The following is a 57,225-nucleotide window of genomic DNA, read 5'->3' as shown; positions in this document are numbered from 1 at the left end:
CTGGTCGACGACGTCGGAGAAGGAACGGCCGATATTCGCGCCCGCGTGACGGGAGCGAGGGATGCTGCCGCTCATCGTTGGTTGGAGTTCGGGTGGAGGACCAATGCGGAAGTCCCCGGACCAGCACTGCGCCAACGGTTTCGGCTCGCTCGGTCGACGCTGGCACCGATCGAGCGGGCATTGCGCAACGGATCGCTGACCGCGCGCGGCGCCGATCGTGCGATACGGGTGGCGTGGACTCTGAACGATCTCGCCGGCGGCACCGTGCCCGGTGCAGACGAGGTCGGTGCCGCACTGGATTTTCGAGACAGGGGAGTGGCATGACTTATGACGCACGTCGGCTGGCGTGGGCGTATCTGTCTCGGGTGGCACAGGGTCCGCATCGCACGGTGACGGACCACGCCGCTGCCCACGGCCCCGAGGTCACCGCCGCAGCCGTACGCGCCGGACACTTGGGTGAGCGACTGGCAGCACGGGCTCATGTCGACACTGCAGCAGCAGATTTGGACCACATTGCCGCTCTCGGTGGACGGCTGATCACCCCTGACGACGATGAGTGGCCTGCGTGGCGTTTTCTCGGCTTCGATGGGTCCGGCCTCACCGCGGGTGTCGACACGTCGCCGCCGATCGCACTGTGGGCGTTGGGAAACCGGTCTGTCGGAGCAGACACCGAACGATCGGTGTCGATAGTCGGAACCCGAGCGTCGAGTCCGTACGGCGACCACGTCACTGCCGAGATCTCCGCCGATCTGGCGCTGGACGGCTGGACCGTCGTATCGGGAGCTGCTTTCGGTATCGATGCGGCAGCGCACCGTGCGGCGCTCGGAGTCGAGGGGACGACGATGGCTGTGCTCGCCTGCGGCGTCGACCGGGCATATCCGGCGGGCCACTCCCGCCTGTTGCGTCAGATCGCCTCGAGCGGTGTCGTTCTCAGTGAATACGCGCCGGGCACCACTCCGGCCAAGCACCGGTTCCTGGCGCGCAACCGGTTGGTGGCGGCACTCGGATCGGCGGTGGTGGTCGTCGAGGCGGGATGGCGGAGCGGGGCGCGCAACACCGCGGCGTGGGCGGCGAAACTGGGCCGCCCCGTTCTTGCGGTGCCGGGGCCCGTCACCTCTCCGACGTCGAAGGGATGCCATCGCATGATTCGTGAGGGTGAGGCCGTTCTGGTGTCGAGCTCGCACGATGTGGTGGCCGAGGTCGGGGCGCTCGGCTCGCCGGAGGAACCCCGTCCCGATCTGTTCCGGGAAATCGATGCGCTGTCCGAGACCGCACTGTTGATCTACGACGCGCTGCCGGCCACGGGAGCGTTGTCCACCCGTGAACTGTCGGAGAGTTCCGGGGTTCCGTTGTCGAAGGTCCGTGCCGCGCTACCGGTGATGGAGATGGACGGATTCGTGAGCAACGACGAGACCGGGTGGGCCCGGGTGGTGCGCGGCTGAGGTGACGGCCCTACCGAGGCCCAGTGAAGGTAGGGTGTTAGGTAATGCTTAGTCGGTGCAGTGAGCATCGGCGTCGTTCGCTCGAAGAGGGGTCTGTAGTGCCGCGTAAGAAAACCACGTTGACCGTAGTGCGCACGGAAGCGCTGACCCCGCACATGCACCGGGTGTATCTGGGTGGTCCAGGCTTCGAGGAGTTCGACGCTATCGACCGGACCGATGCGTACGTCAAGCTGTTCTTCGGCACCGAGGACGATCCGATCATGCGGACCTACACCGTTCGATCCGTCGACACCGACGCGCGGGAAATCGCCATCGACTTCGTGGTGCACGGCGACGAGGGCGTCGCCGGACCGTGGGCCACACGCGCGAAGCCGGGCGACGAGATGTCGTTCTTCGGGCCGTCGGGGGCATACGCGCCTCGCCCCGATGCCGATTGGCACCTGTTCGCAGGCGACGAATCGGCTATCCCGGCCATCTCGGCTGCGGTCGAGGCCCTCCCAGATGACGCCATTGCCAAGGTGTTCATCGAGGTCGGCGATCGTCACGACGAGATCTACATGGAGACTCTCGCAGTCGTCGACGTCACCTGGGTGCACCGGGGCGCGTCGTCGAACGAGATCGGCGACGACCGGGCGGGAGACAACGCACCGCTGATCGAGGCCGTCAAGAACACCGAATGGCTACCCGGGCAGGCGCAGGTGTTCGTCCACGGTGAGGCGCAGGCCGTCATGCACAACCTCCGTCCGTACATCCGCAAGGAACGTGGGGTCGGGGCCGAGTGGGCGTCGATCTCGGGTTACTGGCGTCGGGGGCGGACCGAGGAAACCTTCCGAGCCTGGAAGCGTGAGCTGGCACAGGCGGAGGCGGGAGTCGACGCCTGATCGCGCACCGACGTCCACCCGACGGCGTGTCCGGTTGTCGAGCGAGACGTCAGCGCCCAAGCTGAGCCGATGACCGATTCGCTGCCGCCGCACCTGGAGGTGCACGTCGAGGAGTTCGCCGAACACCTGCGCCTCGGCCGGGAACGGTCGGAGCACACCATCCGGGCCTACGTTGCCGACGCGCGTTCGTTACTGGCGCACCTGGCCGCGTCCTCACCTGGCGCGACAATCGCCGATCTGGATCTGCGTGTCGTACGTTCGTGGTTGGCGGGGTACTCGGCGGCCGGCGCGGCCCGGACATCGATGGCCAGGCGCACCTCGTCGGTGCGAACGTTCGGGGCGTGGCTCGAACGGGTCGGGGCTGTGAAGGTTGGCCCCGCGCAACGTCTCGCGTCCCCGTCGGGTCACCGCACCCTGCCCGGAGTGCTGCGTCACGATCAAGCGACGCGAGCGCTGGACGCTGCCGAGTCGGGTGCCGCCGAACTCGATCCCATAGCGCTGCGCGATCGACTCGTCGTCGAACTGTTGTATGCGACCGGGGTCCGCGTGGGGGAGCTGTGCGGTCTCGATGTCGACGACGTGGACACCGATCGACGAGTCGTTCGGGTGGTGGGCAAGGGCAACAAGGAACGTTCGGCACCGTACGGTCTGCCGGCCGCGCATGCACTCGACGCCTGGCTCACCGACGGCAGGCCTGCCCTGGCCGTCGATCGATCCGGACCGGCCCTGTTGCTCGGGCGTCGGGGTGGACGACTCGACCAGCGACAGGCCAGGTCGGCGGTGCATGCTGTGCTGGAGACAGTCCCCGGCGGCCCCAGCCTGGGACCGCACGGCCTGCGCCATACGGCAGCCACGCATCTGCTGGAAGGAGGTGCAGATCTCCGGGTGGTGCAAGAACTGCTCGGACATGCATCTCTTGCCACCACGCAGATCTACACTCACGTATCCGTCGAACGGTTGCGGGCGGTGCACGATCAGGCGCATCCCAGAGCATGAGCGTCGAGCTGGGCGGCGCATCGTTTGGTAGCGTCTGCCCAGGATCGACTACACCGAATACGGGGGACCGTGGACCGCGACCGACCGCAAGGTAAATCGGAGCCGTGGTCGACGCATGGCCACAGTGCGCCGGTGAACGGGGCACGACCCGGCAGTACAGGCGACGGCAGTCCACTCGACGGCCGGGGCGACGATGCCGCCAAATCCGTACCGGTCGAACCGATGTCCACTCCACGCTCCACGCCCCGGCAGCCCCCGCCGTGGCAGACGCCCGATTCTGCGCAGCGACCTCCCGTGCCCCCGCGGTACAACCCGCCCGTGCCGCTTCGACCGGGCCCGCCGGCCGCCTATCCCGAGGCACAGATGCCGCCCGTTCCGCCCGTCGGGGACGATCGGTCGCAGGCTCAGCCGGCCCAGCAGGCACCCTGGTCCCCGCAGCCGTGGGCAGGTGCCCCGAATCCGTATCGTCCGAGCAGTCAGGACCTGGGTGCCGAATCGCTGCTCAAACGACCCAAGCGCACCTCGTCGTCGGGGTGGCGTCGCGGTGTGCACCGGTTGACCGGTGGCGTCATCAACCCCGGCGAGTCGACGGCCGAGGAGCGCTACCGCAACCAGGTCGATCGCATACGGCAGCCGGTGCTGGGGGACTACCGCATCGCGTTCCTGTCGCTCAAGGGCGGGGTCGGCAAGACGACGACCACTCTGGGTCTGGGGTCGACGTTCGCGTCGCTGCGCGGAGATTGCGTCATTGCCGTCGACGCGAACCCGGATTTCGGGACACTCGGAGAGCGGGTACCGCGTCAGACCGCGTCGACTGTTCGCGACTTGTTGGCCGCAGCCCCGAACATTCGCCGGTATTCCGACATTCGCGCTCATACCTCGCAGGCACCGAGCCGACTGGAAGTGTTGGCCGGTGAGCGGGATCCCTCGGCGTCGGAGATGTTCGGCGAAGAGGACTATCGCGCAGTCATCGACATGCTGCAGGTCTATTACAACCTGATCCTCACCGACTGCGGAACCGGCATCATGCACTCGGCGATGAACGGGGTGCTGCAGCTGGCCAATGCGCTGGTTCTGGTCAGTTCGCCGGCCGTCGACGGGGCACGCAGCGCAGCCGCGACTCTGGACTGGCTGGAACTGCACGGATACGGCCACCTGGTCGAGCGCACGGTCGTGGTGATCAGTTCGGTCCGACCGGGTTCGTCCGCGGTCGACATGAACTTGTTGCAGCAGCACTTCCTGGAACGCTGCCGCGCGGTGCTGGTGGTTCCGTTCGACGAGCACCTCGCCGAGGGGGCCGTGGTCGATCTCGAGAAGCTGCGTCCCCAGACCAGGAGCGCTTTCGTCGAGCTTGCCGCCATGGTTGCGGACGACTTTCCTGCCGCGTCCGGTCGTCACTCCGGCCCTGGGCGCTGACCGTCACCGACCCGGCTCCTGCACGGGTTTCAATCTGATCGGACGGGCACGCACCAGGGCCGTCGGATCGAGGTATTCGCGGCCCCGCTTGATGCCCCAGTGCAGGCATGTCGCCGTGCAGCCGTCGTGTCCCGACGTCAGCGAACCCAGGATGTCGCCGCGTCGTACTCGTGCTCCGGCCCGGACCGCCGCCGTCACGGGTTCGTACGTCGATCGAAGTCCGCCCGGATGGTCCACCGACACCACCGGCTTACCGGCCACGAGGCCTGCGAACACGACCGTGCCGTCGGCGACGGCCAGAACCGAGGTGCCGTCCGCCGCGGCGAGGTCGACCCCGCGATGGCCGGGGAGCCAATCGTGTTCCGGGCGGTCGAACGGTGTCACGACGCGAGGGTGCGGCCGTATCGGCCACGCGAACGAGTCCGATTCGGCTGCCGCGGCCGGCGTGGTCAGCACGATCGCGGCAAGAACGCAGGCGATGCACCCGGTACGAAGAGTGTTCACTCGTCGACGATGGCCTGTGAATGTGCTGGAAAACGAGGCCCAGCACGAATTGTGGACAACCGAAAGATTCGTCCACAGGCACCGGAATCTCTTGACAGTCGGGCCTGGTTATGACGGGGGCCGCCGCAGGTCTACACTCCTTGTTGCGGCCTGTGCGTGCACGGGTCGACTTCGCGCGTCCGCGTCATCGTATCGACTGCCTCGGCAGAGTTCACGATACGAGAACCGGTTGTCGGCGGTCCTGATCCCCCTGTGGTTCAGGTCCGACAACTTCGGCGGTCGCCAGGGCAGAGGTCACCGACACTCTGCGTCAACCGAACCATGAAAGAGAGTTATTCAGCCATGGCTGTAGTAACAATGAAGCAGCTGCTCGACAGCGGCACACACTTCGGACACCAGACCCGTCGCTGGAACCCGAAGATGAAGCGATTCATCTTCACCGACCGCAACGGCATCTACATCATCGACTTGCAGCAGACTCTGACCTTCATCGACAAGGCCTACGAGTTCGTCAAGGAGACGGTCGCCCACGGCGGCACCGTTCTGTTCGTCGGCACCAAGAAGCAGGCACAGGAGTCCATCGCCGCTGAGGCAACTCGCGTGGGCATGCCCTACGTGAACCAGCGCTGGCTCGGTGGCATGCTCACCAACTTCCAGACCGTGCACAAGCGCCTGGTCCGCCTCAAGGAGCTCGAGGCAATGGAGCAGACCGGTGGCTTCGAGGGACGCACCAAGAAGGAAATCCTCATGCTCACGCGTGAGATGACCAAGCTCGATCGCACCCTCGGCGGCATCCGCGACATGGCCAAGGTTCCGTCGGCCATCTGGATCGTCGACACCAACAAGGAGCACATCGCCGTCGGCGAAGCGCGCAAGCTGAAGATCCCGGTCATCGCGATCCTGGACACCAACTGCGATCCCGACGTGGTCGACTACCCGATCCCGGGTAACGACGACGCGATCCGTTCCGCTGCGCTGCTGACCAAGGTCGTCGCATCCGCAGTGGCCGAAGGTGTGCAGGCCCGTGCAGGCCAGAACACCGCAACCGACGCCAAGCCCGAGGTCGGCGCAGGCGAGCCGCTCGCAGAGTGGGAGCTCGAGCAGCTCGCACAGGCGTCCCCGGCCGCTGACGCTCCGGCAGCAGAGGCTCCCGCAGCCGATGCGCCGGCCGCCGACGCCCCGGCAGCAGAAGAAGCACCGGCAGCAGAAGAAGCGCCGGCCGCTCAGGCTTGATCGAATTCGGTCCCGGTTCACCCTCAGGGGTGGGCCGGGGCCGCTTCGGTATGTCAGGGTTGTGATCGGTCCGGCTCCACAGCGAGCCCGTCGATCACGATTCGAGAACAGCACTTTCGTCAACGCCCGTATTCAGACTTTTGAGGAGGCTCGCCCACGATGGCGAACTACACTGCCGCCGACGTCAAGCGGCTCCGCGAGCTCACCGGCTCCGGAATGATGGACTGCAAGAACGCACTCGCCGAGAACGACGGCGACTACGACAAGGCCGTCGAGTACCTGCGTATCAAGGGTGCCAAGGACGTCGGCAAGCGCGCCGAGCGCAACACCGCCGAAGGCCTCGTCGTCGCCGAGGGTGGAGTGCTCGTGGAGATCAACTCCGAGACCGACTTCGTGGCCAAGAACGACGAGTTCCAGACGTTCGCCGCGTCCGTCGCGGCGACGGCTGCAGCAGGCGAGCCTGCTGATGTCGACGCTCTCAAGGCACTCGACCTGAACGGCAAGACCGTCGAGACGGCTCTGAACGAGTTGTCGGCCAAGATCGGCGAGAAGCTCGAAATTCGCCGCGTCGTGTCCTACGACGGCAACACCGCGACCTACCTGCACAAGCGCAGCGCGGACCTGCCGCCTGCCGTCGGCGTGCTGGTCGAGTACACCGGTGACGGCGACGCCGCAGGCGATGCTGCGCGCGCTGCGGCGATGCAGATCGCAGCGCTCAAGGCCAAGTACGTCACCCGTGACGAGGTTCCCGAGGATCTGGTCGCCGCCGAGCGTCGGATCGCAGAAGAAACCGCGCGCGAAGAGGGCAAGCCGGAGCAGGCTCTGCCGAAGATCGTCGAAGGTCGCGTCAACGGATTCTTCAAGGACGTCGTTCTCACCGAGCAGAAGTCGGTTCAGGACGGCAACAAGACCGTCAAGGCCATCCTCGACGAGGCCGGCGTGACCATCACCCGTTTCTCCCGATTCGAGGTCGGCGCCAGCTAGTCTGCGCTCGATCCGATCGAGGCGATGCCGTTCATTCGATTTCATCGAGTGGACGGCATCGTTCGTGCGCGAGGCAGGTCGGAGCCGTGTCCACCGATCGGGTGCCGATAGGGCAGGATGATCGGTGAGTAAACCGTAGTGTTCGACGAGTACCGAGGAGAGCTATGACCGATCCGGCCCCTGACCGTCCCGGGTTCCGACGCGTGATGCTCAAACTGGGTGGGGAGATGTTCGGTGGTGGCCAGGTGGGGCTCGATCCGGATGTCGTGAACAACGTTGCCGAGCAGATCGCCGAGGTGGTGGCCACCGGAGTTCAGGTCGCCGTGGTGATCGGTGGCGGAAACTTCTTCCGCGGTGCCGAATTGCAGCAGCGGGGGATGGACCGATCTCGCTCGGACTACATGGGCATGCTAGGCACGGTCATGAATTGTCTTGCGCTGCAGGATTTTCTGGAAAAGCAGGGTGTTGCCACCAGAGTCCAGACCGCGATCACGATGGGCCAGGTGGCCGAGCCGTACCTCCCGCTGCGCGCGCGACGGCACCTCGAGAAGGGGCGTGTCGTCATCTTCGGCGCAGGTATGGGCATGCCCTACTTCTCGACGGATACGACGGCGGCGCAGCGGGCGCTCGAGATCGGTGCCGAGGTGCTGTTGATGGCCAAGGCCGTCGACGGTGTCTACTCGGCCGATCCACGGCTCGATCCCGACGCGACGATGTTCGACACGATCACCCACCGAGAAGCCCTCGAGCGAGGCCTCAAAGTTGCCGACGCGACTGCCTTCAGCCTCTGCATGGACAATCAGATGCCGATGTTGGTGTTCAATTTGCTGATTCAGGGAAACATTGCTCGCGCCGTGTCGGGCGAGAACATCGGCACGCTGGTCACGTCGTGAATGCCGCCGACACGACCGCGAACGAACCGAGAACGAAGACGATGGAGGACAGATCGTGATTGACGAAGCTCTCTTCGACGCCGAAGAGAAGATGGAAAAGGCCGTATCGGTTGCCCGTGACGATCTGTCCTCGATCCGCACCGGGCGGGCCAACCCGGGAATGTTCTCGCGCATCGTCATCGAGTACTACGGTGCCCCGACGCCGATCACCCAGCTGGCCAGCATCAGCGTGCCGGAGGCGCGATTGGTGGTGATCAAGCCGTACGAGTCGAATCAGCTCGGGCCGATCGAAACCGCTATCCGCAATTCCGATCTCGGCGTCAACCCCACCAACGACGGCAACCTGATTCGTATCGGCGTGCCGCAGCTGACCGAGGAACGACGCCGCGAGTTCGTCAAGCAGGCCAAGGGCAAGGGCGAGGACGCCAAGGTGTCCATTCGCAACGTGCGCCGCAAGACGATGGAAGAGCTCAAGCGCATCCAGAAGGACGGCGAGGCGGGCGAGGACGACGTCGTACGCGCCGAGAACGAGCTCGACAAGACCACCGCGAAGTACACCGCCTCCGTCGACGAACTGGTCAAGCGCAAAGAGGGTGAATTGATGGAGGTCTGACCTCCTTCGATAGTTGCGCAACACGGTGGAACGACGATGAATATCGAGGAGTTGACGACAGTGGTGGGACCGGATCGGCAGGAGGGCAGCGGCACGCCCGCTGGCTCGTCCGGGGTCGCCGCCACGAAGTCCGCCGGCAAGGCGGGTCGAAATCTGCCTGCCGCGATCGGCGTCGGCGGCAGTTTGGGTATCGGGTTGATCCTCGTGCTCGTGTTCGTGCCGCTGGTATGGATCGGTGTCGTGGCCGTGGCGTTGGCCGTCGCGACGTACGAGGTGTCCAAGCGGCTCCGCGAGGGCGGTGTTCTCGTTCCGCGTATCCCGCTGATCCTCGGTGGTCAGGCCATGATCTGGCTGGGCTGGCCGTTCGGTGCCGTCGGAGTGCTCAGTGCGGCTGTGGGCACCGTCGTGGTCTGCATGGTGTGGCTGTTGCTGAGACAAGGCTTCGGTACTGCTCCCAAGAACTATCTCGAAGAACTCTCCGTCACCGTTCTGGTGGCGTGTTGGCTACCACTGTTGGCCTCGTTCGCCGTTCTGATGGTCCTGCAGGACAACGGTGCCGGTCGCATCCTGGTCTTCGTCATCGGCGTCGTGTGCTCGGATGTCGGTGGTTACATCGCCGGTGTGCTGTTCGGCAAGCACCCGATGGCACCGGCCATCAGCCCGAAGAAGTCCTGGGAAGGGCTGGTCGGATCGCTCATCTTCTGCGTCATCGGTTGCCTGCTGACGGTGACCCTGATTCTCGAGGCCAACTCGATGATCGGTGTCCTGCTAGGAGTCGTGCTGGTCGTGACGGGAACACTGGGCGACCTCATCGAATCGCAGGTCAAGCGCGACCTTCGAATCAAGGACATGGGCTCGTTGCTGCCCGGCCACGGCGGCATCATGGACAGACTCGACTCGTTGCTGCCCTCTGCGTTCGTTGCGTGGCTCGTCTTCACCGTGTTGCTCTGACCGACTCCGCCGGACGATGAGCGGTGATCGCGGCGGGGTGATTCCCAGTCCCAACATCTGGCACTGGCCGCATCTGTACGAGGCGGAGAACAGGGCTCAGGACGTCGACGGCGCTGTGTTCGCGTCCATTCGATCGACCGTCGATTGGACGGCCGAGAACGTCGTGGACGTGGGCTGCGGCAGCGGTTTCCATCTTCCGATCTTCGCTGCGGACGCCCGGTACGTCATCGGTGTGGAACCGCACGCCCCATTGGTGGCCGCAGCCCGCACGCGCGTCGAGTCACTTGCGAACGTCGCCGTGCGTGCGGGTAGAGCGGACGCGCTGCCCGTCGACACAGGTTCGGTCGATCTCGTCCACGCGCGAACCGCGTATTTCTTCGGCCCCGGCTGCGGCCCGGGTATCAGCGAAGCGATGCGAGTTCTGCGGCCCGGAGGGGCGTTGGTGGTCGTGGACCTCGACGCCACGTCGTCTCCGTACGGGGACTGGATGCGTGCGGATCTCCCGCACTACGATCCTGCGGCCGTCGAGGCGTTCTTCGATGCCCAGGGATTCGAGATGCGACGCGTCGACACGAGGTGGGCGTTTCCCGACCGCCGGGTTTTGCGGGATGTGCTGGGAATCGAGTTCTCACCGCGGGTAGCGCGCGCTGCGGCACGGCAGGTCGACGGCCTCACCCTGAATGTGCGCTATCGCATCCACGTTCGATACAAGCCGACCGGCGTCGAGTCGATCTGAGCCTGGCTCGGCAGCGAGCGATCAGGACGCGGCGGAGATTCCGAAGATTCGAGCCAGTTCGTTGATCTTGAGAGCCTTTGCCAGACGCGGCAGATCGCTGCCGTCCTTGACGTGAGCACCGTCGGCACCGAGAGCGTCGATGACATCGTGAGCCCAGGACACGTCTGTCGGGGAGGGGGCCAGTTCGCGGTTGACGATGGCCACCTGATCGGTGTGCATACAGAGTTTGCCTGCCATGCCCATCGAGAGCGTCAGGGCTGCATCGCGCCCGAGGATGCTGTCGTTCGCGGTCAGTGTCGGACCGTCGATGGGTCCGGGTAGTCGTGCGACGCGCGAGGAGACGACCAGTCGCGAGCGCGGGTAGGCCATGGCGAGCGGGTCGTCGCTCATGCCCGTGTCGCGTCGGAAGTCGCCGCTGCCGAAGGCGAGACGGAATGTCGAGTCCGCGCGCGCGATTTCGGTGGCGGCCTCGAGTCCTGCTGCCGATTCGACCAGCGCGAGGATCGGGGTGCCGTCGGCGAGGCGGGCGGCTGTCGCCTCGACCTGACCGCCGCTCTCGGTCTTCGCGAGCATGACCCCCACCAGGCCGGGCAGCCCGGACAACGCGGCAAGATCGTCGGCCCAGTACGGGGTCGTCGCGTCGTTGACGCGCACCCAGGCCGAGTTGCCCTCGCTCAGCCAGCGCACGACGGTCTCGCGAGCAGCAGGCTTCTTCGCCGGAGCGACTGCGTCCTCGATGTCGAGAATGACGGCGTCGACACCGGATGCGACAGCAGCGTCGAACGTATCGGGCTTGGTGGCCGGAACCAACAGCCACGATCGTGCGCGGTCGGGTGCAACGCCGGATGCCACCGGTGTCTCCATGAAAGTAGTCACGTCATGCTCCTCGAGTGAAGTCGGGCACCGCCAACCTTATCGATTCAGAGCATCGGTGCCAGCTTCTGTACATAGTGTTCACGAACCGTGACGCTGGTTCTTCTTCGCTGCGCGCCGGACCTGCAGGATTCGGGCACCGCCGGCCATGGCCATCACCAGCGCGCCCGCGATCGCGGCCAGCAGCATGCTGATTCCGAGGGGTAGGTCGAGCTGCCAGGCGAAGATCTGGACGGTGACCGAGTCGAGGTTCTGCACGATGAACACCAGGAGAACGACAAGGACGACGGCCCCGACCACCAGGCCGGTCCAGAGGGCGGCGGTGCGGGTGTGCGCCACATCGGTGGGGGTGTGCTGCTGTTCCGGAACGAACTCGGGGTCGGGCGCGGAATGGCCGTCCGAATCCGGGGTGGTGATCGGGGTGAGGTCGCCGGCGGCACTCGTCGGCCGGTCGAACCCCGGCTTGGTCGACGCCGATGTGTCGAACGGTGCCTCGTTGCTGTCGTCTGCTCTGGTGGCCATGTCGATGATCCTTTCGCACGCGTGGTCCGAATGCACGCGCAATCGGTCCCGGCGTCGATACCCGTCAGGGCACCGTCGAAAACCGTCGCGAATAGGACTGTGAGCAGAACGGGTGGACAATGGTGGGTATGGAGTTGAGCCAGCAGGAACGACGCGGGGGTCGAGCATGAGTGATTCCGCAGCCGCAACGGACAGCACGACCGAGCAGAAGAGACCGAATCTTCCGCTGGTCTTCACAGCTCCGCGTCGGGGAATGCCGTCGCGTCACCTCGCCGACCTGGACAAAAAGGGCCTGCGTGAGGCAGTGAAGGCACTCGGTCTACCGGCATTCCGGGCCGACCAACTTGCGCGGCACTACTACGCGCGGCTCGAGGCCGACACCACCAAGATGACCGATCTTCCGGCCGAGGCTCGGGAGAAGGTCGGTGCCGATCTCTTTCCCACCTTGCTGACGCCGATCAAGCACTTGGCGTGTGATGACGGTGACACTCGAAAGACCCTGTGGAAGGCCAACGACGGGACTCTGCTCGAGAGTGTTCTCATGCGGTATCCGGATCGCGCGACGCTGTGCATCTCGAGTCAGGCCGGTTGCGGAATGGCATGTCCGTTCTGCGCCACCGGTCAGGCCGGCCTGACGCGGAACCTGTCGACGGCCGAGATCGTCGATCAGGTCCGTTCGGCGGCCGCGGACATGCGCGACGGCGTCGTCCCCGGCGGTGAGGGTCGTCTGTCGAACGTCGTGTTCATGGGGATGGGCGAGCCGCTGGCCAACTACAAGCGCGTTGTCGCGGCAGTGCGCAAGATCGTCTCACCAGCCCCCGGCGGGCTGGGACTGTCACAGCGTTCGGTCACCGTGTCGACGGTCGGCCTTGCTCCGGCCATTCGAAAGCTGGCCGACGAGGGTCTGTCGGTGACCTTGGCCGTGTCTCTGCACACGCCGGACGATGAGCTGCGAGACACGTTGGTCCCGGTCAACAATCGTTGGTCGGTGGCGGAGGTTCTCTCCGCTGCCCGGTACTACGCCGATCAGACCGGTCGACGCGTCTCGATCGAGTACGCGATGATCCGGGACGTCAACGATCAGCCGTGGCGAGCGGACATGCTGGGCAAGAAGCTGCACAAAGCGCTCGGATCCCGGGTACACGTCAACCTGATTCCCCTCAACCCGACTCCGGGTAGCGAGTGGGATGCCAGCCCGAAGCCGGTGGAGCGGGAGTTCGTTCGACGGGTCATCGCGCAGGGCGTGTCGTGCACCGTGCGCGATACCCGTGGTCAGGAGATCGCAGCGGCGTGCGGTCAGCTCGCCGCCGAGAACTGAGCCGCTAGCGGGGCTTGCGGCGGACGATGACGTCGCGCACGACGAGTCCGACCAGCGCCACGGCAAATCCGACCAACCACAGGTCCTCGACCTTGCCGGTGTGATTTCCGATGATCATGAACAGCAGGAACGCGGCAACGACGATGGCTGCGACGCGCATCGCCTTGTTCGACTCGCCGCTCCATCCCCACGCGGCGGACGGCACCTCGGGCACCTCGTTGCGGGTATCGACGACCGGGTCGTACGAAGCGGATTCCAGTTCGGTATTTGCCACCGGTCGATCCTCTCGGGTGATGCGTTCACGTGGGTCCCGGCACGAACGGTGCCAGACGCGTTGTCGGAACAATATTGGCATACGACCGCCCGTCGTAGTGATCAGGGTTGCATCGCTCACCCAGCGCGTGTGTGGGCTCGAATGAGAGACTGCGGCGGTGACCCCCGAGCGCCTTCCCCATCGTCCGAGTCGGTCCCCGCTGAGCTATCCCCGCGACATGGTCGGTTACGGCCGCACGCCGCCGCTCGCGCAGTGGCCGGGTGAGGCGAACATCGCCGTCCAGTTCGTCCTCAATTACGAGGAGGGTGCCGAGAACAACGTGCTCGAAGGCGACACGAAGTCCGAGACGTTCCTGTCGGAAATGATCGGCGCACAGGCGTTTCCGAATCGACACATGAGCATGGAATCGCTCTACGAGTACGGATCCAGAGCCGGAGTGTGGCGCGTGCTGCGCGCATTCGAGAAGCGTGGGTTACCGCTGACGGTGTTCGCGGTCGCCAAGGCCATGGAGCGGAACCCGGAAGTGGTTGCGGCACTGCTGGAGTTGGACCACGAGATCGCATGTCACGGCTTGCGGTGGTTGTCGTATCAGCAGATCGACGCGAACGTCGAGCGCGAGCACATGGCGGAGGCCGTGACCATCCTGCGCGAGCTGACGGGGTCTGCGCCACTGGGGTGGTACACCGGGCGCGACTCTCCGAACACCCGATCGCTCGTGGTGGAGCACGGCGGATTCGTGTACGACTCCGACTCCTATGCAGACGATCTGCCGTACTGGGAGAAGGTGCCCCGAGACGCCGGGGTCGTCGATCACCTGGTGGTGCCGTACACCCTGGACACCAACGACATGCGTTTCGCATCGCCGGGAGGATTCTCGACGGGCGACGAGTTCTACGCGCATCTACGTGACGCCTTCGACGTTCTCTATGCCGAGGGCGCGAGTGGGAGTCCCAAGATGCTCTCGGTCGGACTTCACTGCCGGCTGGTGGGCAGGCCGGCCCGCATGGCTGCACTGGAACGTTTCCTCGATCACGTGCAGTCGCACGACAAGGTCTGGGTCGCGAAGAGAATCGACATCGCCGAACACTGGCGAGCTGTGCACCCGCCCGAGGCCTGAGTCAGTCGGCCTGTCGGCACGCGGATGCCAGCGCGCTCAGATAGCGGTCGGTGAATGCTGCCTGGACGCGTCTGCCCACCGGGCCGCCGAGCTTGGTGTACCAGCGACCGGGACGCGAGAACGCCGATATGTGGGCGGTGACGGCACCGTCCGCGGGGGAGTAGTCGACGTAGAAGAGTTCTTCGCCGGACTCGGGATGCCCGTCGAGTGTTCCGTAGGCGAAACCCTGACGGTTCGCCTCGTCGATGACGTAGACCACACGACACGGAATGCGCACCGGTCCGAGTGTGAGAACGACCACCGAGTCGGGCACAGCGGTCTCGGCCTCGGAACGGACCTTCAGTCCTGCTCCTCGGTGCATGTCCCATCGCATCAACGCATCGGCCGCCGCCACGAAGTCGTCCAGCCCCGATCCCACGACCCTCGACATCGTGACGTGGTGGTATCCGGTGGGCAGTGGGCCGGCGGTGGCCCCCGCATCGTCGTAATTGAACGGTGCCGAGCGGTACTTCGAGAAGTCCATGCACCCCAGCGTGCCAGCCTGCGTCGGCACATAGGGGTTTCTCAGCCTCGGTAGGCAACAATGGACCGGTGCCAGACCATCGTGAGCGAACGACCAACTCGGATCGCCCCGAGCCGATACGTGTGCTGTTGCTGGGAAGTACCGGGTCGATCGGAACCCAAGCGCTCGACGTCATCGCCGCCAACCCGGACCGCTTCGTCGTGGTCGGGCTGGCTGCGGGCGGTGGAAACATCGAACTACTCCGTCGCCAGATCGCGGAGACCGGTGTCCGACGGGTAGCCGTCGCCCAGCCCGAGGCCGCCGCCGAGCTCGATTTCCCCGGAGTGCTGAGTGGTCCGCGAGCAGTGACCGAGCTGGTCGAGTCGACCCCGGCGGACGTCGTGCTCAATGCCCTCGTGGGTTCTCTCGGCCTCGAACCGACCCTGGCCGCGCTGAACAGCGGTGCGCGCCTGGCGTTGGCCAACAAGGAATCCCTGGTCGCCGGAGGCGAGCTGGTTCTCGCCGCCGCAGCCCCCGGTCAGATCGTGCCGGTCGACTCCGAGCACTCCGCGCTCGCCCAATGCCTGCGCAGCGGTACGCGCGGCGAGGTGGATCGACTGGTTCTCACTGCATCGGGAGGTCCGTTTCGAGGGTGGAGCGAGAGCGAACTGAAGTCGGTCACGCCGGAGCAGGCCGCCGCGCATCCCACCTGGTCGATGGGGCCGATGAACACGTTGAACTCGGCGACACTGGTCAACAAAGGTCTGGAACTGATCGAGGCGCACCTGCTGTTCGGTGTGCCCTACGAGAAGATCGACGTCACCGTGCACCGGCAGTCCATCGTGCACTCGATGGTGACGTTCGTCGACGGTTCGACCATCGCTCAGGCCAGTCCACCGGACATGAAGTTGCCGATCGGGCTCGCCCTCGGCTGGCCGGATCGAGTGCCCGACGTCGCCCGTGCACTCGACTTCACGACCGCATTCTCCTGGGACTTCGAGCCACTCGACGACCGAGTGTTTCCGGCGGTGCAGCTGGCGCGTGAGGCCGGGATCATGGGTGGGTGCATGACTGCGGTGTACAACGCGTCCAACGAAATTGCCGCGGAAGCGTTCCTGGCCGACAGGATCGAATTTCCGCAGATCGTCGAGACGGTGCGCGCGGTATTGGGCGACGGCGGGCAGGACTGGTCGACGGCTCCCAGGGACGTCGACGACGTACTCGCGGCGGACTCCTGGGCCCGGGCCCACGCCCGTGAACTACTGAAATCGAAAGGCCTCTGACACATGGTGTTCGCTCTGGGTGTCGTGCTGTTCGCCGTGGGAATCGGTGTCTCGATCGCGCTGCACGAGGCTGGACACATGTGGACCGCGAAAGCGCTCGGCATGAAGGTTCGCCGCTACTACATCGGGTTCGGCCCGAAGATCTTCTCCTTCCGTCGCGGGGAGACCGAGTACGGACTCAAAGCCATTCCGGCAGGCGGGTTCTGCGACATCGCCGGTATGACCGCCATCGACGAGCTCGCGCCCGACGAGGTCGAGCGCGCAATGTACCGCCAGAAGACGTGGAAGCGCATCGTCGTCATGGTCGGCGGCATCGCCATGAACTTCGTGCTGGGAATCGTGCTGGTCTACGTGTTGGTGCTCGGCTGGGGCACGCCGGATCGGGTGACGCCGACAACGACGGTCCAGGGCATCGGTTGTGTCAGCACGTCCCAGACCGAGGACGGTGAACTTGCGCCGTGTTCGGGAGACGGTCCGGCTGCCGAAGCTGGACTGCGCACGGGCGACATCATCACTGCGGTGAACGGTCAGCCGACAGAGGCCTGGTCCGACGTCGTTCTCGCCATTCGGGACTCCACCGGGTCGGCCGATCTGACAGTCGATCGCGACGGTGCTTCGCAGACTCTGAGCGTTCCGATCCTTCAGGTTCAGCGCTACGTCGTCGATCCTGAGACCGAAGCGAAGAACTCGACAACCGTGGGAGCGATCGGCGTCACCGGCGGTCCACCGCCGAACATTCGATACAACCCGATCGAAGCGGTGCCCGAGACCTTTGTTTTCACCGGGGACATCTTCGTGCAGACCGGGAAAGCGTTGGTGCAGTTGCCGAGCAAGGTGGAGGCGCTGTGGGATTCGATCTTCGGTGGTGAACGAGGGCTGGACACTCCGATGAGTGTCGTCGGAGCCAGCGTCATCGGTGGCCAGGCCGTGGAAAACGACAACTGGCAGACGTTCGTCGGGCTGCTGGCGTCACTCAACTTCTTCCTCGGTGTGTTCAACATCGTGCCGCTGTTGCCGCTCGATGGTGGCCACATCGCCGTGACGATCTACGAGCGCATCCGCAACATTTTCCGCAACCGTCGCGGCCTGCCCGACGGGGCACCGGTGGACTACATGAAGCTCATGCCCGTCACCTACGTGGTCATCATCGTTTTCATCGGGTTCTCCTTGTTGACGCTCACGGCGGACATCGTCAACCCCATTCAATTGTTCTAAGTAGACTCGACAGTCGTAGCTAGGAAAGAAGGCCACTGTGTCCGTGTCAGTCGGATTGGGAATGCCCGCACCGCCGGTGCCCGTACTCGCGCCACGTCGAAAGACCAGGCAGCTCCAGGTCGGGTCGGTGGGTGTCGGAAGCGAGAGCCCCATCTCGGTGCAATCGATGTGCACCACCAAGACCCACGACATCAACGCCACCCTGCAGCAGATTGCAGAGCTGACGGCGTCGGGTTGCGACATCGTTCGTGTTGCGTGCCCCACACAGGACGACGCCGACGCGCTGTCGATCATCGCCAAGAAGAGCCAGATTCCGGTGATCGCCGACATCCACTTCCAACCGAAGTACATCTTCGCGGCCATCGACGCCGGGTGTGCGGCGGTGCGCGTCAACCCGGGCAACATCAAGGAGTTCGACGGCCGCGTCAAGGAAGTCGCCAAGGCGGCCGGTGACGCGAACATTCCGATCCGCATCGGTGTGAACGCCGGCTCTCTCGACCCGCGGCTGATGAAGAAGTACGGCAAGGCGACACCCGAGGCGCTCGTCGAATCCGCGTTGTGGGAAGCGGGCCTGTTCGAGGAGCACGGTTTCGGCAACATCAAGATCTCGGTCAAGCACAACGACCCCGTCATCATGGTTGCTGCGTACGAGCAGTTGGCGGCGCAGTGCGACTACCCACTGCACCTCGGTGTCACCGAAGCGGGACCGGCTTTCCAGGGGACCATCAAGTCCGCTGTGGCCTTCGGGGCCCTGCTGTCCAAGGGCATCGGCGACACCATCCGAGTTTCCCTGTCGGCACCGCCGGCGGAGGAGATCAAGGTGGGCAACCAGATCTTGCAGTCCTTCAATCTGCGCCCGCGCAAACTCGAAATCGTCTCCTGCCCGTCGTGTGGGCGCGCACAGGTCGACGTCTACACCCTCGCCGACGAGGTGACTGCGGGACTCGAAGGAATGGAGATCCCGCTACGCGTCGCGGTCATGGGCTGCGTCGTGAACGGGCCGGGCGAGGCCCGCGACGCCGACCTCGGTGTCGCGTCGGGCAACGGCAAGGGCCAGATCTTCGTCAAGGGCAAGGTCATCAAGACGGTTCCCGAAGCGCAGATCGTGGAGACGTTGATCGAGGAAGCGATGCGCATCGCCGAGGAGTTCGAGAAGGACGAGATCGCCAGCGGTGGCGCGCCGGTGGTCACCGTCAGCTGAGCGGGTACACCTGTTCGGCGTCCGGTTTGCCGCTCTGCCACCGGGGGAACACATTGTCTGGAATGATTCGCTTCAGAATCGGTGCGTACGCGGTAGGTGGGTCAGGAGGTCGGTAGGTGCTCAAGCTCCTCGGCGCGAAGCCTCTCGGTAATCGGGACGTCGCGCACGTGCTCCGGGTGCTCGACGGGGACCCCGTTGCAACCTGCATGGTTGCCGCGCGCGTGCAGGAATCCGGCCTCGATCCGAGGTCGTTCCACGGCGAGATGTGGAGCAGGGGCGGTCCGGACGAGTCGCTGTGCTTCTACGGTGCGAATCTGGTTCCGTTGCTCGGTTCCAGCGACGATCTTCGTTCCTTCGCGGACCGCGCGTGCCGCGGGCCGCGTCTGTGCTCGTCGTTGGTCGGCAGAGCGGAGTTGACGCTTCCGTTGTGGGAAATGCTCGAGACGGATTGGGGTCCGGCGCGAGAGGTACGCGGTGAGCAACCGTTGTTGGCCACGTCGGTACCGTCGTCCATCTCGCCTGATCCTCTCGTTCGGCTCGTTCGACCCGACGAGCTGGACGTGTATCTGACCGCGGCCGTTGCCATGTTCATCGAAGAGGTCGGCGTCGACCCGCGACTGAACGACGGCGGTAGGGGATACCGGCGTCGGATCGCCAGTCTCATTGCAGCGCAACGTGCCTGGGCCAGATTCGAGGACGGCCGCGTGGTGTTCAAGGCCGAGATCGGCTCGCAGTCCGGGACGGTCGGGCAAATCCAAGGGGTATGGGTGCACCCGGACCGACGCGGGCACGGCCTGGGTGCATCCGGAACGGCGACCGTGGTGAACTCGGTCGTCCGCCAGGGGCGTACTGCGAGCCTGTACGTCAACAGCTTCAACTACGTCGCGCGCCGGGCCTACGCGAAAATCGGTCTGACGCAAGTGGCGACGTTCACCACGGTGCTGCTGGACTGAGAACGGTCGCTCGATCGGCTTGTCCCGAAACGCGATTCGTTGCCGTGGTCGACGCACCGGCCGTATTACGATGGGGCGCAATGAGATCACGTGATGCGACCTGGATGCGCGGACGGCTGGGCGTGGTGACCGTGATCGGTGCCGTCGTCGGTGCCTACCTCACCGGGTGTACTCCCAAGCCCGACGGTCCGGAGCCCGCAGCTCAGGCATTCCTCGCGGCCTTCGAGGCCAACGACATCCCCACGGCCGCCGCCGATACCGACAAGCCGGACGCCGCAGCCACTGCGCTGAGCGAGGCGTGGACCAACCTGCAAGCGGAGGCCCTCGACGCCGAGACGACGTCGGTTCGAGTCGACGGCGACACCGCCACAGTCGGCTACACCTACCGTTGGCAGCTGCCCAAGGATCGGGTGTGGACGTACGACGGCCAACTGAACATGGGTCGGAGTGCAGGAGAGTGGGTGGTGCGGTGGACCGCCTCGGACATCCACCCGAAGCTCGGTGACACGCAGACCATGGCCTTGCGCTCGACGGCTGCACCACGCGCTCGGGTCAACGAGCGCTCCGGCACCGACGTCCTGGTGCCCGGGGTCGTACATCGAATCAAGTTCGACGCGTCGGCCGCGAACAACGTCGTGGCCTCGGCGACGGCGCTGTCGACACTGCTGACACCGTTCGACGCGTCGATCACGGCTCAGTCGATCGTGGAGTCGGCGACTTCCGTCGACGGCGACTACCCGGTGGCGCTGCTGCGAGACAGCGACTTCGAACCCATCTCGGCGGCGCTCACCGAGATTCCAGGAGTCACGGCGTCCGACGAATCGGATCTCGTGTCCACCGACCCCACCTTCGCGCCGGACCTGGTGGGCCAGGTCAAGAAGGCCGTCATCGACGACGTCGACGGCAAGGCCGGCTGGAGCGTGGTGACCAGCAACCGCAACGGCGTCGACATCGACGTCCTCACCGACACCCCGCCCGAGCCGGCACCATCCTTCTCGATCAGCCTCGATCGGAATATTCAGGTCGCGGCCCAACGAGCAGTGAACGCCAGGGCCGAGCAGGCCATGACGGTGGTCATTCAGCCGTCCACCGGGGCCATCCTCGCTGTGGCGCAGAATCCGGCCGCCGATCGGGACGGACCGGTCGCGTCGGCCGGTCTCTACCCACCAGGTTCGACGTTCAAGATCATCACCGCCGGGGCGGCGATCTCCAGCGGACTCGCGACCCCGGGGAGCACCGTTCCGTGCCCCGGTCGTATCGAGATCGGCGAACGAAGCGTCCCCAACTACAACGAGTTCGCCCTCGGTGACGTGACCATGAGCACCGCGTTCACCCGATCGTGCAACACCTCCTTCGCGAAGCTGGCGAGCGAGATGTCGCCCGACGCGTTGACCGTGGCCGCGTCCCAGTTCGGCGTCGGTCCGGACTACGACGTCGTGGGCTTGCCGACCGACTCGGGTTCGGTCCCGCCCGCGGACGAACTCGTCCAGCGCACCGAGGACGGATTCGGCCAGGGCAAGGTGGTCGTCTCGACCTTCGGGATGGCACTGGCCGCCGCGACGGTTGCCCACGGCTCCACACCGGTTCCCAATCTTCTGGTCGGACGGGAAACCGCCATCACCGGCGATCATCCACCGATAGAACCTGCCATGGTCGACGGGTTACGCGGCATGATGCGCTCGGTGGTCACCAGCGGCACCGCAGAGCGCATCGCCGACCAGGGCGAGGTGTACGGCAAGACCGGAGAAGCAGAGGTCGAGGGCGGATCGCACTCGTGGTTCGTCGGTTACCGAGGCGACATCGCCTTCGCGACTTTGGTGGTACGCGGCGGCAGCTCGGACAATGCGGTCGCCGTCACCCGGGAGATGTTCGAGCAGCTTCCGCCGGGGTACTGAGCGCTGCGCCGGTGGGCCGGGTTCAGCCCGACAGCAGCCCGAGTCGACGACACGCGAGAACCGCTTCGTATCGAGTGTGCGAGTCGGTTTTTCGCATCACGCTGCGGAGATAGGACTTGACCGTCTCGGCACCGATCGACAGCCGTGCCGCGACTTCGACGTTGGTGCAACCGAGCGCGACCTGCGAGATGACGTCGATCTCGCGTGGCGTCAATGCCTGCGAGTCGCCGGAGTCGCTGTCCTGGTTCGCCGTCCGACCGAGTGTTGCTGCCAGTCGCGCGGTGACCGCGTCCAGTCTGTGCTTGACCGCCGCGTCTCCGATCGACCGAGCGAGCTCGGCGAGCTCGTCGTGCACACCGCGCAACTCGGCCGTTCGCGAGAGGTGCCCGTCCGACGTGGCCCGCGCACTCTCCATGAGGCGCACCCTGCGGTCGACCTCGTCGCGGATGGCGATCTCCTGACCGAGGCGCCGGGCTGCGGCGGTCATGATGTCGCCGACTCGATCACCGAGGGGGCCGCGTTCTCGCACCGCCGCGTACATCACCATGCGGGCTGCTCCGGCGACGACAACCGGCACCGCCAGGATCGACTTGAGGCCCTCGCCGAGGACCGGCCGGTCGAAGTGGTGGGTGATCGACATCGACGCGCCGTAATCACTGACGGCCGCGGGCCGACGTTGGTCCATGACCCGGCCACCGAGACCGGACCTGGGCGGGATGGCGAGCCCGTCCAGCCCACGCGTGCGGGTGCCGTGAAATTCGCTCAGGTGCAGCGTTTCCGAGGACACTTCCCCGCCGAACACGACGGGCACGGCGGACGTCGCGGCGACCTGGCGTAGTTCGGCGCGAAGGGCATCGCCGTCCCGGGGGCGCAACAGACTGGAATGGACCACGACGCTTCCTTCCTCGGTTCGGGTACGTCGACGGCGAACGTGACCCAGATCATATCCCGTCGCGCGGTTGCGGATTCGGTGGCCTCGACCAGCAGCGCTGGTTCTTCTGGACACGGATGCGACGACTACTCTGGACGGCATGTCTGTCACCGCCGAGAGCAAGCCCCGTCAGCCACTCGTGCCAGGCGTCGTCTCGCCCGTCCTCTCCGTGCCGAAGTCGATCGAGCGACCCGAATACGCGTGGAAGTCGACCGTGAACGAAGGCAGCGAGCCGTGGGTGCAGACCCCCGAGGTCATCGAGAAGATGCGCGTGGCGTCGAAGATCGCGGCTCGCGCTCTGCAGGAAGCGGGCCGGGCCGTGGCACCGGGAGTGACCACCGACGAGCTCGACCGTATTGCACACGAGTACATGGTCGACCACGGCGCTTACCCGTCCACGTTGGGCTACAAGGGTTTTCCGAAATCGTGCTGCACCTCGCTGAACGAGGTCATCTGCCACGGCATCCCCGATTCGACGGTGATCGAGGACGGAGACATCGTCAACATCGACGTCACCGCGTACATCGACGGTGTGCACGGCGACACCAACGCGACGTTCCTGGCGGGTGACGTGTCCGAGGAGGCGCGCCTGCTCGTCGAGCGGACCCACGAAGCGACGATGCGTGCCATCAAGGCGGTCAAGCCGGGGCGCGCCCTGAACGTGGTCGGGCGAGTGATCGAGTCCTATGCGCACCGGTTCGGCTACGGCGTGGTGGAGGACTTCACCGGCCACGGCATCGGCACGACGTTCCACAACGGCCTCGTCGTGCTGCACTACGACCAGCCGTCCGTGGAGACCATCATCGAGCCGGGCATGACGTTCACCATCGAACCGATGATCAACCTGGGCACGATCAACGCCGAGATGTGGGACGACGGCTGGACGGTGGTCACGCACGACAAGAAGTGGACCGCACAGTTCGAGCACACGCTCGTGGTGACCGAGACGGGTTGCGAGATCCTGACACTGCCGTGAGCGGAGCCTGCGGAGTGAACAGAAGTCTGATACTGCCGTGAGCGGAGCCTGCGGAGTGAATAGAAGTGTGAGACTGCCGTGAAAGGCGCTCTGTTGGTCGCCGGCACTACCTCCGATGCAGGCAAGAGTGTGTTGGTCGCCGGCCTGTGCCGGATGCTGGCGCGGCGGGGTGTTCGGGTGGCCCCGTTCAAGGCGCAGAACATGTCGAACAACTCGGTCGTCACGTTGGACGGCGGCGAGATCGGCCGGGCTCAGGCGATGCAGGCGGCCGCCTGTGGCCTCGAGCCCAGCGTGCGGTTCAATCCGGTGTTGCTCAAGCCCGGCAGTGATCGGACGTCGCAGTTGGTGGTGCGCGGGCGTGCGGTGGCCCAGGTGAGTGCGAGCAACTACATCGAACATCGGCAGGCGCTCCGGCATGTGGTCGCCGACGAGTTGTCCTCGCTACGTGCCGAATTCGACGTGGTGATCTGCGAGGGTGCCGGTTCACCGGCCGAGATCAATCTACGCGCCACCGATCTGGCCAACATGGGGTTGGCGAGGGCGGCGTCGCTGCCGGTGATCGTGGTGGGCGACATCGACCGCGGGGGAGTGCTGGCACACCTGTTCGGGACGGTGGCGGTGTTGTCACCCGAGGATCAGGCTCTCGTGGCAGGGTTCGTGATCAACAAGTTTCGGGGTGATCCGGCTCTGTTGGCACCGGGGCTCGACCAGTTGCGGGCGTTGACCGGGCGGCCGACGTACGGAGTCGTTCCGTTCGCCGACGGGTTGTGGATGGACGCGGAGGATTCGCTCGGCACCGTTCCCGATGCGCCCGTCGGCAGGCCCCGTCCTCCGCTCGGCTCGCAGTGGCTGCGGGTGGCGGCGGTGCGATTGCCGAGGATCTCCAACACGACCGATGTCGAGGCGCTGGCGTGCGAGCCCGGAGTGTCGGTGCACTGGGTCACCGAGCCTTCTCGGCTCGAGGATGCGGATTTGGTGGTCGTCCCCGGCAGCAAGTCCACGGTGTCGGATCTGGAATGGTTGCGGCGCACCGGTCTTGCTCGTGCCCTTTCCGAGCGCGCCGCTGCGGGGAGGCCGGTTCTCGGCATCTGCGGCGGTTACCAGATGTTGGGCCGAACCATCTCTGATTCCGTGGAGTCGGGCGTCGGAAGGGTCGAGGGACTGGGATTGCTCGATCTCGACATCGAATTCGCGGCCGAGAAGGTACTCGTGCAGGTGAGTGGTCGTTCCGTCACATTCGGCTCGGATCCCGTGCGGGGGTACGAAATTCACCATGGACGAGTGGTCCGGAACGACGACGATGCGCTGCTGACGACCGCGGGGGGCGTCGGCGAGGGCAGTGTGCGTGGCGGTGTCGTGGGAACTCACTGGCACGGACTCCTCGAATCCGATGATTTCCGTCGATCCTTTCTCGCCTGGGTGGCAGAGAAGGCGGGTCGCGCGGGATTCGAGGTTGCGTCCGACACGTCGGTTGCGGCCCTACGGGAACAGCAGTTGGATCTGCTGGCCGATCTGGTGGACAGCAACATCGATATCGACGCCGTTCTCGATCTGATAGAGAACGGCGTCGACGGCTCGACGAGAAAGATCGTCACGCAGATGCTTTGAGCAAGCCCATCCAACTGACGGTCGAGAAGATCCCGGTGATCACGAGCGGAACGACCACCAGCAGAAGCACGCGTGGGGTGTCGGTGAAGAACGTCCCGACGTCGGGCCACCAGTTCTGCCACGTGATCACGATCGCGCCGCCTCCGAAGACGACGAGGCCGGCGAGTCCGAGCGTGAACAGACCGTTCGTGCGGAAGCGCCGGTAGACGACTCCGACGAACGCCCCGATGGACCCGATCAGCAGTAGCCCGATCACCAGAGTCAGCCACTGCAGGAGCGGGTTGTCGGTGGCGTAGCGGGCCAGACCGAACATGCGGATCTTCAGCCCGAAGCCGCCGGTCGCGGCTTCGACGACCGACAACAGGTAGACGATCGTGCCGAGGGCGACCGATTGTGCTACCCCCACCAGTGCTGTCGCAGTGAGGAATTCGCGACGTGTGATGCTCAGGCTCAGGGCGTACGGGAAGCACTGGGTGATAGCCGTGACGTAGAAGGCAATAGCGAACCCATACACCGAGAACACGCCGCCGCTGAAGCTGAAATCCGAATCGCTTTCCGGAACGACCGAGAAGATGCCGTAGGTGATCACGAACACTGCGACGAGAATTCCCAGGGGCCACGCGAATGTGGTTGCCCAGGAGGTGTTGTGGACCCGAGCTACGTTCAATATTCGCTTCATGACAAGGCCTCCTCGGCGGTGGTCGACTCGTGGATAGATCCGGAATGGGCAGTGGTTCGATCGATGATCAACTGCTGCAACGGAATCGGTTCGATGCTGAGACCGGACGCCACGCCGAGGGATTGCTGGTGATCGTTCAGTCGCCCGTCGATCGTCGCTCGGGCTGTCGAGCCGAGGGCAGTTCTGTGCAAGACTCGATGCTCTGCAGCGAACCGGTCGACGGCCTCGGTCGGACCGGTGATCTCGAATGCTCTCTCGCGCAGATCGTCCGACTCGGCGTCGAGCAGAATTCTTCCCTTGTCGATGAGAATCACGTGCTCGATCAGATTGCTGACCTCGTCTATGAGGTGTGTCGACAGAACGACCGTTCGGGGGTTCTCCGCGTAGTCGGCCAGCAGCCGGTCGTAGAACATGTGTCGTGAGACAACGTCCAGCCCCAGGTAGGGCTCGTCGAAGAAGGTGAGTGGCGCTCGGGACGCGAGACCGATGACGATTCCGAGTGCCGACGTCATCCCGCGAGAGAGCTTCTTGATCTTGCGACCCAACGGGAGGTCGAAATCGCGCAGCAATTCGGCAGCGAAGTCGTTGTCCCAGTGCGGAAGAATGTGGGAGGCCTGCGCAATGGCGTTCTTGACCTTCAGATCGTCGGGATACTTCTGGCTTTCCTTGACGAAGCACACGTGACTCAGAGCGCGTGGGTTCTCCCACGGGCGTTCGCCGAATACCGAGATCTCACCATCACTTTCGCGCATCTGGGCGGTCATCATCTGCATGACGGTGGTCTTGCCTGCTCCGTTGCGGCCGAGGAAGCCGTAGATCTTGTTGCGTTCGATCTCGAAGCTCACGTCGTCGACGGCGGTGAACGAGCCGAACTTCTTGGTCAGGTGTGTGGCCGACGCAACGACGCGGCGGAGTTCGTCGGGCGTACCGATATCGTGGATGCTCATCGCGCTGCCTCCCAGTTGTCGAGCATGGTCTTGAGTTCGTCCACGGTCATTCCGAGCTTGCGTGCCTCGGTGACCAGCGGGTCGATGTACTGACGGGCGAACAGATCGCGTCGACGGAACCGGAGTGCGTCCCGTGCGCCTGTGGTGACGAACATTCCGATCCCTCGTTTCTTGTAGACGACGCCGTCGGCGACGAGCTTCGCGAGCCCTTTGCCCGCTGTGGCCGGATTGATGCGGTGGAACGCGGCGAGCTCGTTGGTGGAGGGAACCTGTTCTTCCTCGGCCAGGGAGCCGTCGATGATCGAGTTCTCGACGAGCTCGGCAATCTGCAGGAAGATCGGCCTGCCCTCGTCCATCAGAGCCACCGCCGCGGCGGCGAGGTTCGGTACCTCACTGGTTCATTACTCATGTAACTAACCATAGGACCGGTGCGTGGTTCTGGCAAGAGGCAGTACCGTCGTCCCCATGGAGTTCACGCATGTGAGTGCTGCGGGCGGGTCTGTTTCGGTACGAGTAGCGGGACCGGACAGTCGGCACGCCGTGCTCCTGTTGCCGGACATCGGCGATTCGGTCGATGTCTACGACTCGGTGAGCGAGCGCTTGCACAACTCGGATCTGAAAACCGTTGCGGTCGAAGACATCGACGGAGTGGGGTACGACGCTGTTCTCGCCTTGCTGGACGAGCTGAAGCTGTCGTGGGTCCACCTCGTCGGGAGCGGTGCCGGTGCGGAATCGGCCTGGAGACTGGCGGCGAAGACTTTCGGTCGGTTTGCCAGCCTCATCGCCGTGGATCGTTGCCACCCGGCGATCGCCGACCATCGGGGCATCGTGCGGGACGCCGATTGCCCCGCAATCGAGTTGCCGACGACGCTGGTCATCGGCAACTCCGAGATGCGTCCGTCCGCCGACAACAGCGGCCGCTTCGTCTACTCGGACTTTCGGGTCGTCGCGCTCGACGGCGTCGAACATGTCGCGGCCGACGCCCCGGCGGCGCTGGCCACGGAGATCGTGCTCCGCACCAGCCCCTGGTGATCGAAACCTACAGGTCGAGGCCCAGGAGGGCGTTCTCGACCACCTCGGGCAGTCCTGGGTGGATCCAGTACTGACCACGGGCCATGTCCTGGGCGGACAGTCCGAAGCTCATCGCCTGGATGAGCGGCTGGATGAGAGTCGGGGCCTGAGCTCCGATGATGTGAGCCCCGAGTATCTTGCCGGTGCCCTTCTCGGCGATGATCTTGCACAGCCCTTCGCTGTCCTCCATCGCCCAGCCGAAGGCGACGTCGCCGTAGTTCTGGACCTTCACCGTGATGTCGAGCCCTGCGTCTCGGGCCTGTTCCTCGGTCATACCCACCTCCGCGATCTGCGGATCGGTGAACACGGCAGCGGGAACGAAGCGGTGATCGTAGGTACGCAACGCGGACGTGTCGCCGTGCCAGGCGTCCTGCAACAGGTTGTGCTGGACGACGCGCGCTTCGTGATTGGCCACATGCTTGAGCTGATACGGCGAGGAGACGTCGCCGAGTGCGAAGACGCCCTCGGCGGTGGTGCGGCCGAATTCGTCGACCACGATGCGGCCCTCGTCGTCCAGCTCGATCCCGGCAGCACCGAGATTCAGTCGGTCGCCGTTGGGCTGGCGGCCGACGGCCACGAGAAACGCGTCTCCGAGGACCTTGGTGCCGTCCGAGAGTTCGACGCCGTGCAGTCCGCCCTCGGAAATCCCGCGCGTGTCACCGGAGTCGAGGTGAACGTCCCACTTGGCCCGGGCGAGCTCGGTGAATCGCTTCGCGATATCGGCATCCAACGCGCGCAGCAGCGAATCCTTGCGGGCGACGATCGACACCTTCGACCCGAGTGCGGAGAAGACGTGCGCGAATTCGGCTGCGATGTAACCGGATCCGAGGATCACGAGGTGTTCGGGCAGTGCCGGTAAACGCATGACGTCGTTGTTGGTGTGGTAGTCGACACCGGAATCTTCGATCGATTGCGGCACGATGGGACGCGAGCCGGCCGCGATGACGATCCGGTCGGCCGTGATGGTCGTGCCGGTTCCGGTGTCGATGGTGCGCGGCCCGGCAAAGCTCGCGTGACCTTGGAACAGCGTCACGTTGGGGCTGCCCTCGGCCCGGTATCGCTTACCGCCCTCGGAGATGGGGTCGATGCGTCCGAAGACCCGCTCGACGATGTCCGGCCAGCGGACCGCGTCGACGTGTGCATCGATGCCGTACTTGGCGGAATCTCGCACGGTACGGGCGACCTCGGCCGCGTAGACATACATCTTGGTGGGGATACAGCCGACGTTGAGGCAGGTTCCGCCGAACGTCGAATTCTCCTCGATCAGGGCGACCTTCTTGTCGTCGAACCTCTGATCGACGATCGAGTTTCCCGAGCCGGAGCCGATGATGACGACGTCGAAGTGCTCAGTCATGAAATGTGTCCGATCTCGGTGTGGTCCTTGCCCGACGCGTGGTCGGTCTTCTCTCCTCGGTGCAACCACTCGAGCCATTCGTCCATTTCCTCGAAGGCCTGGGCGCGAGGGCCCTCGGTGGACAGGAAGACGTCGTGGCGTGCGCCCTCGATGGGGACGATGGAGGTTCGATCACCCAGGCAGCCGGCCCAACGGGCGATCTGCCGGACGTCGAGAACGGCATCGGCCGCGTCGACGGCCGAGCTGTAGCGGCGAGAGAAATGCGTCACTTTCGAGCGAAGGATCAGCGAGGGAATTCCGATATCGAGGCCGCGGTGCAGCTCGGCATGCCCGTGCCGGACCGCACGGATCCAGCCGAAGGTGATGGGGAAGCCGGCGAGGGGTTTCCAGTCCAGGTCGTAATCCCACTCGCCCTGCTCCGATGCCGCGAGGGAAAGGCCGTAGGTGTCCAAGCCGCCCCCGGGAACCGGGGTCTTGGCCCGGAATCTTCCGATGACGTCGATCGCCGCGGTACCGACGCTACGTATCGCAGGCGGGCCCTGCAGGTCGAACCAGGGGCTGTTGAGGACGACGCCTGCCAGGCCCAACCCGGACGAGCCGCCTTCCTGACGGTTGAGACGGTTGAGCCACAGCGGCAACACGAGGCCACCGGTGGAGTGCGCCATCAGCAGCACCGGCGCGTCCGCGCGCTCGGCGCGCACCAGGCTCAGCGCCTCGTTCAGCTCGGCGTCGTACATCGCCAGATCGGTCACGAAGTGTGCAGTCTGGCCCTCACGGCGCGATCGTCCACATTTGCGCAGGTCGAGCGCGTAGAACGCGTATCCCTTGGCGGCGAAATGCTCGGCGATGTGTCGCTGGAAGAAGTAGTCGGTGAATCCGTGGACATAGATCACCGCGCGGTCGAAGTTGGCGACACCCGGCGGTTGATACCGCACCAGAGTGGCCTCGACCTGGCCCTCGCCGTCCGGATCGTCTCCGAGTGGGATGGTCGTCTGTTCGTAGCCGTCGCCGAGGACATCGGGAACCCAGGTAGTCACAGATCACAACTGTAGTGGGCGCCGCCGACAGCGTCCGAGGAGCACAATCGAGAGCAGGTTGACGTGGTGTCCGATGGGGTAGGCCCAGCTAGTAACCTGACCGCATCGGGTGAGTAACCCTCTACAGAAGAGTTCTCGGACCGATACCGCCACCGGCCGAGACCTTTACAGACAAGGAAGTCGATTCTCCAGTGTCCACAGATGAGCAGGGTAAGCGGATCAAGACCGACGTCGTTCTGGTCGGTGCCGGAATCATGAGCGCCACCCTCGGTGCGCTGCTCCGTCAGCTCGAGCCGAACTGGTCGATCGACGTCTACGAACGTCTCGACGCCGCAGCGGCCGAGAGCAGCGACGCGTGGAACAACGCAGGCACCGGGCATTCGGCGCTCTGCGAGCTCAACTACACGCCGCAGAACAAGGACGGCAGCGTCGATATCGCCAAGGCGCTCAACGTCAACGAGCAGTTCCAGGTCTCGCGGCAGTTCTGGGCCCACGGCATCGAAACCGGCGTCCTCTCCGACGCCAAGAACTTCATCAACCCGATCCCGCACGTGAGCTTCGTGCACGGCGAGGACAACGTGAAGTACCTGCGGGCGCGCTACGAGGCGCTCGTCGGCAACCCCCTGTTCGCCGGCATGGAGTACATCGATTCCAAGGACGAGTTCACCGCGCGACTGCCGCTGATGGCTCGTGGCCGTGACTTCTCCGATCCCGTTGCGCTCAACTGGAGTCAGGAAGGCACCGATGTCGACTTCGGTGCACTCACCAAGCAGCTGCTGAACTACCTGTCCGCGGCGGGTGGCACCGTGCACTTCGGGCACGATGTGCGCAACATCACCAAGCAGTCCGACGGCACGTGGGACGTCAAGGTGGCGAACCAGCGCACCGGTGCCAAGAAGACCGTCAACGCCAAGTTCGTGTTCGTCGGGGCGGGCGGCGGCGCGCTGCACCTGCTGCAGAAGTCGGGCATCGCCGAGATCAAGGGCTTCGGCGGATTCCCCGTCAGCGGCGAATGGCTGCGGTGCACCAACCCCGAACTGATCGAGCAGCACTCGGCCAAGGTGTACGGAAAGGCCTCGGTGGGAGCACCGCCGATGTCGGTGCCGCACCTCGACACGCGCGTCATCAACGGCCAGCAGGGATTGTTGTTCGGACCGTACGCGGGATGGTCACCGAAGTTCCTCAAGCAGGGCAAGATCACCGATCTGCCCGGCTCGGTCAAGCCGGGCAACCTGATGTCGATGCTCGGCGTCGGCGTGACCGAGCTCGGGCTCGTGAAGTACCTGGTGAGCGAGTTGGCTCAGTCGCAGGCCGATCGGGTCGAGACTCTGCGGGAGTTCGCGCCGACCGTCGTCGCCAAGGACTGGGAGCTGGTCACGGCCGGTCAGCGTGTGCAGGTGATCCGGAAGAAGGGACGCGGTGGCGTTCTCGAGTTCGGTACCGCTGTGGTCAACGCTGCCGACGGCAGCATCGCGGGCCTGCTCGGTGCCTCTCCCGGCGCATCGACAGCCGTACCGGCCATGCTGGACGTGCTGCAGCGGTGCTTCGGAGACAAGTACGACGCGTGGCAGCCCAAGCTCAAGGAAATGGTCCCGTCCCTGGGGGTCAAACTGGCTCAGAACAGCTCGCTGTTCGACGAGGTCTGGGCCTGGACCTCGAAGACGCTGGAGCTGGAAAGTTCGCGTGAGCTCGCACAGCACACGGGTGTGTGATAGCAAAAGGTATGAATACGCAAGCAGCAGCTCTCAAACGATCGTGGGCACTAGACCTGTCCAACAGCACGTTGTACGACCTGTTGAAGCTGCGTGTCGAGGTGTTCGTGGTCGAGCAGGCCTGCGCCTATCCGGAGTTGGACGGACGCGACCTGCTGACCGAGACGCGGCACTTCTGGCTCGAACGAGACGGTGAAGTGGTGTGCACTCTGCGTCTGCTCGAAGAGCACGACGACGGCGAGAAGGCGTTCCGTATCGGCCGCCTGTGCACCCAGCGTTCGGCCAGGGGACAGGGACACACCACGCGAATTCTGCGGGCCGCCCTGGCCGAGGTCGGTTCGGCACCGTGCCGGATCAACGCGCAGAGCTACCTCGTCGACATGTACGCCAAGCACGGCTTCCTGCCCGACGGCGAGGAAGTACTCGAGGACGGTATTCCGCACACTCCGATGCGTCGCGGTGGCGGCACCGCTTGGAGCGAGGCGTAACAGCCCGTTCGGATCCGAAGCTACGAATGCCACACACGTCCAGGCGTGTGTGGCATTCGTTCGTTCGGCGGTAGTGTTCCGTTCGAAGTCGAGTGCGGAGAAGTCCTGTGAGAATCAGGCGCGGTCCCGCCACTGTGATCAGGAGTGTTCTCCTGTCAGCCAGATCGCCGCCCGGCTTCGTGTAGTCCACCGAACGCTCGGCGCGGAACTCCGAGCACGAAGGGAATTGGTTGTGCAGCGAGAGAGCAGTGTCCCCGAACCGGGGTATCCGTTCAGTGCGATCGTCGGTCAGGATCAGCTGCGGTTGTCGTTGATTCTGTGCGCGGTGCACCCCGGTATCGGCGGTGTGCTGGTGCGCGGCGAGAAGGGGACCGCGAAATCGACGGTGGTTCGGGCGCTCGCAACTCTGCTGCCTGCCGTCGAGGACGAGGATGGTGCCCGCCCGGCCAAGCTGGTCGAGCTTCCGGTGGGAGCGACCGAGGACCGCGTGGTGGGGTCCATCGACCTCGAGAAGGTACTGCGTGACGGGGAACGAGCATTCCAACCCGGCCTGCTCGCAGCGGCACACCGCGGCGTTCTCTACGTCGACGAAGTGAACCTGTTGCACGACCACCTCGTGGACGTCCTGCTCGACGCGGCGGCGATGGGTCGCGTACACGTCGAACGAGACGGCGTATCGCATTCTCACCCAGCACAATTCGTCCTCGTGGGCACGATGAATCCCGAGGAGGGTGAGCTCCGGCCACAGTTGCTCGACCGATTCGGTCTGGCGGTCGAGGTCACCGCGTCGCGTGATGTGGACGTGCGCATGAATGTCGTGCGCAGGCGTATGAACTACGAGCGTGATCCCCACGCGTTCGCGGCAGCGTACGTCGACGAGGACGCCGCCTTTGCAGCGCAGATCGTGGCTGCACGCACGATCCTCGATGATGTGGTGTTGAGCGACAAGGAACTTCGGCGCATCGCCGCGCTGTGCGCATCGTTCGACGTCGACGGTATGCGCGCAGACCTGGTGGTCGCGCGTACGGCCTCGGCCCACGCCGCGTGGCGAGGCGCGAGCGAGGTGACCGAGGAGGACGTGCGCGTCGCGGCCGAATTGGCGCTACCGCACAGGCGTCGACGCGACCCCTTCGACGAGCCGGGTATAGACGACAAGCAGCTCGACGACGCCATGCGCGACGCCGCCGAACAGGCCGAGCAGCAACCCGATCCCGAGCCGGAGCCGGATCCCGACGGTGATGGAGGAGCACCGAAGCCCGACGCGGCCGAAACTCCCGACGCGCCGTCGAGTACGGAATCCGACACGCCGCAGGAACCGGCCGACAGCCAGGAAAAGGCCCCGACCGGTGCGGGCAGCGATCGGCAGGCGGGAACACCGGGCGCGCAGTTCAAGGCGCGGCTCATCGAGCTTCCCGGGGTCGGTGAAGGTGCTCCGGGTAGGCGCTCGCGGTCGAGGTCCTCGTACGGACGGTCGGTTCGTCCCACCGTCGAACCGGGCCGGGGTCTGCATCTGATCGGTACGTTGTTCGCGGCAGCCGAGCAGCAGGTGGTGCGTGGGCGCACGTCCGGGCGGCTGCGACTGGCGCCCGAGGACCTGCGCGGAGCCGTCAAGGAGGGGCGCGAGGGCAACCTCATCGTCTTCGTCGTCGACGCGTCGGGATCCATGGCTGCGCGAGACCGACTGTCGGCGGTGACGGGTGCGGTGCTCTCACTGCTCCGTGACGCCTATCAACGGCGCGACAAGGTCGCGGTCATCACCGTGCGCGGCACCGAGGCCGAGACAGTACTGCCGCCGACGTCCTCGGTCGATGTCGCTGTGACGCGGCTGCGAAAGATGAAGACCGGGGGCAAGTCTCCGTTGGCGCAGGGATTCCTGACCGCGCGAGAGTTGGTGCTGCGCGAGAAGGTTCGAGACCCGCTGCGGCGCGCGTTGGTGGTCGCTCTGACGGATGGGCGTGCCACGGGCGGCACCGATCCCGTCGGTCGGGCGCGAATCGCCGCCGGCCGCATCGCGGCGGACAAGATCGCGTCGGTCGTCGTCGACTGCGAGTCGGGCATGGTGCGCCTGGGATTGGCCGCGGACTTCGCCGGCTGTCTCGGAGGCGGATACGTGGCGCTCGCGGACCTGTCGGCCGAGCAGGTCACCGCCGTCGTTCGCGCAGCGGCGTAGGGGGACACGCGATGCCACAGGGAGTACCTGCTCCGGGAACCGTTCCGGAGGACGGCCTCACGACTCGTCAGCGCCGCAATCTGCCGGTGCTCGCCGTCCACACCGGTCCCGGTAAAGGGAAATCGACCGCTGCGTTCGGAATGGCGTTGCGGGCCTGGAACCAGGGTTTCGACGTCGGCGTGTTCCAGTTCGTCAAGAGTGCGAAGTGGAAGGTGGGCGAGGAAGCGGCGTTTCGTGCTCTGGGCGACGCGCACGAGAGCACCGGAATCGGAGGCGCTGTCGAATGGCACAAGATGGGGGAGGGGTGGTCGTGGACTCGCAAGAAGGGCAGCGAGGTCGACCACGCCGACGCCGCGGCCGAAGGCTGGCGTGAGATCGCACGGCGCATCGAGCAGCAATCCCATCGCTTCTACGTGTTGGACGAATTCACCTATCCACTCAAGTGGGGCTGGGTCGACGTCGCGGAGGTGGTCGAGGTGCTGACACATCGGCCGGGCAACCAACATGTCGTCATCACCGGCCGCGACGCTCCGCCGGAGTTGATCGCGGCCGCCGACCTCGTCACCGAGATGACCAAGGTCAAGCACCCGATGGATGCGGGTCGCAAAGGGCAGCGGGGCATCGAATGGTGAACCGGTCGTGTCCGGCCGTGGTGATCGCGGCACCCGCGTCGGGCAGCGGAAAGACGACGGTCGCCACCGGACTGATGGGTGCCCTGCGCGGTGCCGGCCGTCGGGTCGCTCCGTTCAAGGTCGGCCCGGACTACATCGATCCCGGTTACCACTCGCTCGCCGCGGGCCTGCCCGGTCGAAATCTCGACGCGGTCATGGTCGGTGCCGACCGCATCGGCCCACTGTTTCTGCACGGCAGCAGCGGCTGCGACATCGCGGTGGTCGAAGGCGTCATGGGCCTGTTCGACGGCAAGATCGACATGACCGGTCCGGGGGAGGCGTCCGCCGAGGGCTCGACCGCGCGAGTGGCGGCCATGCTCGGCGCGCCGGTGGTGCTCGTGGTCGACGCACGCGGGCACAGTCAATCCCTCGCCGCCGTGCTGCACGGATTCTCCACCTACGACTCGAGTGTGCGGATCGGCGGTGTGATTCTCAACCGCGTCGGCAGTGATCGGCACGAACAGGTGCTCCGTCAGGCCTGCGAACGAGTGGGTGTTCCGGTTCTGGGCTCCCTGCCGAGGATGAGTGAATTGGTCGTTCCGTCACGGCATCTGGGGCTGATCACCGCGGTGGAGCACGGCGGTGCCGCTACCGATGCGGTCGACGCGATGAGTGCATTGGTCGCACAGTTCGTGGACATCGAGGCGGTCGAGGCTCTGGCGCGTTCGTCGGTGCCCGTCCCGGCCTGGAACCCTGCGCTCGAGGTCGGACCGTCCGGCGGCGCACCGGTGATCGCTGTCGCCGGCGGCCCGGCGTTCACCTTCGGCTACACCGAGCACGTCGAACTGCTTCGGGCCGCCGGCGCAGATGTTGCGGTCTTCGATCCGCTGCGCGACGGATTACCCTCGGGCACAGCAGGAGTGGTGCTCCCCGGCGGCTTCCCGGAAGAGCATGCCGCCGCCCTCGCGGCGAACGAAGTGCTCCTCGCCGATATCAGGACAGCGGCGGCCCGCGGATTGCCGATACATGCCGAATGCGCCGGGTTGCTCTATCTCGCAAGGAGATTGGACGGCCACGCCATGGCCGGAGTGGTCGACGTCGACGCGGAATTCGGGAACACGCTCACCCTCGGATACCGCGATGCCGTCGCCCTCGAATCGTCGACGCTGTTCGACGCGGGTAGTCGCGTCACCGGCCACGAATTCCACCGAACGAAACTGGTGGACGTCCGAGAGAGCGCACCGGCGGCGTGGGGTTGGCACAAGCATGGGGTCGACGGCAGAACCGCCGCCCGCGAGGGTTTCGTGCAGGGTGGTGTCCACGCGTCGTATCTGCACACACACGCGGCGGGAAACCCCGAGTCGATCACTCGATTCGTCGCTGCCGCACACGATTACGCGTGCGTGTGAGGCGCGGCGTCGTCATCGGAATCGGCGCCAGAGCCGGGGTCGGACCCGACGAGGTACTGCGGGCGATCACCGAGGTGATGCACGAGAACTGGTCGGTGGTGAGCATCGCATCGATCGACCGAAAAGCAGAACTGGTGGCAGCGATCGCGTCGAGAATGGGTGTTCGAGGAGCGACGTTCTCGGCGTCGGACCTGTCTGCAGTCGTCACCGAATCCGGGTCGGACCGGGTGCGAGACGCAGTCGGTACTGCCAGCGTCGCGGAAGCGTCGGCTCTGTTGGCCGGCTCGGCGCGGCGGCTGCTGGTTTCGAAGGCAGTCGGGGCCACCGTGGTCGTCGCGGTGGCCGCGACGGACGAAGAACCGGCGGATCCGCCGCACTGACTGGCGAAAGCGAGCCGACGAGGGCACTGTGGGTCGAATGAGTTCCGACAGTCTGGTTCTACTCGGCCCGATCGTTCGTTATGTCGGCACCGAGACCGCGACCCTGTGGTTCGAGATGGCGCACCCGTGCACCGTCACCGTCGTCACCGATGTCGGCGTCCGAGCATCGGAACGAACGTGGGGAGTGCACGGTCACCACTTCGCGCTCGTTCCACTCGAGGGCCTGCCCGCCAACGCGCCGGTGAGCTACGAGGTGTTCGTCGACGAGCACAGGGTGTGGCCGGAGGACGGCAAGCGAGCCAGCATCCACACCGTGGACGCAGCGGGGCCGGTCACGCTTGCGTTCGGGTCGTGTCGGCGCGGCGACGATTACAGCGCGAAGTCTCTGAAGACGATCGGTGCCGATGCACTCGCCGGGCTCGGATCTGCCCTCATCGAGCAGGATCCGGGCCAGTGGCCCCAGGCCCTGTTGCTTCTGGGTGACCAGGTGTACGCCGACGACCCGTCGCCCGAGATAGTCGAACGACTGCAGGCGCGACGGGAGTCGGGAGAGGGACCGACCAGTGCCATCGGCACCGACGCGGAGAACGAGATCTGCGACTTCGAGGAGTACTCGTGGCTGTACCGGGAATCGTGGGGACTCGAGCCGGTGCGGACGCTGTTGGCGAGCATCCCGTCGTGCATGATTCTCGACGATCACGATCTGCGCGACGACTGGAATTCGTCGGCCTCCTGGCGTCGTGACATCGAGACCCGGCCGTGGTGGAACGACCGCGTGATCGGGGCGTACTCGTCGTACTGGGTGTATCAACATCTGGGCAATCTCTCGCCGAAAGAACTGGCGGGGGACGAGATGTACGCCGCCGTTCGCTCCGCCGAGACCGATGCGGATCGCGAGAAACTGTTGGCCGACTTCGCGTTACGTGTCGATCGAGCCCCCGAGACCGGCCGGTGGAGCTTCTATCGAGATTTCGGCGACACCCGTCTGATCATGATCGACTCACGCTGCTCACGAAATCTCGACCCCGACAACCGCGAAATGGTCGACGAGAAGGAATGGGCGTGGGTCCGCGAGCGCGCACTCGAGACGACGCCCCGACACCTGCTGTTCGGATCGTCACTGCCGTACCTGATGCTGCCGGCACTGCATCATCTAGAACAGTGGAACGAGGCTGTGGCACAGGGGAGTTGGGGGCCGAGGTCGGCCAAGGTGGCCGAAAAGATGCGAATCGGACTCGACCTCGAGCACTGGGCCGCATTCACCAACTCGTTCAACGACATGGCAGCCCTGACGCGTGAGCTCTCGCGCGGTGACGACAAGCCCGCGTCGATCATGTGGCTCTCGGGAGACGTGCACTGCTCGTACGTCGCGAACGCCGACTTCGGTGTCGGCGGGCGCGACGTGCCTGCGACGTATCAGCTGACGATGTCTCCGTTCCGCAATCCGCTGAATCTGCCGATCCGCGCGGTCAACAAACTTGCCGTCAAACGCCCGGCGGCGAGGATCCTGTCGAAGCTCGCGCGGGCCGCCCACGTGGGCCCGTCGGGTGTCGAGTGGCAGGCCGAGGCGGGCCCGTGGTTCGACAACGGGGTCATGCTGCTGACCCTGCACGGCGACTCGGCGCGACTGCAGGTCCACCATGCCCACGTCGACGACGCCGGGAAGCAGGTCCTGACACGAACGTCCAGCCTGGCGCTCGCCTAGAGCAGGCATCCCCGCCATGCTCGGGTGAAAACGATTGGCCATCGAGGGGCTGATGGGGTTGGCTGGTTCGTTGTGGCCCATCTCGAACTCAACGACATCGTGTACTTCCTGCCCGACGGACGGCAGCTGCTCAACGGCGTCGGCTTCCGGGTGGGCGACGGTGCCAAGACCGCACTGATCGGGCCCAACGGAACCGGTAAGACGACGTTGACGCGCATCGTGGCGGGCGACGAGGCTCCCGACGAGGGCGCGGTGTCGAGCTCCGGTTCGCTCGGGGTGATGCGGCAGTTCGTCGGGCAACTGCGAGACGACTCGACGGTGCGTGACCTGTTGCTGTCGGTCGCGTCCCCAGCCGTGCGGTCCGCAGCTGCTGCGCTCGACGCCGCCGAGAACACGATGATCGAGGTCGACGACGAGAAGACCCAGATGAAGTACGCGCAGGCCCTGTCCGATTGGGGCGACGTGGGCGGCTACGACCTGGAACCGTTCTGGGACAAGGTGACCACGGCTGCGCTCGGTATGCCGTTCGATCGCGCGAAGTGGCGCGCCGCCTCGACGCTCAGTGGCGGTGAGCAGAAGCGGCTCGTGCTCGAGTCGTTGTTCGCCGGCACCGACGATCTGCTGCTGCTCGACGAGCCGGACAACTACCTCGACGTGCCCGGCAAACGTTGGCTCGAAGCGACCATTCGCGACTCCGACAAATCCGTCCTGTTCATCAGCCACGACCGGGAGCTCATCGCCAACGCTGCCAACCGGATCGTGACCCTGGAGCCGGGGGTGAGCGGGGCCACCGCGTGGGTGCACGGCGGTGGGTTCGCGACGTATCACGCAGCGCGGGAAGACCGGAACGCGCGACTCGACGAACTGCGCAGGCGGTGGGACGAGGAATTGGTCAAACTGCGCGCGCTGGTGTTGCGTCTGCGCGAGAAGGCGAAGTTCAACGACGGCGTCGCCGCCCGCTACCACGCATCGCAGACGCGACTGGCCAAATTCGAGGAGGCCGGACCGCCCGAGGCCGTGCCGCTCAAGCAGCACGTCACCGTCCGGTTGCGCGGTGGTCGAACGGCCAAGCGTGCGCTCGTGTGCACGGCCCTGGAACTGACCGGCCTGATGAAACCGTTCGACACCGAGATCTGGTACGGCGATCGCGTGGCGGTATTGGGTTCCAACGGCTCGGGCAAATCGCACTTTCTGCGTCTGCTCGCCAACGGCGGCACCGATCCCGAGAAGGAGCACGAGCCGGTCCAGGAACTCGCACTCGCGCCCGTTCCGCACACCGGGACAGCGGTACTCGGGGCCCGGGTACGGCCCGGTCTGTTCGCGCAGACGCACACGCGTCCGGATCTTGCCGGCAACACGCTGCTCGAGATCCTTCACATGGGCAACGAGCACCGGGACGGCATGGGCCGTGAGGCTGCCGGCCGAGCGTTGGACCGATACGGTCTGGCCCGCGCGGCCGAACAGTCCTACGACAATCTGTCGGGCGGGCAGCAGGCACGTGTGCAAATTCTTCTGCTCGAGCTCTCCGGTGCCACGCTGCTGCTGCTCGACGAGCCGACCGACAACCTCGACCTGATGTCGGCCGATGCGCTCGAAGACGCCATCGCGGCATTCGAGGGCACCGTGATCGCGGTGACACACGACCGGTGGTTCGCCCGCAGTTTCGATCGATTCCTGGTGTTCGGTGCCACCGGGCAGGTTTACGAAGCGGCCGAGCCCGTATGGGACGAGAAGCGAGTCCAGCGCGCGCGGTAGCGTTTCCTCTCGTGAACGCGACTGACTCTCCCTATCTGGTCGGCCTGAATCTCGAGGGGCGGCGCGTCGTCGTGGTCGGTGGCGGCACCGTCGCACAGCGTCGACTACCGCTGTTGATCTCGTCCGGAGCAGTGGTCCACGTGGTCACCCGCGAGGCCACTCCGGCCGTGGAGGCAATGGCGACGGCATTGCAGGTGACGCTCGAACTGCGCGATTACCGCCACGGCGATCTGGCCGACGCCTGGTACGCCATCGCCTGCACCGACGAGGCCGAGACCAATACCGCCATTGTTGCGGAAGCGACCGCGTCCAAGATTTTCTGTGTCCGTGCCGACATCGCCAAGGACGGCACAGCCGTCACTCCGGCGTCGGCCGAATGGGACGGCCTCACGCTGGGAGTGCTGGCAGGCGGCGAACATCGCAGATCGGCCGCCGTGCGCAATGCCGTCGTCGAAGCGCTGCAGTCCGGCGTCGTGGCCGACTCGGCGCACGCGCCGCTGACCGGTGTCGCGCTCGTGGGCGGCGGGCCGGGCGACCCGGATCTGATCACCGTCCGGGGCCGCAGACTCCTGGCATACGCGGACGTCGTGGTGGCCGATCGGCTGGCTCCACCCGAGTTGCTCGCCGAACTCGGACCACACGTCGAGGTCATAGACGCTTCGAAGATTCCGTACGGCCGGGCGATGGCGCAGGAAGCCATCAACCAGGCGCTGATCGACGGTGCCAAGGCCGGCAAGTTCGTGGTTCGGCTCAAGGGCGGTGACCCGTACGTCTTCGGTCGCGGTTACGAGGAACTCGAAGCGCTGGCCGCCGAGGGCATTCCGGTCACGGTGGTACCGGGCATCACCAGCGCGATCTCGGTTCCGTCCTCGGCCGGAATCCCGGTGACGCATCGCGCCGTCACCCACGAATTCGTCGTCGTGAGCGGTCACGTGGCCCCCGATCATCCCGATTCTCTGGTCGACTGGGACGCGTTGGCCAAGCTCAAGGGCACAATCGTGTTGCTGATGGCCGTCGAGCGCATCGGGCTGTTCGCCGATGTACTCGTGGCGGGCGGCCGCCCGTCGGACACCCCCGTCATCGTCGTTCAGGAGGGCACCATGCGCACCCAACGTGAAGTTCGGGCCACGTTGAGCACCGTCGCCGACGCGGTCCGCGAGGCCGAGATCAGGCCGCCGGCGATCGTCGTCATCGGCACTGTGGCCGGGTTCTCTGTACACGCCGGTAACGTGAACGCTCGTGCCTGAGTCATCGATGTCCAACACCTCCGCCACCGAGATCAAATACCCGGTGACGACCCGAGCGTTCGGGATGGCGATCATCGTCCTGAGCGGGCTGCAACTGATGGTGGTTCTCGACGGCACCGTCGCCAACCTGGCCTTGGCTCCGCTGCAGGCCGATCTGGGTCTGTCCGACGCCGGGCGCAACTGGGTGTTGACCTCCTACGCGCTGGCATTCGGTGGGCTGATGTTGCTCGGCGGCAGGCTCGGCGACGCCTTCGGGCGAAAGAAGATGTTCCTCGCCGGCGTCGTCCTGTTCACGATCGCCTCGTTGCTGTGCGGACTGGCAGTCAACGAAGCCACGCTCGTTGCGGCGAGGGCACTGCAAGGGGTCGGTGCCGCGGTGGCGTCGCCCACGGCATTCGCGCTGGTGGCCACGACGTTCGCTCCGGGCCCGGTGCGAAATCAGGCCATCGCCATCTACGCCGCCATGACCGGTGTCGGGTCCATTGCCGGGCTCATCATCGGCGGCGCTCTGACCGAGGTGTCGTGGCGCTGGATCTTCCTGATCAACGTACCGATCGGCATCGTCATCGTCGTGCTCGCCGTCGTGTCGCTGCAGGAGACCGTCGGGGCGAAGCTCGCCCTGGACGTGCCGGGCGCGATCCTGGCGACCCTGGGCTGCACGGGTGTGGTCCTCGCGCTGAGCGAGGGTACCGAGCTGGGCTGGTCGAGCCCGATCGTCATCGTGTCGTTGATCGCCGGACTGCTGTTCCTCGGATTGTTCCTGTTGGTCGAGCGACGGGCCGAGAACCCGCTGCTGCCGTTCTCGTTGTTCGTCAGTCGCGATCGAGTGGCGACTTTCGTCGCGATCTTCTTCGCCGGCGGGGTCATGTTCTGTCTCGCTGCATATGTGGCGTTGTTCGTGCAGGACATTCTGGGCTACAGCCCGCTGCATGCCGGCCTGGCTTTCGTGCCGTTCGCCTTCGGTCTCGGTGCCGCGGCGTTCCTCGCGTCGCAACTGGTGACTCGGATCGCTCCGCGCTGGCTGATTCTCTGTGGTGCGGTCATCATGGTCGGCTGGCTGCTGGTGTCCGTGACGACGATGGACGCGGATTCGGCGTACTTCCCAGGGTTGTTCTTCCCGGTGATCGGGATCGGCTTCGGCGTCGGTCTGACGGTCGTTCCGCTGCCGCTGTGCGCCATCGCGGGCGTGAGCCCCACCGAAATCGGTCCGCTGACGGCAATCTCACTGGTCGCCCAGACCCTCGGCGGTCCTCTGGCGCTGGCCGTCATCGGGGCCCTGGTCACGTCGCGGACACTGTCCCTCGGCGGCATATCCGGGCCGGCGACTCTGATGAACGACAGTCAGCTCGACGCACTGAGCTCCGGGTACATGTTCGCGCTGTTCTGCTGCGCGGTCTGCGCCGTGATCGCCGGCATCGCCGCACTGTTCATCCGTTTCACCCCGCAGCAGGTGGCCCAGGCGCAGGCCGCGCAGGAAGACGCCCAGAAGGGCTGACGAGCGGGGCCGATCAGACTCCCAGTACGGCCTTGGCGATGAGGAAGTAGACGATCAGGCCGGTCGCATCGCAGAAGGTCGAGATGAAGGGCGTCGAGAACACCGCGGGGTCGACGCCGATCTTCTTGGCGATCAGCGGCATCGCACCGCCGACCGTCGCGGCGAGCGTGCATATCGACAGCAGCGTCGTGCCGATGACCAGGCCCAGGTGCCAGTCGTAGACGAGTCCGGCGATGACGAACCCCAACGTCCCGAGCATCGCTCCCATCGTCGCGCCGACGCGGACCTCGCGAAACAGCACAGCGGCGATGTCGCGCGGGCGGACGTCACCCAGGGCGAGCGCGCGGGTCACCGTGGTCGCGGCCTGCGAACCGGTGTTCCCGCCCGTGCCGGTGAGCAGGGGAATGAACAGCGCGAGGGTCACCACCGCGGCCAGTGCATGCTCGAAGATCTCGAGCACCTGCACGGTGAGGATGGCCGACAACGCCAACACGAGCAGCCAGACCACGCGCGAACGAACGATGGACAGGACCGGCGTCGACAGGTACGGCCGACGCAGCGGTTCTGCACCGCCCGCCCTGGCGGCGTCCTCGTCCTCGGCCTCCTCGAGAATGCGAGAGGACTGCTCGAGGGTGAGGATGCCGATCAGGCGCTGTTCGGAATCGACCACCACCACCGCCGGACTGCGATGCTCGAAACACAGACGTGCCGCGACCTCCGCCGACGAGTCCGCCCGCACCACCGGATGCGACGAATGGAGCTCTCCGACCGGCGTGGTCGATTCCGCCGTCGCGAGATCGGCGAGCGTCACCACACCGAGCAACGTGCGACGGTCGTCGGTGATGGGCAGCAGGTACACCGATTCTGCGTCGGGACCGGTCCGTCGCACCGCGTCGAGAGCCTCGGCTGCCGTCGTGTCGCTGCGTAGGCGCACGTACTCGGGACTCATTCGACGGCCTACCGAACCGCGGTCGTAGCCCAGCATCGGTGCGGTGAGCGCCCGTTGGGCCGGCGACAGGCCGAGCATCATGCGATGCGCGATGTTGGAGGGCAGCTCGTCGAGCAGTTCCACTCGGTCGTCGGGGTCGAGGTTCTCGAACAGGGCGATGACGTCGTCGCTACGCAAACTTTCGAACAGCTCGCTGCGAATGGTCGCGTCGAAGCGCTCGAACACGACCACGGCGTCGTCCTTGGGCAACAGCCGAAACAGAACCGCCCGTTGCGCCGAGTCGACCCGTTCGAGCATTCTGACCGCGTTCGTCGTGGACAGACCCGCCATCAGGGTCGACAACGCGGCCACGTCGCGCTCGGCCAGTAGTTCCGATGTCCTGGTCACGATGTCGTCGAGAGTCTCGGGCACCGGTCCATTTTGCCTTGCGAGCGGTCATCGACCGACAGCGGTCGCTACTCCGGAACGACGTCCCAGTGCTCGACGATGCCGCCGTCGAACCGGAAGATGTCTCCCGCGACGAAGGGGTCGGATTCTGCTGCGCCCGGCGCTTTCGCGAACGTCCACACCAGATCGCCGTCGGCCAGCGAGACGACCGATTCCGAGGCAGGGAACTGCGCGCCGCCGGCGAAGAACTGTTGCAGTGCCGCGGTGCCGTTGCCCGCAATCGGATTGTGTTGCAGGTAGGACGGGGCGAAGTCGGTCGCGAGCACGGACGCGTCGTGTTCGCGGAAGAGCGCGTCGTAGGTAGCCGTCACCGACATGCGTCGGCGCTCTTCCTCGTCCTCGGTCGGCTCGGTGGGCGCGGTCGGGTAGCGGTAGAGGTCACTGAACATGGTGTTGCCGCTCATCGACGTGGCCGGCACGGATTGCGTCATGGCCCAGTGCTCGGTGACCTTGCCGCCGTCGAAGGCGAAGAGGTCGATGTTCGCTTCACCGGTGGTCTCGGATGCCGGATCAGCGGTGGCCTGCCAGTGCACTGCCACCCATCTGCCATCGGCCGCGACATGCTTGACGACGGCTCGTGCACCGGGAATCCGTGTCCGGGTGGCCTCGAATCGGGCGACGATCGCGTCGGGCCCCACCGCTGGTCCAGATCGATCGACGGCGTTCTCCGCCACGACCGACGCGGCGGCGGCGGGTTCTTCGGCCGTGAATGCAGGTTCGAAGAGCGTCAGCGCTGCTTCTTCGTTGCGTGGTTCGGTGACGCTGTCGGAGCGGTCGTCGGGCGACTGCGCGGCTACGGAGACGTCGTTCGGCTCCGGGGTGGAGGGCGACGTACCGCACGCCGCGATGGCGGACAGTGCGACCAGAACGGGCACGGTGAGTCGAGAAGCTGCGCGTGTTCGGTTCATGTCTGCTCAACTGACTTGAAGCTACAACAGTTCCCGAATCGGTCGACGAACCTCGTGGAATGTTTCAGCGGGACAGATCGGCTCGGTCGGCCGCGGCTCGTCCCGAGTCCCATCCCTCGGCATCGAGGCGCGGGCCGCGCATCGGCTTGGCGGTGGGAAAGAGGCGGTCGAACTCCGCTTCCACGGCAACGGTCTGTGCCGCGAGAATTGGCAGCAGGTCGCCCGATTCCTGTCTCGCCTCGTCGAGGGCATGCGCGTCGGCATCGGTGAGACGATCTCCGATGCGGATGGCGTAGGCGTAGAGGAACGCCTTGCCGAATGCGGCCGAGCCGGCCTTCTTTCGCTTCTTGGCTTCCGGGGAGTGGCCGAGAGCTCGGGTTGCCTGCACCAGCAACGAGGTGAAGACGAGCTCGGCCTGTTCCACGTCCACCGGCGCGCCCACGAGCGTCGCAACGGCGTACTCCGCGTCCCAGATCGTCTTGACCCGGTTGGCAGTACCGGCGACGTGCAAGAGCTGGGCTTTGGCGGGTGCGTGCGGACCGTCGATGTGCACCCGTCGACCGCGAACGTCGAGATGACCCTCGGCCAACAGCAGCGTGTCGATCGAGTATCGCGTCATCAACTCCTGCGCCTTGGCGGTCAGCGTCTCGGCTTCCTCCGCGAAATCGGTGGCATCGGCCTTGGCCAGCAGACCGCGAATCTTGGCCAGCATCTTGCTGTTCGGTGAATCCGCGCCGGTGGTCGTCGGCACCGACGAGCGTGTGCGGGGCCACTGCGAAGGCTTGGCACCCAGTTGCGGCCAACGGGGGAGGGTTTGCCACTGGCCGAGCAGCGTGAGAACGTCGAGCCACTGATCACTTGCGGCGATGTAGTCGGACTTGCCGGACGCCACGAGGTACGCCGTGAGGAAGTCGGGAGTGGCGTCGACTCGGGCTGCCACCGTCGGGAACTGTTCGCAGATCGCCGACATCTGATCGACCCAATCGTGCGGGGCGCGGGAGTCCGCTTCGATGAGATCGGCATGGTGCAGCAGTGCCGCGGCAGCGAGATTCGTCACCGCCACCGTGTGCTGACGCCGGACCACATGCATCAGATCCAGTGGTTGCCAACCGTTCTCGTACAGCGTGCCGATCATGTTGGTCAGTGCCAGCGTGCCGAGTTCGTTCGCTTGCATCGAGACCAATCGGTCGGCGATGTCGTCGGCGATGCGTTGACTCTTGTTCTTGCCGACCGACGCGTCGGCTCCCTGTCTGAGCAGTTCCGGAACGGCGCTCATTCGGTGAGCACGATCAGTTCGGTGTCCGACGCCACTTCGACTCGAAGACCCGCCTTCGACGCCACGCGCGCAACAGCTTTCACATCTTTGGGCTCGGCCGTGGTCAGGGTCAGCGCGCGGGCGAGCAATCCCTTGTGATGCTTGTTGAAGTGGCTCACCACCGACCGACTGCCGTCGGGCTTCTCGGTGAGCACCGTTGCCGTGATCGCCCCGGGGATGGGCCCGAGCTGTTGATAGGTGCCGGACCGGAGGTCGACGACGATTCCCTCGGCCTCGGTGAGAAGGGCCTCGGACAGTCGAGGCTTCCAGTGCGCTCGCAACGTCCCGAAGTTCGGAATGGACGACCCGCCGGAGAGTCGATAGGACGGAATCGGGTCGGACGCGCGAACGGCCCCGAACAGTGCCGACCCGATCCACAGCCTGGCATCCGCACGCGCGCGTCCGGCACGGGTGAAGGTCGACGCCCCGAGAGCGTCGTACAGCACTCCTGTGTACCGGCGCAGGGCGGGAGTGGTGGGCGAGGCGAACAGGCGAGCGTTCCGTTCGATCTCGTCCACCTGGGTCGGACCGAGACCGAGAGCGGTGATGGACGCGTCGACGTCGTCGGAGAGCCGGACCAGGGCGTCGGCAAGCGTTCTGCGGAGCGGAAGCAGGGACGGCAACGACAACCGGTCCAGATCGAGAGGTGCTCCGGAACCGCCGTCGGACTTCGTCTCGGAGGGAGGCAGCAGAATCAGCACGGGGGTCAAGGCTACTCACTTCGCGGCCGCCTACCCGCAGGCGCTGCACCACCGACTAGTCTGACAACCCGTGATCACCCGTCTTTCGCAGCTGTTCCTTCGTACCCTTCGCGACGACCCGGCCGACGCCGAGGTCGACAGCCACAAGCTGTTGGTTCGCGCCGGCTACGTTCGTCGTATCGCGCCGGGCGTCTATTCGTGGCTGCCGCTGGGTCTCCGAGTGCTGCGACAGGTCGAACGCGTCGTGCGCGAGGAAATGAACGCCATCGGGGCGCAGGAAATTTCGTTGCCCGCCCTGCTGCCGCGTGAGCCGTACGAGACGACGAACCGGTGGACCGAATACGGGGACGCATTGTTCCGGTTGCAGGATCGCAAGGGCAACGACATGCTGCTCGGTCCGACCCACGAAGAGTTGTTCGCGTTGACGGTCAAGGCCGAATACAACTCCTACAAGGACCTGCCGGTCACGCTGTACCAAATTCAGACCAAGTATCGCGACGAAGAGCGTCCTCGCGCCGGGATTCTGCGCGGACGCGAGTTCGTCATGAAGGATTCCTACTCCTTCGATATGGACGAGGACGGACTGAAGCGGTCCTACGCCGCACACCGCGACGCCTACCAGCGCATCTTCGCCAGGCTCGGGGTCAGCTACGTCATCGTCGCCGCGACGTCCGGCGCGATGGGCGGAAGTGCGTCCGAGGAATTCCTGGCCGAGAGCGACATCGGCGAGGACACCTACGTTCGGTGCATCGAATCGGGATACGCGGCCAACGTCGAGGCCGTCACGACCCCGGCACCGGACCCCATCGCCATCGAGGGGCAGCCTGCCGCGGTCGACTACGAGACGGGCAACACTCCCACCATCGCGACGCTGGTCGAGTGGGCGAACGGCGCAGATCTGGGTCGTACCGTCACCGGTGCCGACACGCTCAAGAACATCCTGCTCAAGGTGCGGTCCGCCGGTGGCGAGTGGGAGCTGCTGGCCATCGGCCTGCCCGGTGACCGTGAGGTGGACGAGAAGCGCCTCGAAGCATCGCTCGAGCCTGCCGAATTCGCATTGCTGACCGACGCGGACTTTGCTGCTCACCCGTTCCTGATCAAGGGATACATCGGGCCACGTGCGCTGCAGGCCAACGGAGTTCGCTACCTCGTCGACCCCCGGGTGGTGAACGGAACATCGTGGATCACCGGTGCCGATGTGCAGGGCAAGCACGTGGTGAACCTCGTGGCCGGCCGCGACTTCGTTCCCGACGGCACCATCGAGGCCGCCGAGGTGCGTGACGGGGACATGTCACCCGACGGACAGGGGCCGCTGGTCAGCGCTCGCGGAATCGAGATCGGGCACATCTTCCAGTTGGGCTACAAGTACACCGATGCATTCTCGGTCGACGTACTCGGCGAGACCGGCAAGCCCGTGCGACTCGTACAGGGTTCCTACGGCGTCGGTGTCTCCCGTCTGGTGGCCGTCATCGCCGAGCAGATGCACGACGACAAGGGCCTTCGGTGGCCGTCGGAGGTAGCACCCGCCGACGTACATCTGGTGATCGCGAACAAGGACGAGGCCGCGCGCGCCGGCGCAGAATCCATTGCGACGCAACTCGATTCGCTGGGCATCGAGGTTCTCTTCGACGACCGTAAGGCCTCGCCCGGCGTGAAGTTCAAGGACTCCGAACTGATCGGCGTTCCGCTCGTCGTCGTCCTCGGCCGCGGTTGGGCCGATGGCAAGGTCGAAATCCGGGATCGATTCTCGGGTGAGAGCCGTGAACTCGACATCGATTCCGCGGTCGACGAGATCGTCGCCGCGGTGCGCGCCACCACGTAACAGCCCGTCCCGATCTCTCCACGCTCGATCTCCCCACGCGCCGGTCTACTCGCTGGTAGCTTCGGGTCACACGACTAGGAGAGGTCACACCGTGGCTCAGTTTGCGCTGTTCGATCCGACAACTTTCGATCCCGCCGAGCTCGACGAGGAGTCTCGTCGTCAGCTCCGCGCACTGATCGATTGGTTCGAGGATCGCGGTAAGGCCAGGCTGCTCGCCGACGATCTCGAGGGAGTCTGGCCCGCCGACTTCCTCGAGTTCGTCGCAGCCCAGAAACTGTTCGCCACGTTCTCGACGCCGGCCGAGTATGCGAACGGGTTGCCCAACGCTCGTTGGGACGCTGCCCGCAACGCCGCTCTGAGCGAAATTCTCGGGTTTTACGGCTTGGCCTACTGGTACACCTGGCAGGTCACGGTGCTCGGCCTCGGCCCGATCTGGATGAGCGACAACGACGACGCCAAGCGCCGCGCAGCGCGTGAGCTCGACCGCGGCGGCGTCATGGCATTCGGCCTGTCCGAGCGCGCACACGGTGCCGATGTGTACTCCACGGACATGCTGTTGACCCCCTCCGCCGACGACGACCTCGAGTTCACCGCGTCGGGGGAGAAGTACTACATCGGTAACGGCAACGTGGCGGGGATGGTGTCGGTGTTCGGTAGACGCACCGACATCGACGGGCCGGAGTCGTACGTCTTCTTCGTCGCCGACAGCTCGCATCCCGCGTATCGGTTGCGCGAGAGCGTCGTTCACGGCCAGATGTACGTCAGTACCTTCTCGCTCGAGAATTATCCCGTTCGTCGCGAGGACATTCTGCATACCGGACCCGACGCGTTCTCGGCTGCATTGAACACCGTCAACGTCGGCAAGTTCAACCTCTGCACCGGCTCGATCGGCATCTGCGAGCACGCGTTCTACGAGGCGATCACACACGCCAACAATCGGATTCTGTACGGCAACCGTGTCACCGAATTCCCCCATGTGCGCAGTGCATTCGTCGATGCCTACTCGCGGCTGACCGCCATGAAGCTGTTCAGTGCGCGTGCGCTGGACTACTTCCGCGCTGCGGGTCCCGGCGACCGGCGCTACCTGTTGTTCAACCCCATGACCAAGGCCAAGGTGACGTCCGAGGGCGAGACGGTGGTCCGCTTGCTGCACGACGTGATCGCCGCCAAGGGGTACGAGAAGAACACCTACTTCCGTGAAGCCGCGCAACTGATCGGAACACTGCCGAAACTCGAGGGAACGGTGCATGTCAACGTCGCCTTGATGCTCAAGTTCATGCCGGCATACATGTTCTCGCCCACCGCTCAGGCGGAGGTCACCAGGTTCACCGACGCCGTCGACGACGGATTCTTCTTCGCCCAAGGCCCCGCTCGCGGCGCGAGTTCGGTTCGGTTCCACGATTGGAACCCGGTGTATCGCAAGCATTCCGGTGTTCCCAACGTGGGTCGTTTCTACGAGCAGGCCCAGGCGTTCGCGTCGTTCCTCGCCGAGTGCGCCCCCGACGAGTCGCAGCAACAGGACCTCGACTTCCTGCTCGTGGTGGGGCATCTGTTCTCACTCGTCGTCTACGGCCACCTGATCCTCGAACAGGCCGACGAGATCTCCACCGACATGCTGGACCAGATCTTCGACTTCCAGATCAGGGACTTCTCCGGCTACGCCGTCGCGCTGTACGGAAAGCCGTCGTCGACCGATGCGCAGCAGAAATGGGCGCTGGACGCCGTACGCAAGCCGGTGGTGGACGCAGTAAGATTCGAGACGGTCTGGAACGACGTCGTCACGTACGACGGTCGGTACGAGATGCGTCCCTAGGCGTCACAGCTGTCCGGAATCGGCTGGGACGAGCTTGGTTCCGAACGCGCACATCGTCATCTCGTGCAGCCCCTCGCTGTCCTCCGGATGCTCCGGTGCCTGCATCGACAACAAGACGTTGAGCAGCATTCCGTGTGCGATGAACTGCCGAGCCTGATCTTCCGAACACCCGGTACCGCTGCGGATCTGGTTGTAGATCGCGCCCATTCCTTCTCGTGCCTGGCGGCCGATCTCGGGTACCGACCCTGCACCGAACCCGTGCATCATGACCATCAAGAGGTCGCGATCGGCCACCAGATCGGCGTAGGCACCGCCCAGGTCGGCCCAGGTCTCGTCGTCCGCTGGGTCCAGAGGCCCCGAAGCGAGCACTGCGTCGAACGCCGTCATGATCCCGTCGATGGAGCGTTGGAAGACCAGCCGAAACAACTCGACTTTGGTCCCGAACATCCGAACCACATACGGCTGCGAGACGCCCGCTTCCTTCGCCACCGCATCGGTGCTCGTCCCAGCAAAGCCCCCGCGTGCGAACGCTCGTGTCGCGGCGTCGAGGACGAGTTCTCGACGGTCGGCCGCGTCCATTCGGGTTGCTCGGGGCTTGGGCGTGGGAGTGTCGGACATGTTGACAGGTTATCAGTCGATAACTTACGGTCGCATCATAAGTAATCATTCGATGCTTACAAACTCGAGACGGGACGTTCGCCATGACCGCTACAGCCTCTCCGCCTGCAGTGCACCCCGCCGCTCGGTCTATTCCGGTGTGGCTGGGAATCGTCGCCGCATCCCTGCCCATGTTCATGGCGACCCTCGACAATCTGGTGATGACCAGCGCGCTGCCGGTGGTTCAGCAGGATCTGAATGCGTCGGTCGGACAGCTGCAGTGGTTCCTCAACGCCTACACACTGAGCTTCGCGACATTCATGCTCACTGCAGCAACCTTGGGCGATCGCTGGGGCAGGCGCGCGGCGTTCCTCGGCGGGATAGCGCTGTTCACCGCGGCCTCCGTGGCCAGCGCGCTCGCCACGAGTCCGGCAATGCTCATCGCCGCGCGGGCGATACAGGGCCTCGGTGCCGCGGCGATCATGCCGCTGTCACTGACTCTGCTCGCAGCTGTCGTCCCGATTGCCAAGCGCGCCATGGCAATCGGAATCTGGGGCGGTGTCTCGGGCCTCGGTGTCGCACTCGGGCCTGTCGTCGGTGGTGCGGTCGTCGACGGTATTTCCTGGCAGGCGATCTTCTGGATCAACGTCCCGGTGGCGCTCGTCGCGGTACCGCTGGCGTACATCGCCCTGACCGAGTCGACCGGACGCAGGCAACCTCTCGATCTACTGGGTGTGGTGCTCGCGGGCGGCGGGGTGTTCTTGCTCGTGTGGGCGGTGGTCCACGGCAACGACGACGGATGGGCATCGACCACCGTGCTCGCGAGCTTCGTCGGCTCTGCGGTGCTTCTCCTCGCGTTCGTCTCCCGAGCATGGCGAACCCCGTTCTCGGTACTGCCGTTGACGCTCTTCCGATCACGCAGTTTCACGCTGGCGAACATCATCGGAATCACGTTCTCGCTCGGCATGTTCGGGGCCGTGTTCCTGCTTGCTCAGTACCTGCAGATAGTGATGCACTACAGCCCGTTCGAGGCGGGCCTGCGCACATTGCCCTGGACCGCCGCGCCTATGGTGGTCGCACCCATTGCGGGTCTCGTGGCCGATCGAGTCGGCCTGCGCGGCTTGTTGGTGTCCGGACTGGCGTTGCAGTCGCTGTCACTGGTGTGGATGGCACTGATCCTCGGACCCGACACCGCCTACCTGTCGATGGTGCCCGCGCTGTTGATGGCCGGAGTCGGCATGGGGTTGACCTTCGCGCCCTCGGCGACCGCAGTGTTGCGAGACATGGACGACGACGATCACGCCACGGCGAGCAGTGCGAACTCCACTGTGCGGGAGGTGGGAATTGCGCTCGGAATCGCCGTCCTGACGGCGGTGTTCATCGGAAACGGAGGATCACTCACCCCCGCTGGATACACCGACGCGTTGGCACCCGCTCTACTCGTAGGCGCAGGGGCGGTGGCGATCGGATTGGTTGCGGCACTGTTCATGCCGGGTCGTTCCGCCGGTCCGGCGGACGACGTGGTCACGGCTGACCGGGAAAAGCCGTCGACGACGGTGTGGCGCCGAGGATCTGCTGCCATGTGGCCAGTCTGATCGCGGCCTCGGTCAGTGCCTGGACGCCCATCTCGCGAGTGCCGCCGGATCGACTGCGCTCGACGGCCGAGCGCCACGCCACGCTCGTGTCGATCTCTGCCTGAACAGCGAGCTGCACAGCCGAGATCGCATCGGTCACCGGAAACGGAGACGCGTATGCCGGATCGGGCAGGGGCGCTGTGACGCTGGCCGCGCGGAGTGCGTCGATGGTCGAGTCTCGACGCGCTCGGTGTGCCGCGGTGCACGCGGCCACCATGTCTGCTCGGGTCGGGTTGGAGAACGCCGCGACGATCCCGTACGCGAAGACGGCTGCGTACTCGGCGACGAGTGCATCGACGAGCCCCTGTTGTTCGGGTCCGAGATCGCTCATGCGAGTACCACCTGAGCGAACACCGTGCACGAGGCACTGATCGACCCGAGAAGGCCGGCGCGATAACCGCTTTCGTCGCGGGCGGCGGTCGCCGCACTGCGTGCCGAGGCGGTCAGCGCATCGCGCACCGCGCCGAGATCGGGTGGCGGCGCGGACTGGGCCGCGCTCGTGGTCGTCGTGGCAGTCGCCGACGAGGTGTCGGTGGTCGCTCCGGTAGCCCGGGCGATCTCGGTCTCGAGTGCATCCGCATGTTCGGTCCGCTGGGCCGCGACCACGCCGAGAGCTCCTGCGTAATCGGGAGCGACCGTTGCCGCCGAAGACGCAGCCGCGGCGTCGGAGCGAGCGGAGCGCAACTGTGCCGTCAGAGAATCGAGTGCGGGACCGGAGATTTCCTCCGCGCCGCAAGCCGTGACGGTCGACGCCGTGGCCGCTGTGAGTACGGCGGCACCGGCGAGCCGGAACAACCCACGTCTGTTCAACGAGAGAGGGGCGGTCGGCGTGGGCACCCCGATATCGTGCCAGACCCTCGACCGTGTCGGACCCTCGAGGCGACACGCGCCGTGCCCGTGTGTCGCCTCGGCCGTGCGTGGTCGCGAGCACCACCTGCGGGGCGGTAGTCTGTTGGTTCACCAAACGCGGACCGGCGCACCTGTGCCGCATTGCCGACAACTACACACGAGGAGTTCGCGACATGCCTGTTCCGTCCCAGGAAAGGGTTGTCGAACTGCTCGGCGACCTGGTTCGAGATCGGGGCTACGACCTCGAGGACGTGAACGTGGTCGCTGCCGGTAAGCACAGTGCCGTGCGCATCATGGTCGACCGTGAAGACGGCGTCGACCTCGACGCGCTGCCGGAGTTGAGCCGGGTGATCTCCGATGTGTTCGACGGCGTGACCGATTTCGGCGAAGCGCCGTACACCCTCGAGGTCACCACTCCCGGAATCGATCGCCCGTTGACACAACCACGGCATTGGCGTCGCGCGCGTGGTCGCAAGGTGCGGATCGAACTCGCCGACGGCAAGGTCGAGGGCCGCGTCGGACTTCTCGACGGTGACTCGGTTGCCCTCGTGATCAAGGACAAGGCAGTTCTCTCGACACGATCGATCGCGCTGGCCGATGTCGTGAAAGCTGTTGTGCAGGTAGAATTTTCGCGGCCGACCGCAGAAGAGATGGATCTTGCGGGCGGCGTGGTGGGCGGTAGGCCGTCACCCGCGAACACCGACGAAATCGTGAATGTGGAAGCACCGGAAGAAGGGTCGGACAAGTGAATATCGATATTGCAGCTCTGCGCGCCATCGAGGCGGACAAGGGCGTTCCGATCGAGATGGTGATCTCGACGATCCAGACCGCGCTGTTGACCGCCTACCGGCACACCGAGGGGCACCAGTCCAACGCGCGAATCGACGTCGATCGCAAGACCGGTTCCGTCCGGGTGATGGCCAAGGAGTTCGACGCCGAGGGCAATCTGATCTCCGAGTGGGACGACACGCCGGAAGGCTTCGGCCGGATCGCTGCCACCACCGCTCGTCAGGTGATTCTGCAGCGTTTGCGCGATGCGGAGCACGAGCGCTCCTTCGGGGAGTACTCGACCCACGAGGGTGAAATCGTCAACGGCGTCATTCAGCGCGATACGCGCGCCAACGCCAAGGGCACCGTCATCGTCCGGATCGGCAGCGAGGCGAACGGGGCCGACGGCCTGCTTCCGCCCGCCGAGCAGGTTCCGGGGGAGACGTACGAGCACAGTGAGCGCATCAAGTGCTACGTCGTCGGAGTCGCGCGGGGCAACCGCGGCCCGCAGATCACGCTCTCGCGCACACACCCCAATCTGGTGCGCAAGTTGTTCGCGCTCGAGGTGCCCGAGATCGCCGACGGTTCGGTCGACATCGTGGCGGTAGCGCGTGAATCGGGGCACCGCTCGAAGATCGCGGTCGCGTCGACGGTCTCGGGCCTGAACGCCAAGGGTGCATGTATCGGGCCGATGGGGCAGCGCGTGCGGAATGTGATGAGCGAACTGGCCGGCGAGAAGATCGACATCATCGACTTCGACGAGGACCCGGCGACGTTCGTCGGGAATGCACTGTCGCCGTCGAAGGTTGTGTCTGTGACCGTGGTGGACGCAGCCGCTCGCGCGGCGCGAGTGGTGGTCCCGGAGTACCAGTTGTCGCTGGCGATCGGCAAGGAAGGGCAGAACGCTCGACTTGCCGCTCGATTGACCGGTTGGCGTATCGACATCCGCAGTGACGCGGCGGCACCCGAGACGACCAGCGCCTAGGGCCGGAATGCGGAGATCGAGGCAATACAGCGGTAGAGTGGTCGATGGTTCGGTAACGACCTCTCCGCTCGGAGACGTGAACGCGAGAATCCGGTTGTGACAAGCCGGCCGATTCGTACATGTGTCGGGTGCAGGGAGCGAGTGCCGGCCGCCGATCTGTTGAGGATCGTGGTTCGAGAAGCTGGTTCGTACGAATTCGCTCTCGTCCCCGACATCCGGCATTCGATGTCCGGTCGTGGTGCTTGGTTGCACTACAACCGAGAATGCCTGCACAATGCGGAACGTCGCCGAGTCTTCGGCCGCGCGTTTCGGATATCGGGAAATGTGGAATCGTCCGCAGTATCGGACGTGCTCGACGAGCACGAACGGCTGCACGGCGAGAACACGACAAGAGCAACACCCGTCGACAAGAACAGGCAACAGCACTGATGAGCACACCGTGAAGCACCAACGATGAACGTCCATCGGAGATAACCCGAGGTCGTGCGGGCACCAAGCCTCGCTCGGCCTCTCAGTGAGGAGAGCAGTGGCAGGCAAGGCCCGCGTGCACGAGTTGGCAAAAGAACTCGGTGTCACCAGTAAGGAACTACTCGCACGGCTCAAAGAGCAAGGCGAGTTCGTCAAGTCCGCATCATCCACAGTCGAAGCCCCCGTGGCTCGTCGACTTCGTGAATCCTTCCCGTCCGCAAACGCGGACGCGCCGGCGTCCGGTGCAGCAGCACCCAACGGTCGCGCAGCAGCAGATCGTGCGTCGGATTCCGCCGCGAAGCCCGGCGCAGCAAAGCCGAGTGGACCTCGTCCCGGACCCAAGCCGGCATCCCGCCCGGCCGAGCCCGAGGCCCCCGCTGCACAGGCACCCGCAGCGCAAGCTCCGGCAGCACAGTCGCCCGCTGAGGTAGCTCCCGCTGCCCCGTCGGCACCGGCCGCTGCGCCCACGCCGGCACCGGCTGCGCCCACCCCTCGTCCGGCAGCACCCGCTGCTCCGGTCGAGCAGGCACCTGCCGCGTCGGCCGAGGCAACAGCGTCGGCTCCGGCCGCCCCCAAGCCCGCTGGTCCTGGC

Annotated in this window: 56 protein-coding genes and 1 riboswitch (1 of these 57 only partly in view); of the genes, 38 read left to right on the top strand and 18 right to left on the bottom strand. The window is 65.4% G+C overall.

Annotated features, from left to right (window positions below):
- The 5 genes from J1M81_RS08400 to J1M81_RS08380 form a co-directional block, all read left to right on the top strand.
- On the top strand, positions 1–324 hold the 3' portion of the coding sequence (locus J1M81_RS08400; protein WP_032391538.1) for a YifB family Mg chelatase-like AAA ATPase. The gene continues 1,182 nt to the left of window position 1, outside the view; the window shows 324 of its 1,506 coding nt (coding positions 1,183–1,506); its start codon lies beyond the left edge, outside the window; it ends in the stop codon at positions 322–324.
- Complete coding sequence (gene dprA, locus J1M81_RS08395; protein WP_206497922.1) at positions 321–1,442, top strand: DNA-processing protein DprA; 1,122 nt, start codon at positions 321–323, stop codon at positions 1,440–1,442. The genes J1M81_RS08400 and dprA overlap by 4 nt, the downstream gene beginning before the upstream one ends.
- A gap of 98 nt (positions 1,443–1,540) precedes the next feature.
- Positions 1,541–2,323, top strand: a complete 783-nt coding sequence (locus J1M81_RS08390) for a siderophore-interacting protein (RefSeq protein WP_283541513.1) — start codon at positions 1,541–1,543, stop codon at positions 2,321–2,323.
- A gap of 69 nt (positions 2,324–2,392) precedes the next feature.
- A complete protein-coding gene (locus tag J1M81_RS08385) occupies positions 2,393–3,319 on the top strand; it encodes a tyrosine recombinase XerC (RefSeq protein ID WP_032372622.1) in 927 nt (308 codons plus the stop codon).
- Between the two features lie 363 nt (positions 3,320–3,682).
- Positions 3,683–4,735 carry a MinD/ParA family protein gene (locus J1M81_RS08380; protein ID WP_206498046.1) on the top strand — a complete coding sequence of 351 codons (1,053 nt, stop codon included), beginning with the start codon at positions 3,683–3,685 and terminating at the stop codon, positions 4,733–4,735.
- Between the two features lie 3 nt (positions 4,736–4,738).
- Here J1M81_RS08380 and J1M81_RS08375 read toward each other — a convergent pair whose 3' ends face one another.
- On the bottom strand, positions 4,739–5,239 hold the full coding sequence (locus J1M81_RS08375) for a M23 family metallopeptidase (protein WP_094717595.1): 501 nt from the start codon (positions 5,237–5,239) through the stop codon (positions 4,739–4,741).
- Positions 5,240–5,581: 342 nt separating this feature from the next.
- On the opposite strand from J1M81_RS08375, the gene rpsB reads away from it, so the two are divergent.
- The 6 genes from rpsB (at position 5,582) to J1M81_RS08345 (ending at position 10,649) form a co-directional block, all read left to right on the top strand.
- Positions 5,582–6,472, top strand: coding sequence for a 30S ribosomal protein S2 (gene rpsB / locus J1M81_RS08370; protein WP_032366407.1), 891 nt, complete (start codon positions 5,582–5,584; stop codon positions 6,470–6,472).
- A 159-nt stretch (positions 6,473–6,631) separates the two neighbouring features.
- Positions 6,632–7,456, top strand: a complete 825-nt coding sequence (gene tsf / locus J1M81_RS08365; protein WP_027496703.1) for a translation elongation factor Ts — start codon at positions 6,632–6,634, stop codon at positions 7,454–7,456.
- Positions 7,457–7,620: 164 nt separating this feature from the next.
- Positions 7,621–8,349, top strand: a complete 729-nt coding sequence (pyrH, locus tag J1M81_RS08360) for a UMP kinase (RefSeq protein WP_027496704.1) — start codon at positions 7,621–7,623, stop codon at positions 8,347–8,349.
- 55 nt (positions 8,350–8,404) lie between these two features.
- Positions 8,405–8,962 carry a ribosome recycling factor gene (gene frr, locus J1M81_RS08355; RefSeq protein WP_027496705.1) on the top strand — a complete coding sequence of 186 codons (558 nt, stop codon included), beginning with the start codon at positions 8,405–8,407 and terminating at the stop codon, positions 8,960–8,962.
- Positions 8,963–8,998: 36 nt separating this feature from the next.
- Positions 8,999–9,913: a phosphatidate cytidylyltransferase gene (locus tag J1M81_RS08350; RefSeq protein WP_027496706.1), complete on the top strand. Its 915-nt coding sequence runs from the start codon at positions 8,999–9,001 to the stop codon at positions 9,911–9,913.
- A gap of 16 nt (positions 9,914–9,929) precedes the next feature.
- Positions 9,930–10,649 (top strand): class I SAM-dependent methyltransferase, encoded by a 720-nt coding sequence (locus J1M81_RS08345; protein ID WP_197077486.1) that lies wholly within the window; start codon positions 9,930–9,932, stop codon positions 10,647–10,649.
- Between the two features lie 21 nt (positions 10,650–10,670).
- Here the strand turns inward: J1M81_RS08345 and J1M81_RS08340 are convergent, their stop codons facing one another.
- Together J1M81_RS08340 and J1M81_RS08335 are read right to left on the bottom strand one after the other, a co-directional pair.
- Positions 10,671–11,513 carry a CoA ester lyase gene (locus J1M81_RS08340; protein ID WP_032366409.1) on the bottom strand — a complete coding sequence of 281 codons (843 nt, stop codon included), beginning with the start codon at positions 11,511–11,513 and terminating at the stop codon, positions 10,671–10,673.
- 90 nt (positions 11,514–11,603) lie between these two features.
- Entirely contained in the window at positions 11,604–12,044 is a 441-nt protein-coding gene (locus tag J1M81_RS08335; RefSeq protein ID WP_032372845.1) for a lipopolysaccharide assembly LapA domain-containing protein, read from the bottom strand.
- 166 nt (positions 12,045–12,210) lie between these two features.
- Between J1M81_RS08335 and rlmN the strand changes: the two genes are divergently transcribed.
- A complete protein-coding gene (rlmN, locus tag J1M81_RS08330; protein ID WP_206497920.1) occupies positions 12,211–13,362 on the top strand; it encodes a 23S rRNA (adenine(2503)-C(2))-methyltransferase RlmN in 1,152 nt (383 codons plus the stop codon).
- 4 nt (positions 13,363–13,366) lie between these two features.
- On the opposite strand, the gene J1M81_RS08325 is transcribed toward rlmN, so the two are convergent.
- A complete protein-coding gene (locus J1M81_RS08325) occupies positions 13,367–13,636 on the bottom strand; it encodes a DUF2631 domain-containing protein (protein ID WP_027496710.1) in 270 nt (89 codons plus the stop codon).
- Positions 13,637–13,853: 217 nt separating this feature from the next.
- Here J1M81_RS08325 and puuE point away from each other — a divergent pair, with 217 nt between their 5' ends.
- A complete protein-coding gene (gene puuE / locus J1M81_RS08320; protein WP_206498045.1) occupies positions 13,854–14,753 on the top strand; it encodes an allantoinase PuuE in 900 nt (299 codons plus the stop codon).
- A 1-nt stretch (position 14,754) separates the two neighbouring features.
- Here puuE and J1M81_RS08315 read toward each other — a convergent pair whose 3' ends face one another.
- A complete protein-coding gene (locus tag J1M81_RS08315) occupies positions 14,755–15,276 on the bottom strand; it encodes a DUF1990 family protein (protein ID WP_032366411.1) in 522 nt (173 codons plus the stop codon).
- 122 nt (positions 15,277–15,398) lie between these two features.
- Between J1M81_RS08315 and dxr the strand changes: the two genes are divergently transcribed.
- The 5 genes from dxr to J1M81_RS08290 all read left to right on the top strand — a co-directional run bounded on the left by dxr (position 15,399) and on the right by J1M81_RS08290 (position 21,802).
- Positions 15,399–16,538, top strand: a complete 1,140-nt coding sequence (gene dxr, locus J1M81_RS08310; RefSeq protein ID WP_032372843.1) for a 1-deoxy-D-xylulose-5-phosphate reductoisomerase — start codon at positions 15,399–15,401, stop codon at positions 16,536–16,538.
- Between the two features lie 3 nt (positions 16,539–16,541).
- Positions 16,542–17,753 (top strand): RIP metalloprotease, encoded by a 1,212-nt coding sequence (locus tag J1M81_RS08305; RefSeq protein WP_032372620.1) that lies wholly within the window; start codon positions 16,542–16,544, stop codon positions 17,751–17,753.
- A 61-nt stretch (positions 17,754–17,814) separates the two neighbouring features.
- The gene (gene ispG, locus J1M81_RS08300) at positions 17,815–18,954 is read left to right on the top strand and encodes a flavodoxin-dependent (E)-4-hydroxy-3-methylbut-2-enyl-diphosphate synthase (protein WP_032370959.1); all 1,140 of its coding nucleotides are present in this window, start codon (positions 17,815–17,817) and stop codon (positions 18,952–18,954) included.
- Between the two features lie 116 nt (positions 18,955–19,070).
- Entirely contained in the window at positions 19,071–19,907 is an 837-nt protein-coding gene (locus tag J1M81_RS08295) for a GNAT family N-acetyltransferase (protein ID WP_206497919.1), read from the top strand.
- Between the two features lie 104 nt (positions 19,908–20,011).
- Positions 20,012–21,802 carry a penicillin-binding transpeptidase domain-containing protein gene (locus tag J1M81_RS08290; RefSeq protein WP_155289462.1) on the top strand — a complete coding sequence of 597 codons (1,791 nt, stop codon included), beginning with the start codon at positions 20,012–20,014 and terminating at the stop codon, positions 21,800–21,802.
- Between the two features lie 22 nt (positions 21,803–21,824).
- Here J1M81_RS08290 and J1M81_RS08285 read toward each other — a convergent pair whose 3' ends face one another.
- The gene (locus tag J1M81_RS08285; protein WP_032370795.1) at positions 21,825–22,694 is read right to left on the bottom strand and encodes a LuxR C-terminal-related transcriptional regulator; all 870 of its coding nucleotides are present in this window, start codon (positions 22,692–22,694) and stop codon (positions 21,825–21,827) included.
- A gap of 139 nt (positions 22,695–22,833) precedes the next feature.
- Here J1M81_RS08285 and map point away from each other — a divergent pair, with 139 nt between their 5' ends.
- Both map and J1M81_RS08275 read left to right on the top strand, forming a co-directional pair.
- The gene (gene map / locus J1M81_RS08280) at positions 22,834–23,709 is read left to right on the top strand and encodes a type I methionyl aminopeptidase (protein ID WP_045841850.1); all 876 of its coding nucleotides are present in this window, start codon (positions 22,834–22,836) and stop codon (positions 23,707–23,709) included.
- Between the two features lie 78 nt (positions 23,710–23,787).
- Entirely contained in the window at positions 23,788–25,317 is a 1,530-nt protein-coding gene (locus tag J1M81_RS08275) for a cobyric acid synthase (RefSeq protein WP_032372619.1), read from the top strand.
- Here the strand turns inward: J1M81_RS08275 and J1M81_RS08270 are convergent.
- Genes J1M81_RS08270 through J1M81_RS08260 form a run of 3 tightly spaced genes read right to left on the bottom strand, consistent with a single transcriptional unit; the run spans position 25,301 to position 27,302 of the window.
- Positions 25,301–25,996, bottom strand: coding sequence for a hypothetical protein (locus J1M81_RS08270; protein WP_027496720.1), 696 nt, complete (start codon positions 25,994–25,996; stop codon positions 25,301–25,303). The two genes, J1M81_RS08275 and J1M81_RS08270, sit on opposite strands and share 17 nt — an antisense overlap.
- Positions 25,993–26,943, bottom strand: coding sequence for an ABC transporter ATP-binding protein (locus J1M81_RS08265; RefSeq protein WP_206497918.1), 951 nt, complete (start codon positions 26,941–26,943; stop codon positions 25,993–25,995). The genes J1M81_RS08270 and J1M81_RS08265 overlap by 4 nt, the downstream gene beginning before the upstream one ends.
- Entirely contained in the window at positions 26,940–27,302 is a 363-nt protein-coding gene (locus J1M81_RS08260) for a GntR family transcriptional regulator (RefSeq protein WP_027496722.1), read from the bottom strand. Before J1M81_RS08260 ends, J1M81_RS08265 begins: the two co-directional genes overlap by 4 nt.
- 106 nt (positions 27,303–27,408) lie before the next feature.
- On the opposite strand from J1M81_RS08260, the gene J1M81_RS08255 reads away from it, so the two are divergent.
- Positions 27,409–27,975 carry an alpha/beta fold hydrolase gene (locus J1M81_RS08255; RefSeq protein WP_206497917.1) on the top strand — a complete coding sequence of 189 codons (567 nt, stop codon included), beginning with the start codon at positions 27,409–27,411 and terminating at the stop codon, positions 27,973–27,975.
- A 7-nt stretch (positions 27,976–27,982) separates the two neighbouring features.
- On the opposite strand, the gene mtr is transcribed toward J1M81_RS08255, so the two are convergent.
- Both mtr and J1M81_RS08245 read right to left on the bottom strand, forming a co-directional pair.
- Positions 27,983–29,368 (bottom strand): mycothione reductase, encoded by a 1,386-nt coding sequence (mtr, locus tag J1M81_RS08250; RefSeq protein WP_206497916.1) that lies wholly within the window; start codon positions 29,366–29,368, stop codon positions 27,983–27,985.
- The gene (locus J1M81_RS08245; RefSeq protein ID WP_032383400.1) at positions 29,365–30,405 is read right to left on the bottom strand and encodes an alpha/beta hydrolase; all 1,041 of its coding nucleotides are present in this window, start codon (positions 30,403–30,405) and stop codon (positions 29,365–29,367) included. The genes mtr and J1M81_RS08245 overlap by 4 nt, the downstream gene beginning before the upstream one ends.
- Positions 30,406–30,596: 191 nt before the next feature.
- Here J1M81_RS08245 and mqo point away from each other — a divergent pair, with 191 nt between their 5' ends.
- From mqo to J1M81_RS08195, 10 genes are all read left to right on the top strand, one after another.
- Positions 30,597–32,117, top strand: a complete 1,521-nt coding sequence (gene mqo, locus J1M81_RS08240; RefSeq protein ID WP_027496726.1) for a malate dehydrogenase (quinone) — start codon at positions 30,597–30,599, stop codon at positions 32,115–32,117.
- 11 nt (positions 32,118–32,128) lie between these two features.
- Positions 32,129–32,605 carry a GNAT family N-acetyltransferase gene (locus J1M81_RS08235; RefSeq protein ID WP_027496727.1) on the top strand — a complete coding sequence of 159 codons (477 nt, stop codon included), beginning with the start codon at positions 32,129–32,131 and terminating at the stop codon, positions 32,603–32,605.
- A gap of 51 nt (positions 32,606–32,656) precedes the next feature.
- A riboswitch (cobalamin riboswitch) is annotated at positions 32,657–32,792 on the top strand.
- Between the two features lie 45 nt (positions 32,793–32,837).
- Positions 32,838–34,775 carry a magnesium chelatase subunit D family protein gene (locus J1M81_RS08230; protein ID WP_371831402.1) on the top strand — a complete coding sequence of 646 codons (1,938 nt, stop codon included), beginning with the start codon at positions 32,838–32,840 and terminating at the stop codon, positions 34,773–34,775.
- An 11-nt stretch (positions 34,776–34,786) separates the two neighbouring features.
- A complete protein-coding gene (gene cobO / locus J1M81_RS08225; protein WP_027496729.1) occupies positions 34,787–35,407 on the top strand; it encodes a cob(I)yrinic acid a,c-diamide adenosyltransferase in 621 nt (206 codons plus the stop codon).
- Complete coding sequence (locus J1M81_RS08220) at positions 35,401–36,795, top strand: cobyrinate a,c-diamide synthase (RefSeq protein ID WP_206497914.1); 1,395 nt, start codon at positions 35,401–35,403, stop codon at positions 36,793–36,795. The genes cobO and J1M81_RS08220 overlap by 7 nt, the downstream gene beginning before the upstream one ends.
- A complete protein-coding gene (locus tag J1M81_RS08215; protein WP_051365125.1) occupies positions 36,786–37,175 on the top strand; it encodes a cobalamin biosynthesis protein in 390 nt (129 codons plus the stop codon). The genes J1M81_RS08220 and J1M81_RS08215 overlap by 10 nt, the downstream gene beginning before the upstream one ends.
- Positions 37,176–37,212: 37 nt before the next feature.
- A complete protein-coding gene (locus J1M81_RS08210; RefSeq protein WP_027496731.1) occupies positions 37,213–38,880 on the top strand; it encodes an alkaline phosphatase D family protein in 1,668 nt (555 codons plus the stop codon).
- A 72-nt stretch (positions 38,881–38,952) separates the two neighbouring features.
- A complete protein-coding gene (locus J1M81_RS08205; RefSeq protein ID WP_032366426.1) occupies positions 38,953–40,635 on the top strand; it encodes an ATP-binding cassette domain-containing protein in 1,683 nt (560 codons plus the stop codon).
- Between the two features lie 11 nt (positions 40,636–40,646).
- The gene (gene cobA, locus J1M81_RS08200) at positions 40,647–41,882 is read left to right on the top strand and encodes a uroporphyrinogen-III C-methyltransferase (RefSeq protein WP_371831401.1); all 1,236 of its coding nucleotides are present in this window, start codon (positions 40,647–40,649) and stop codon (positions 41,880–41,882) included.
- 7 nt (positions 41,883–41,889) lie between these two features.
- On the top strand, positions 41,890–43,377 hold the full coding sequence (locus J1M81_RS08195; RefSeq protein WP_032366427.1) for an MFS transporter: 1,488 nt from the start codon (positions 41,890–41,892) through the stop codon (positions 43,375–43,377).
- 13 nt (positions 43,378–43,390) lie between these two features.
- On the opposite strand, the gene mgtE is transcribed toward J1M81_RS08195, so the two are convergent.
- From mgtE to yaaA, 4 genes are all read right to left on the bottom strand, one after another.
- On the bottom strand, positions 43,391–44,737 hold the full coding sequence (gene mgtE / locus J1M81_RS08190) for a magnesium transporter (RefSeq protein WP_052061550.1): 1,347 nt from the start codon (positions 44,735–44,737) through the stop codon (positions 43,391–43,393).
- Between the two features lie 44 nt (positions 44,738–44,781).
- The gene (locus J1M81_RS08185; protein WP_206497912.1) at positions 44,782–45,681 is read right to left on the bottom strand and encodes a nuclear transport factor 2 family protein; all 900 of its coding nucleotides are present in this window, start codon (positions 45,679–45,681) and stop codon (positions 44,782–44,784) included.
- Between the two features lie 64 nt (positions 45,682–45,745).
- On the bottom strand, positions 45,746–46,957 hold the full coding sequence (locus J1M81_RS08180; RefSeq protein ID WP_032372609.1) for a DUF2786 domain-containing protein: 1,212 nt from the start codon (positions 46,955–46,957) through the stop codon (positions 45,746–45,748).
- Positions 46,954–47,697, bottom strand: a complete 744-nt coding sequence (yaaA, locus tag J1M81_RS08175; RefSeq protein WP_027496738.1) for a peroxide stress protein YaaA — start codon at positions 47,695–47,697, stop codon at positions 46,954–46,956. Before yaaA ends, J1M81_RS08180 begins: the two co-directional genes overlap by 4 nt.
- A 70-nt stretch (positions 47,698–47,767) precedes the next feature.
- Between yaaA and J1M81_RS08170 the strand changes: the two genes are divergently transcribed.
- Entirely contained in the window at positions 47,768–49,519 is a 1,752-nt protein-coding gene (locus J1M81_RS08170; RefSeq protein ID WP_032372608.1) for a proline--tRNA ligase, read from the top strand.
- 91 nt (positions 49,520–49,610) lie between these two features.
- Positions 49,611–51,332, top strand: a complete 1,722-nt coding sequence (locus tag J1M81_RS08165) for an acyl-CoA dehydrogenase family protein (RefSeq protein WP_206497911.1) — start codon at positions 49,611–49,613, stop codon at positions 51,330–51,332.
- A 3-nt stretch (positions 51,333–51,335) separates the two neighbouring features.
- On the opposite strand, the gene J1M81_RS08160 is transcribed toward J1M81_RS08165, so the two are convergent.
- Positions 51,336–51,950 (bottom strand): TetR/AcrR family transcriptional regulator, encoded by a 615-nt coding sequence (locus J1M81_RS08160; protein WP_032370810.1) that lies wholly within the window; start codon positions 51,948–51,950, stop codon positions 51,336–51,338.
- An 83-nt stretch (positions 51,951–52,033) separates the two neighbouring features.
- On the opposite strand from J1M81_RS08160, the gene J1M81_RS08155 reads away from it, so the two are divergent.
- The gene (locus tag J1M81_RS08155; protein ID WP_206497910.1) at positions 52,034–53,524 is read left to right on the top strand and encodes an MFS transporter; all 1,491 of its coding nucleotides are present in this window, start codon (positions 52,034–52,036) and stop codon (positions 53,522–53,524) included.
- Here J1M81_RS08155 and J1M81_RS08150 read toward each other — a convergent pair.
- Complete coding sequence (locus J1M81_RS08150; RefSeq protein ID WP_032372605.1) at positions 53,454–53,894, bottom strand: ferritin-like domain-containing protein; 441 nt, start codon at positions 53,892–53,894, stop codon at positions 53,454–53,456. The two genes, J1M81_RS08155 and J1M81_RS08150, sit on opposite strands and share 71 nt — an antisense overlap.
- Positions 53,891–54,400, bottom strand: coding sequence for a hypothetical protein (locus tag J1M81_RS08145; protein ID WP_027496743.1), 510 nt, complete (start codon positions 54,398–54,400; stop codon positions 53,891–53,893). Before J1M81_RS08145 ends, J1M81_RS08150 begins: the two co-directional genes overlap by 4 nt.
- A 185-nt stretch (positions 54,401–54,585) precedes the next feature.
- On the opposite strand from J1M81_RS08145, the gene rimP reads away from it, so the two are divergent.
- The 4 genes from rimP to J1M81_RS08125 all read left to right on the top strand — a co-directional run.
- On the top strand, positions 54,586–55,161 hold the full coding sequence (gene rimP, locus J1M81_RS08140; RefSeq protein WP_032372838.1) for a ribosome maturation factor RimP: 576 nt from the start codon (positions 54,586–54,588) through the stop codon (positions 55,159–55,161).
- Positions 55,158–56,165 (top strand): transcription termination factor NusA, encoded by a 1,008-nt coding sequence (gene nusA / locus J1M81_RS08135; RefSeq protein WP_032372604.1) that lies wholly within the window; start codon positions 55,158–55,160, stop codon positions 56,163–56,165. The genes rimP and nusA overlap by 4 nt, the downstream gene beginning before the upstream one ends.
- 96 nt (positions 56,166–56,261) lie before the next feature.
- Entirely contained in the window at positions 56,262–56,594 is a 333-nt protein-coding gene (locus J1M81_RS08130) for a YlxR family protein (RefSeq protein WP_052053323.1), read from the top strand.
- A gap of 97 nt (positions 56,595–56,691) precedes the next feature.
- Positions 56,692–57,225, top strand: a 534-nt coding sequence (locus J1M81_RS08125; protein ID WP_206497909.1) for a translation initiation factor IF-2 N-terminal domain-containing protein, incomplete at its 3' end; no start/stop codon positions are given.

This window comes from Rhodococcus sp. KRD175, assembly GCF_017168275.1.
In the GTDB taxonomy this organism is placed as follows: domain Bacteria; phylum Actinomycetota; class Actinomycetes; order Mycobacteriales; family Mycobacteriaceae; genus Rhodococcoides; species Rhodococcoides fascians.
This window is presented reverse-complemented; position numbering and strand designations above follow the sequence as displayed.

Coding starts and splice junctions, on each gene's coding strand:
- J1M81_RS08270 (WP_027496720.1), bottom strand. CDS start 25,996: ATGAAGCGAATATTGAACGTAGCTCGGGTCCACAACACCTCCTGGGCA.
- pyrH (WP_027496704.1), top strand. CDS start 7,621: ATGACCGATCCGGCCCCTGACCGTCCCGGGTTCCGACGCGTGATGCTC.
- J1M81_RS08315 (WP_032366411.1), bottom strand. CDS start 15,276: ATGGACTTCTCGAAGTACCGCTCGGCACCGTTCAATTACGACGATGCG.
- J1M81_RS08235 (WP_027496727.1), top strand. CDS start 32,129: ATGAATACGCAAGCAGCAGCTCTCAAACGATCGTGGGCACTAGACCTG.
- J1M81_RS08160 (WP_032370810.1), bottom strand. CDS start 51,950: ATGTCCGACACTCCCACGCCCAAGCCCCGAGCAACCCGAATGGACGCG.
- puuE (WP_206498045.1), top strand. CDS start 13,854: ATGGTCGGTTACGGCCGCACGCCGCCGCTCGCGCAGTGGCCGGGTGAG.
- J1M81_RS08180 (WP_032372609.1), bottom strand. CDS start 46,957: ATGAGCGCCGTTCCGGAACTGCTCAGACAGGGAGCCGACGCGTCGGTC.
- rlmN (WP_206497920.1), top strand. CDS start 12,211: ATGAGTGATTCCGCAGCCGCAACGGACAGCACGACCGAGCAGAAGAGA.
- tsf (WP_027496703.1), top strand. CDS start 6,632: ATGGCGAACTACACTGCCGCCGACGTCAAGCGGCTCCGCGAGCTCACC.
- dprA (WP_206497922.1), top strand. CDS start 321: ATGACTTATGACGCACGTCGGCTGGCGTGGGCGTATCTGTCTCGGGTG.
- cobO (WP_027496729.1), top strand. CDS start 34,787: ATGCCACAGGGAGTACCTGCTCCGGGAACCGTTCCGGAGGACGGCCTC.
- J1M81_RS08220 (WP_206497914.1), top strand. CDS start 35,401: ATGGTGAACCGGTCGTGTCCGGCCGTGGTGATCGCGGCACCCGCGTCG.
- J1M81_RS08265 (WP_206497918.1), bottom strand. CDS start 26,943: ATGAGCATCCACGATATCGGTACGCCCGACGAACTCCGCCGCGTCGTT.
- J1M81_RS08150 (WP_032372605.1), bottom strand. CDS start 53,894: ATGAGCGATCTCGGACCCGAACAACAGGGGCTCGTCGATGCACTCGTC.
- J1M81_RS08380 (WP_206498046.1), top strand. CDS start 3,683: ATGCCGCCCGTTCCGCCCGTCGGGGACGATCGGTCGCAGGCTCAGCCG.
- map (WP_045841850.1), top strand. CDS start 22,834: ATGTCTGTCACCGCCGAGAGCAAGCCCCGTCAGCCACTCGTGCCAGGC.
- J1M81_RS08305 (WP_032372620.1), top strand. CDS start 16,542: ATGGTGTTCGCTCTGGGTGTCGTGCTGTTCGCCGTGGGAATCGGTGTC.
- J1M81_RS08185 (WP_206497912.1), bottom strand. CDS start 45,681: ATGAACCGAACACGCGCAGCTTCTCGACTCACCGTGCCCGTTCTGGTC.
- J1M81_RS08255 (WP_206497917.1), top strand. CDS start 27,409: ATGGAGTTCACGCATGTGAGTGCTGCGGGCGGGTCTGTTTCGGTACGA.
- J1M81_RS08350 (WP_027496706.1), top strand. CDS start 8,999: ATGAATATCGAGGAGTTGACGACAGTGGTGGGACCGGATCGGCAGGAG.
- rpsB (WP_032366407.1), top strand. CDS start 5,582: ATGGCTGTAGTAACAATGAAGCAGCTGCTCGACAGCGGCACACACTTC.
- J1M81_RS08155 (WP_206497910.1), top strand. CDS start 52,034: ATGACCGCTACAGCCTCTCCGCCTGCAGTGCACCCCGCCGCTCGGTCT.
- J1M81_RS08335 (WP_032372845.1), bottom strand. CDS start 12,044: ATGGCCACCAGAGCAGACGACAGCAACGAGGCACCGTTCGACACATCG.
- mtr (WP_206497916.1), bottom strand. CDS start 29,368: ATGACTGAGCACTTCGACGTCGTCATCATCGGCTCCGGCTCGGGAAAC.
- rimP (WP_032372838.1), top strand. CDS start 54,586: ATGCCTGTTCCGTCCCAGGAAAGGGTTGTCGAACTGCTCGGCGACCTG.
- J1M81_RS08340 (WP_032366409.1), bottom strand. CDS start 11,513: ATGGAGACACCGGTGGCATCCGGCGTTGCACCCGACCGCGCACGATCG.
- J1M81_RS08385 (WP_032372622.1), top strand. CDS start 2,393: ATGACCGATTCGCTGCCGCCGCACCTGGAGGTGCACGTCGAGGAGTTC.
- J1M81_RS08345 (WP_197077486.1), top strand. CDS start 9,930: ATGAGCGGTGATCGCGGCGGGGTGATTCCCAGTCCCAACATCTGGCAC.
- J1M81_RS08195 (WP_032366427.1), top strand. CDS start 41,890: ATGTCCAACACCTCCGCCACCGAGATCAAATACCCGGTGACGACCCGA.
- J1M81_RS08210 (WP_027496731.1), top strand. CDS start 37,213: ATGAGTTCCGACAGTCTGGTTCTACTCGGCCCGATCGTTCGTTATGTC.
- J1M81_RS08290 (WP_155289462.1), top strand. CDS start 20,012: ATGCGCGGACGGCTGGGCGTGGTGACCGTGATCGGTGCCGTCGTCGGT.
- ispG (WP_032370959.1), top strand. CDS start 17,815: ATGCCCGCACCGCCGGTGCCCGTACTCGCGCCACGTCGAAAGACCAGG.